Source organism: Bdellovibrionales bacterium (genome assembly GCA_018266295.1).
Lineage (GTDB): Bacteria > Bdellovibrionota > Bdellovibrionia > Bdellovibrionales > Bdellovibrionaceae > JACMRP01.
The window spans coordinates 228,835-286,505 of record JAFEAQ010000006.1 but is presented as its reverse complement, the minus strand read 5'-3'; the positions used below and the strand labels follow the sequence as shown (position 1 = coordinate 286,505).

55 protein-coding genes (2 of these 55 only partly in view) are annotated in these 57,671 nt (G+C 48.8%); 24 read left to right on the top strand and 31 right to left on the bottom strand.

Annotated elements, in window-relative coordinates; all coding sequences use genetic code 11:
* Positions 1-173 carry the final stretch of a DNA starvation/stationary phase protection protein gene (locus JSU04_05530; GenBank protein MBS1969744.1) on the top strand. Its footprint begins 271 nt before the window's first position, so the window shows 173 of its 444 coding nt (coding positions 272-444); its start codon lies off the left edge, out of view; the stop codon is at positions 171-173.
* 76 nt (positions 174-249) lie between these two features.
* Complete coding sequence (locus tag JSU04_05525; protein ID MBS1969743.1) at positions 250-1,014, top strand: ZIP family metal transporter; 765 nt, start codon at positions 250-252, stop codon at positions 1,012-1,014.
* Between the two features lie 44 nt (positions 1,015-1,058).
* Here the strand turns inward: JSU04_05525 and JSU04_05520 are convergent, their stop codons facing one another.
* The gene (locus tag JSU04_05520; protein MBS1969742.1) at positions 1,059-1,748 is read right to left on the bottom strand and encodes a L,D-transpeptidase; all 690 of its coding nucleotides are present in this window, start codon (positions 1,746-1,748) and stop codon (positions 1,059-1,061) included.
* Between the two features lie 151 nt (positions 1,749-1,899).
* On the opposite strand from JSU04_05520, the gene JSU04_05515 reads away from it, so the two are divergent.
* On the top strand, positions 1,900-2,415 hold the full coding sequence (locus JSU04_05515) for a DUF1269 domain-containing protein (GenBank protein MBS1969741.1): 516 nt from the start codon (positions 1,900-1,902) through the stop codon (positions 2,413-2,415).
* Positions 2,416-2,457: 42 nt separating this feature from the next.
* The gene (locus tag JSU04_05510; GenBank protein ID MBS1969740.1) at positions 2,458-2,946 is read left to right on the top strand and encodes a hypothetical protein; all 489 of its coding nucleotides are present in this window, start codon (positions 2,458-2,460) and stop codon (positions 2,944-2,946) included.
* Here the strand turns inward: JSU04_05510 and JSU04_05505 are convergent.
* From JSU04_05505 to JSU04_05495, 3 genes are all read right to left on the bottom strand, one after another.
* A complete protein-coding gene (locus JSU04_05505) occupies positions 2,943-4,178 on the bottom strand; it encodes an MFS transporter (GenBank protein MBS1969739.1) in 1,236 nt (411 codons plus the stop codon). The two genes, JSU04_05510 and JSU04_05505, sit on opposite strands and share 4 nt — an antisense overlap.
* 84 nt (positions 4,179-4,262) lie before the next feature.
* Positions 4,263-4,724, bottom strand: coding sequence for an OsmC family protein (locus JSU04_05500; protein ID MBS1969738.1), 462 nt, complete (start codon positions 4,722-4,724; stop codon positions 4,263-4,265).
* 99 nt (positions 4,725-4,823) lie between these two features.
* Positions 4,824-5,342, bottom strand: a complete 519-nt coding sequence (locus JSU04_05495; GenBank protein MBS1969737.1) for a TetR/AcrR family transcriptional regulator — start codon at positions 5,340-5,342, stop codon at positions 4,824-4,826.
* A gap of 142 nt (positions 5,343-5,484) precedes the next feature.
* Here JSU04_05495 and JSU04_05490 point away from each other — a divergent pair, with 142 nt between their 5' ends.
* Entirely contained in the window at positions 5,485-6,342 is an 858-nt protein-coding gene (locus JSU04_05490) for a hypothetical protein (protein MBS1969736.1), read from the top strand.
* A gap of 55 nt (positions 6,343-6,397) precedes the next feature.
* Here JSU04_05490 and JSU04_05485 read toward each other — a convergent pair whose 3' ends face one another.
* The 7 genes from JSU04_05485 to JSU04_05455 form a co-directional block, all read right to left on the bottom strand.
* Positions 6,398-7,129, bottom strand: a complete 732-nt coding sequence (locus JSU04_05485) for a hypothetical protein (protein MBS1969735.1) — start codon at positions 7,127-7,129, stop codon at positions 6,398-6,400.
* A gap of 74 nt (positions 7,130-7,203) precedes the next feature.
* A complete protein-coding gene (locus tag JSU04_05480; protein ID MBS1969734.1) occupies positions 7,204-8,064 on the bottom strand; it encodes a ChaN family lipoprotein in 861 nt (286 codons plus the stop codon).
* A 115-nt stretch (positions 8,065-8,179) separates the two neighbouring features.
* Positions 8,180-10,240: a sodium-translocating pyrophosphatase gene (locus JSU04_05475; GenBank protein MBS1969733.1), complete on the bottom strand. Its 2,061-nt coding sequence runs from the start codon at positions 10,238-10,240 to the stop codon at positions 8,180-8,182.
* Positions 10,241-10,363: 123 nt separating this feature from the next.
* On the bottom strand, positions 10,364-11,068 hold the full coding sequence (locus JSU04_05470) for a transporter substrate-binding domain-containing protein (protein MBS1969732.1): 705 nt from the start codon (positions 11,066-11,068) through the stop codon (positions 10,364-10,366).
* Positions 11,068-13,881, bottom strand: a complete 2,814-nt coding sequence (locus JSU04_05465; protein MBS1969731.1) for a BamA/TamA family outer membrane protein — start codon at positions 13,879-13,881, stop codon at positions 11,068-11,070. The genes JSU04_05470 and JSU04_05465 overlap by 1 nt, the downstream gene beginning before the upstream one ends.
* Positions 13,881-17,852: a translocation/assembly module TamB domain-containing protein gene (locus JSU04_05460; GenBank protein MBS1969730.1), complete on the bottom strand. Its 3,972-nt coding sequence runs from the start codon at positions 17,850-17,852 to the stop codon at positions 13,881-13,883. The genes JSU04_05465 and JSU04_05460 overlap by 1 nt, the downstream gene beginning before the upstream one ends.
* A complete protein-coding gene (locus JSU04_05455; protein MBS1969729.1) occupies positions 17,849-18,895 on the bottom strand; it encodes a hypothetical protein in 1,047 nt (348 codons plus the stop codon). The genes JSU04_05460 and JSU04_05455 overlap by 4 nt, the downstream gene beginning before the upstream one ends.
* 315 nt (positions 18,896-19,210) lie before the next feature.
* Here JSU04_05455 and JSU04_05450 point away from each other — a divergent pair, with 315 nt between their 5' ends.
* On the top strand, positions 19,211-20,071 hold the full coding sequence (locus tag JSU04_05450) for a hypothetical protein (protein MBS1969728.1): 861 nt from the start codon (positions 19,211-19,213) through the stop codon (positions 20,069-20,071).
* Between the two features lie 45 nt (positions 20,072-20,116).
* Here the strand turns inward: JSU04_05450 and efp are convergent, their stop codons facing one another.
* A complete protein-coding gene (efp, locus tag JSU04_05445) occupies positions 20,117-20,683 on the bottom strand; it encodes an elongation factor P (GenBank protein ID MBS1969727.1) in 567 nt (188 codons plus the stop codon).
* 83 nt (positions 20,684-20,766) lie between these two features.
* Positions 20,767-21,630: a tetratricopeptide repeat protein gene (locus JSU04_05440; GenBank protein ID MBS1969726.1), complete on the bottom strand. Its 864-nt coding sequence runs from the start codon at positions 21,628-21,630 to the stop codon at positions 20,767-20,769.
* An 89-nt stretch (positions 21,631-21,719) separates the two neighbouring features.
* Here JSU04_05440 and ruvC point away from each other — a divergent pair, with 89 nt between their 5' ends.
* Genes ruvC through JSU04_05410 form a run of 6 tightly spaced genes read left to right on the top strand, consistent with a single transcriptional unit; the run spans position 21,720 to position 26,761 of the window.
* Positions 21,720-22,229 carry a crossover junction endodeoxyribonuclease RuvC gene (gene ruvC / locus JSU04_05435; protein ID MBS1969725.1) on the top strand — a complete coding sequence of 170 codons (510 nt, stop codon included), beginning with the start codon at positions 21,720-21,722 and terminating at the stop codon, positions 22,227-22,229.
* A gap of 20 nt (positions 22,230-22,249) precedes the next feature.
* Positions 22,250-22,840, top strand: a complete 591-nt coding sequence (ruvA, locus tag JSU04_05430; protein MBS1969724.1) for a Holliday junction branch migration protein RuvA — start codon at positions 22,250-22,252, stop codon at positions 22,838-22,840.
* A 39-nt stretch (positions 22,841-22,879) separates the two neighbouring features.
* The gene (gene ruvB / locus JSU04_05425; GenBank protein MBS1969723.1) at positions 22,880-23,893 is read left to right on the top strand and encodes a Holliday junction branch migration DNA helicase RuvB; all 1,014 of its coding nucleotides are present in this window, start codon (positions 22,880-22,882) and stop codon (positions 23,891-23,893) included.
* A 20-nt stretch (positions 23,894-23,913) separates the two neighbouring features.
* Positions 23,914-24,918 carry an asparaginase gene (locus JSU04_05420; protein MBS1969722.1) on the top strand — a complete coding sequence of 335 codons (1,005 nt, stop codon included), beginning with the start codon at positions 23,914-23,916 and terminating at the stop codon, positions 24,916-24,918.
* Positions 24,919-24,920: 2 nt separating this feature from the next.
* On the top strand, positions 24,921-25,967 hold the full coding sequence (locus JSU04_05415; protein ID MBS1969721.1) for a sugar ABC transporter substrate-binding protein: 1,047 nt from the start codon (positions 24,921-24,923) through the stop codon (positions 25,965-25,967).
* On the top strand, positions 25,964-26,761 hold the full coding sequence (locus tag JSU04_05410) for a transporter substrate-binding domain-containing protein (protein MBS1969720.1): 798 nt from the start codon (positions 25,964-25,966) through the stop codon (positions 26,759-26,761). The genes JSU04_05415 and JSU04_05410 overlap by 4 nt, the downstream gene beginning before the upstream one ends.
* On the opposite strand, the gene JSU04_05405 is transcribed toward JSU04_05410, so the two are convergent.
* Positions 26,758-28,077 carry a hypothetical protein gene (locus tag JSU04_05405; GenBank protein MBS1969719.1) on the bottom strand — a complete coding sequence of 440 codons (1,320 nt, stop codon included), beginning with the start codon at positions 28,075-28,077 and terminating at the stop codon, positions 26,758-26,760. The two genes, JSU04_05410 and JSU04_05405, sit on opposite strands and share 4 nt — an antisense overlap.
* Positions 28,078-28,226: 149 nt before the next feature.
* Positions 28,227-28,634, bottom strand: a complete 408-nt coding sequence (locus JSU04_05400; protein MBS1969718.1) for a hemerythrin family protein — start codon at positions 28,632-28,634, stop codon at positions 28,227-28,229.
* Positions 28,635-28,752: 118 nt separating this feature from the next.
* On the opposite strand from JSU04_05400, the gene JSU04_05395 reads away from it, so the two are divergent.
* A complete protein-coding gene (locus JSU04_05395) occupies positions 28,753-29,661 on the top strand; it encodes a UDP-3-O-acyl-N-acetylglucosamine deacetylase (protein ID MBS1969717.1) in 909 nt (302 codons plus the stop codon).
* 35 nt (positions 29,662-29,696) lie between these two features.
* Here JSU04_05395 and JSU04_05390 read toward each other — a convergent pair whose 3' ends face one another.
* Complete coding sequence (locus tag JSU04_05390; protein ID MBS1969716.1) at positions 29,697-30,623, bottom strand: c-type cytochrome; 927 nt, start codon at positions 30,621-30,623, stop codon at positions 29,697-29,699.
* A 251-nt stretch (positions 30,624-30,874) separates the two neighbouring features.
* On the opposite strand from JSU04_05390, the gene ald reads away from it, so the two are divergent.
* Together ald and JSU04_05380 are read left to right on the top strand one after the other, a co-directional pair.
* Positions 30,875-31,981 (top strand): alanine dehydrogenase, encoded by a 1,107-nt coding sequence (gene ald / locus JSU04_05385; protein MBS1969715.1) that lies wholly within the window; start codon positions 30,875-30,877, stop codon positions 31,979-31,981.
* A 92-nt stretch (positions 31,982-32,073) separates the two neighbouring features.
* Positions 32,074-33,123 (top strand): nitronate monooxygenase, encoded by a 1,050-nt coding sequence (locus tag JSU04_05380; protein ID MBS1969714.1) that lies wholly within the window; start codon positions 32,074-32,076, stop codon positions 33,121-33,123.
* A gap of 13 nt (positions 33,124-33,136) precedes the next feature.
* Here the strand turns inward: JSU04_05380 and JSU04_05375 are convergent, their stop codons facing one another.
* From JSU04_05375 to JSU04_05350, 6 genes are all read right to left on the bottom strand, one after another.
* Positions 33,137-33,454, bottom strand: a complete 318-nt coding sequence (locus JSU04_05375; GenBank protein ID MBS1969713.1) for a hypothetical protein — start codon at positions 33,452-33,454, stop codon at positions 33,137-33,139.
* A gap of 137 nt (positions 33,455-33,591) precedes the next feature.
* Positions 33,592-35,244 carry a sensor protein kdpD gene (locus tag JSU04_05370; protein MBS1969712.1) on the bottom strand — a complete coding sequence of 551 codons (1,653 nt, stop codon included), beginning with the start codon at positions 35,242-35,244 and terminating at the stop codon, positions 33,592-33,594.
* 96 nt (positions 35,245-35,340) lie between these two features.
* Positions 35,341-36,021 (bottom strand): response regulator transcription factor, encoded by a 681-nt coding sequence (locus JSU04_05365; GenBank protein MBS1969711.1) that lies wholly within the window; start codon positions 36,019-36,021, stop codon positions 35,341-35,343.
* A gap of 133 nt (positions 36,022-36,154) precedes the next feature.
* Positions 36,155-36,556 carry a hypothetical protein gene (locus JSU04_05360; protein MBS1969710.1) on the bottom strand — a complete coding sequence of 134 codons (402 nt, stop codon included), beginning with the start codon at positions 36,554-36,556 and terminating at the stop codon, positions 36,155-36,157.
* A gap of 28 nt (positions 36,557-36,584) precedes the next feature.
* The gene (locus tag JSU04_05355) at positions 36,585-37,637 is read right to left on the bottom strand and encodes a CapA family protein (protein MBS1969709.1); all 1,053 of its coding nucleotides are present in this window, start codon (positions 37,635-37,637) and stop codon (positions 36,585-36,587) included.
* Between the two features lie 480 nt (positions 37,638-38,117).
* The gene (locus tag JSU04_05350) at positions 38,118-38,936 is read right to left on the bottom strand and encodes a hypothetical protein (GenBank protein MBS1969708.1); all 819 of its coding nucleotides are present in this window, start codon (positions 38,934-38,936) and stop codon (positions 38,118-38,120) included.
* Positions 38,937-39,155: 219 nt separating this feature from the next.
* On the opposite strand from JSU04_05350, the gene JSU04_05345 reads away from it, so the two are divergent.
* Together JSU04_05345 and JSU04_05340 are read left to right on the top strand one after the other, a co-directional pair.
* Complete coding sequence (locus JSU04_05345; GenBank protein MBS1969707.1) at positions 39,156-40,460, top strand: hypothetical protein; 1,305 nt, start codon at positions 39,156-39,158, stop codon at positions 40,458-40,460.
* A 6-nt stretch (positions 40,461-40,466) separates the two neighbouring features.
* Positions 40,467-41,561, top strand: a complete 1,095-nt coding sequence (locus tag JSU04_05340) for a hypothetical protein (protein ID MBS1969706.1) — start codon at positions 40,467-40,469, stop codon at positions 41,559-41,561.
* 7 nt (positions 41,562-41,568) lie between these two features.
* Here JSU04_05340 and JSU04_05335 read toward each other — a convergent pair whose 3' ends face one another.
* Positions 41,569-42,246 carry a hydrolase gene (locus tag JSU04_05335; protein MBS1969705.1) on the bottom strand — a complete coding sequence of 226 codons (678 nt, stop codon included), beginning with the start codon at positions 42,244-42,246 and terminating at the stop codon, positions 41,569-41,571.
* Positions 42,247-42,310: 64 nt separating this feature from the next.
* Complete coding sequence (locus tag JSU04_05330; protein ID MBS1969704.1) at positions 42,311-43,225, bottom strand: ComEC/Rec2 family competence protein; 915 nt, start codon at positions 43,223-43,225, stop codon at positions 42,311-42,313.
* A gap of 314 nt (positions 43,226-43,539) precedes the next feature.
* Here JSU04_05330 and JSU04_05325 point away from each other — a divergent pair, with 314 nt between their 5' ends.
* The 3 genes from JSU04_05325 to JSU04_05315 all read left to right on the top strand — a co-directional run bounded on the left by JSU04_05325 (position 43,540) and on the right by JSU04_05315 (position 46,820).
* Positions 43,540-44,052: a tetratricopeptide repeat protein gene (locus JSU04_05325; GenBank protein ID MBS1969703.1), complete on the top strand. Its 513-nt coding sequence runs from the start codon at positions 43,540-43,542 to the stop codon at positions 44,050-44,052.
* Positions 44,053-44,086: 34 nt separating this feature from the next.
* Complete coding sequence (locus JSU04_05320) at positions 44,087-45,535, top strand: LysM peptidoglycan-binding domain-containing protein (GenBank protein MBS1969702.1); 1,449 nt, start codon at positions 44,087-44,089, stop codon at positions 45,533-45,535.
* Positions 45,536-45,701: 166 nt separating this feature from the next.
* Entirely contained in the window at positions 45,702-46,820 is a 1,119-nt protein-coding gene (locus tag JSU04_05315; GenBank protein MBS1969701.1) for an SDR family oxidoreductase, read from the top strand.
* 27 nt (positions 46,821-46,847) lie between these two features.
* On the opposite strand, the gene JSU04_05310 is transcribed toward JSU04_05315, so the two are convergent.
* Positions 46,848-47,468: a TetR/AcrR family transcriptional regulator gene (locus JSU04_05310; GenBank protein ID MBS1969700.1), complete on the bottom strand. Its 621-nt coding sequence runs from the start codon at positions 47,466-47,468 to the stop codon at positions 46,848-46,850.
* Positions 47,469-47,776: 308 nt separating this feature from the next.
* Here JSU04_05310 and JSU04_05305 point away from each other — a divergent pair, with 308 nt between their 5' ends.
* The gene (locus JSU04_05305; protein ID MBS1969699.1) at positions 47,777-48,694 is read left to right on the top strand and encodes a DNA-protecting protein DprA; all 918 of its coding nucleotides are present in this window, start codon (positions 47,777-47,779) and stop codon (positions 48,692-48,694) included.
* Between the two features lie 302 nt (positions 48,695-48,996).
* On the opposite strand, the gene lptF is transcribed toward JSU04_05305, so the two are convergent.
* Positions 48,997-50,103 carry an LPS export ABC transporter permease LptF gene (gene lptF / locus JSU04_05300; protein MBS1969698.1) on the bottom strand — a complete coding sequence of 369 codons (1,107 nt, stop codon included), beginning with the start codon at positions 50,101-50,103 and terminating at the stop codon, positions 48,997-48,999.
* Positions 50,104-50,220: 117 nt separating this feature from the next.
* Between lptF and JSU04_05295 the strand changes: the two genes are divergently transcribed.
* On the top strand, positions 50,221-51,225 hold the full coding sequence (locus tag JSU04_05295) for a hypothetical protein (protein ID MBS1969697.1): 1,005 nt from the start codon (positions 50,221-50,223) through the stop codon (positions 51,223-51,225).
* A 67-nt stretch (positions 51,226-51,292) separates the two neighbouring features.
* Complete coding sequence (trxA, locus tag JSU04_05290; protein MBS1969696.1) at positions 51,293-51,619, top strand: thioredoxin; 327 nt, start codon at positions 51,293-51,295, stop codon at positions 51,617-51,619.
* Positions 51,620-52,019: 400 nt separating this feature from the next.
* Here the strand turns inward: trxA and JSU04_05285 are convergent, their stop codons facing one another.
* Positions 52,020-52,733, bottom strand: a complete 714-nt coding sequence (locus JSU04_05285) for a lytic transglycosylase domain-containing protein (protein MBS1969695.1) — start codon at positions 52,731-52,733, stop codon at positions 52,020-52,022.
* A gap of 274 nt (positions 52,734-53,007) precedes the next feature.
* Between JSU04_05285 and JSU04_05280 the strand changes: the two genes are divergently transcribed.
* A complete protein-coding gene (locus JSU04_05280) occupies positions 53,008-53,526 on the top strand; it encodes a hypothetical protein (GenBank protein MBS1969694.1) in 519 nt (172 codons plus the stop codon).
* Positions 53,527-53,588: 62 nt separating this feature from the next.
* Here the strand turns inward: JSU04_05280 and JSU04_05275 are convergent, their stop codons facing one another.
* From JSU04_05275 to rodA, 4 genes are all read right to left on the bottom strand, one after another.
* The gene (locus JSU04_05275; protein ID MBS1969693.1) at positions 53,589-54,479 is read right to left on the bottom strand and encodes an alpha/beta hydrolase; all 891 of its coding nucleotides are present in this window, start codon (positions 54,477-54,479) and stop codon (positions 53,589-53,591) included.
* A gap of 183 nt (positions 54,480-54,662) precedes the next feature.
* Positions 54,663-55,658, bottom strand: coding sequence for a M4 family metallopeptidase (locus tag JSU04_05270; protein MBS1969692.1), 996 nt, complete (start codon positions 55,656-55,658; stop codon positions 54,663-54,665).
* Between the two features lie 134 nt (positions 55,659-55,792).
* The gene (mdtD, locus tag JSU04_05265; GenBank protein MBS1969691.1) at positions 55,793-57,229 is read right to left on the bottom strand and encodes a multidrug transporter subunit MdtD; all 1,437 of its coding nucleotides are present in this window, start codon (positions 57,227-57,229) and stop codon (positions 55,793-55,795) included.
* A 57-nt stretch (positions 57,230-57,286) separates the two neighbouring features.
* Positions 57,287-57,671: the end of a rod shape-determining protein RodA gene (gene rodA, locus JSU04_05260; GenBank protein ID MBS1969690.1), read on the bottom strand. The gene runs 740 nt beyond the window's last position; 385 of the gene's 1,125 nt are visible here — the last part of the coding sequence; its start codon lies off the right edge, out of view; the stop codon is at positions 57,287-57,289.

Here is a 57,671-nt window from a genome sequence, read left to right as displayed (position 1 = left end):
CGAGCCGCATGATTGATATGCTGACGGCCGATCATGAAAACATAGTGAAAAGACTCACTCAATTCCGTGCGCAAGCAGAGGAAGTGGACGATAATACAACTGTGGCTATTTACGACGGCCTGATCAACTTCCACCAAAAAGCAGCGTGGATGATCAGCTCTCATCGCGGTTAAACAGAGAATGGACAATAGATAATAGATTTCCCCATTGTCCATTACCATTATCAATTTTCCAAGCTGGGGGGCTCAAATGAACTCATTATTGTTAGGTACTCTCGGTGGTTTGATCTCCTGTTTATCCACTTGTACCGGAGCCCTTCCCAGCTTATTTCAAAAACAGGGGACTAAAAATCCGTGGAAGTTCGTGAGCCTCGATTTCACTCTCGGAATGATGCTTTCGGCTTCTGCGTTCTCTTTGATCCTTCCTGCCTATACGAGTGTGTCGTGGGCGACTCTAAGTAATGTGATTGGAGTTTCGCTGGCCCTTGTCGGCGGGGTGGTCTTTATTCAACAACTGGGAGGCCGGATTGCTCGCATGCAAATGAGCCCCGAGGCCTCAGATTCTCAAGTCGTTGTCAGATCCTGGTTGTTTGTCACTGCGATGATGATTCACAACTTTCCTGAAGGTCTCGCATCTGGTGCGAGCCTCAATGTCGAAAACATTTCGGCAGGGATGACGATCCTCGGAGCGATCTCGCTGCAAAATATTCCTGAAGGCTTGATGACAGCGCTGGCGTTTCAAAGCTTGGGCATGAGTTCACGTAAAGCCTTCCTTGGTGCGGTCTTGACGGGCATGATGGAGTTCTTCGGTGGCTTTGTCGGCGGGCTTGTGACTTCGTTTACGATGCAGGCACTGCCTTACATGCTGGCCTTTGCCGGTGGCGCGATGCTATATGTTTCAGCGAAAGAGCTTTGGGCGCAAACGGAGGGACATCCTGAACGTGTGCTTATGAAAAAAACTTTCGCTCTCGGATTCTTGCTGATGGCTTCAATGAGCCTTGTCAGCTTCAGATAAAAAGAGAAGTTCATTTCTGAACTTCTCTTTTGAGTCGCTTAAAATTAGTACGAAGTCACAATGACCAGTGTGCCTGAAGCGTTATGTCGCTTGATACTGCCATCACTGTTTCTGAGGATCTGACCACCGCGTGTGAAGTAAGGGACGTTCGCGGTTTTCTCGCTGAGCGAAAGATCCCAGAACCAGATGGCGTTCGTTTTTGTCATTCGCACGCAACCGCCGGAGGCTCTATGCCCTAAGTCCTTGTAGTGATCCGGAGTTGTTGCATGGAGTGCGACACCACCGTTAAAGAAGATCGCGTACTCCATGAGCGCATCCCAAGTTCCGGACCAGTGTCTTCGAACATAGCTTTGTGGCGCGAACCAACCGGTCGGAGTGGTTGTTGTATACCATCGGCCGGATTTGGCACGTTCATACTTCTCACGTCCTGTTGAAACCAGGAAACTATTCACCTGGCTCCCGTTATGGTAAACCGTTGCTGTTTGTGAGCCTTTGCTCACCACGATCACGACTGGAAACTCTGAGTAGACATCGACACCATAAGTGTCAAGAATCTGCGCGGGACTAAAAGGCTCCACTTGGGGGCTCAGGTCTGTAGGCTCAGTAATACCGATCTCAGCGGCTAACTCATCAGGTGTCATCAAGTCGTCAAGCTCTGGGTTACTGGCGAAGGAGTTTGTGCCCACCAACAATAAAACAGACAGAAACGCAGATGATAAGAGACGTGCCATCATAAAAACCTCCTGTGCTTGTGTGTTGAACTGCACCTCATTCAGGCTATGCTCCGGAAATCGCAGATGTGCGTTTTGTGTTTCCTTTAAAGAGGAAAATATTCAAGGCTCGGTAAAGGTGGTTTGTCATTATTAGTCTGAAAGGTGGTGTGAGATGTCCACGATCATCGCTATTGTCTATCCGAACAAAGAAATCGCCGATGAAGTCTATAAGACGGTCAATCGCTTGCAGGCCATGGGATTGATGGATCTCTTAGATGCCTGTGTGGCGGTGAAAAAAGAGAATGGCAAAGTCAAACTTGAACAGGCGTTCAACCTTCCGCTCATCGGGGCAGCGAATGGAATTTTTCTTGGCGCTTTGGTAGGACTCTTCTTTATGGTTCCAGGAATTGGCGCGGTCGCCGGGGTCATCGCCGGCTCCATTGGCGGAATTTTGACGGATATCGGGCTCAACGATCATTTCATGAAGGATCTTTCGTCAGAAGTTCAGGCGGGGAATTCGGTTTTGTTTTTATATGTTCGGGATGCCACTGTGGATCGAGTGGTCCCAGAAGTTGCTCAGCATGGTGGTCGGATTTTGTACACGTCTTTGTCGCTCGAACAAGAGAAACAATTGACCGAGTACTTTAATAATGAAGAATCACGGCAGCATCCAGAGATGAATCTCTAGAATAGGCTTGCCTCATGACAACGAATCGGCCAAGAATGGGGCATGCAAAGATCAACACAAGCACCGCCGCCACAAAATCCTCTTTTAGTTCAATGGATCATATGGGGAGCTCTGCTCGCGACGTATGGAATTTATGGATACATTTGCTTTCTGCAATCCCAAGGCGAGCCGATCGAGCCATGGAATCAGCTTTTTCTGCTGAAGCCACTTCTTTTTATGTCGGCGATCATGCTGTTCCTGTCGCATCTTTTGCCAAAGAGAGTTTTCATGGGAAGCCTCCGTATTCTGCCGCCGGAGATGATCACCGAGAAAGTGATCAGTATGCGGATGGTTGTGCCGAATGTGATTTCATGGGCTCTTACAGAGAGTGTAGCCATCTATGGGTTAATTCTGGTGTTTAGAACAAAAGACATCACGCCGTTTTATATTTTTGGCGGCATTGGTGTGTTGAATATGTTGATCTTAAGACCCAACCCGGAAAAGTGGTTGAACCTCGCCAAAGAGTTCACTCGACAGCAGCACCGCTCTTAGTGTTCCAGCACGGGCGTGCTGGCGACGGGGGCCGGGGCGCCTTCGACGGTTTTGATGTGACGAGACAGATAGATCGCAATAAAGGTTGTTACGACCGCAATATATCCCACCACTTCGAAATGATCTAAGTGACCGGTGGCTTCGTTTTTTGTCACGATGATGCCGGCGATGTAGCTTGCCACTGCGGATGAAAGCTGTTGCACGCAACTGACAATGCTCATGAAGCTCCCGCGATTTTGTGGCAGCGTTGTGCCCGAGACCATCGCAGATGCCGGAATCATACGTCCCCCAGAGACAACAAATAACATCGTCGTTACCACGAGCACCCATGCAAATGGCGAGACTCCCATATGGGTGAGCAAGATATAGGGGACGAGCGTCGCTAAGGCTCCCCAGAAGAAGACGTTGTGTTTACCGAAGCGATCAGCCAGTTTGCCGATATAAGGCGAGGTGAAAATTGTAAATACACCGCCACACATATACACGAACGGCAACTGGGCTTCTGTGAATCCCGCATTGGCAACAAGAGATGGAGACATGAACGGGATAATGCAGAAGTGACCAAACATCACGGTGCCCATAAAAATAAGCGCGCGGATTTGATTGGTGTTGTAAAAGATACGCGTGACAGTTCTGTGCATGGGTTCTTTCACTTGATTCTTCAGATGAGCACGCATTTCTGGAACAGCTTTTAAGATCACTGTACATAATAGCAGTGAAAGACCGCCCAGCCCCAAGAATGGCGCATGCCAGCTCCAGAGGTTTGCAAAATAAAGACTTAAGGGAACACCGACCACCGAGGCCATCGAAAAGGCCGTCATGATCACACCCATGGCAGAGCCACGGCGCTCGTACGAAATCGCATCACTCACGATCGACATGACCAGTGAGCTCAGCACGCCGCCAAAGACCCCGGTCAAACCGCGCGCCAACAAAAGAGTTTCGTAATTGCGTGAAAGGCCGCAGGCGATCGTGCCAATCGAAAAACCGATAAAGAAAAACAACAAGCTCTTTTTGCGATCGAACTTATCCATGAAGAAGGCAGCGGCAAAACCGCTGATACCGGCGCAAAAAGTATAAGATGAAACCAGCAACCCAAACTGATGAGGAGTGACATTAAACAGGCGCATCAGCTGCGGGCCGAGCGGCATCATAATCATGAAGTCCACGATGGAGCTGAATTGGATGGAAGCAAGAATAGCGAGAAGGAACTTTTCCTGGCGATTGAACATAAGCTAAGTCCTTGTTGAAAACTCCAGAACTTAGCTTATTTGAGATTTGATTTTTAATCTAGGACACTCTTGGCAACATGGCCTTTAGTGAGCTGGTGGCGGAGCCCAAGGACGCTCATCACGCTCATCGAGGCGCGCGTCTAAACTAATTTCTGCATTAAGCAGCTTAGAAATCGGGCAATTCCTTTTTGCATCTTCAGCGATCTCTAAAAACTGGCCCTGAGTCACGTCATTGACTTGCCCGCGGAGTTCGAGATGCGATGACGTCACGGTCCAAGAGGCACCGTCTTTTTGAATCGTCACAGTTGCCTTAACATCTAAATTAAGTGGTTCAAGGCCTTTTGCCGTCAGGGCCGCTGAAGTTGCCATGGCAAAACAGCTGGCGTGAGCCGCGGCAATCAGCTCTTCCGGATTTGTACCCGGAGTGTCGCCAAAACGAGTTGTGAAGGAATAGGGAATTTGCTTAAGCGCACCACTTGTGGTGGAGATCGCGCCTTGACCTTGTTGAACCGAGCCTTTCCAAATGACGTTTGCAGATCTTTGCATAGTAAATCTCCTTTTGCTTGATACTGTCCTGCGGTTCGCGAAGGAGTGAAGACTTTTGCGAAGAGCTTGTGATTTTACATAGGAAAAATCGACTGAAAATTATTTTTTTACCGGTCCCAAGTGAAGTTCGAAGAGGTCCTTGGTTTTTGTCGGTGGCAGGTGATAGAGCATGGCTCCTAGTTCCATCAGATAGACTTCGAGAATCTGCGTTTCTGAGAGATGTGGAAATTCTTTTTGCAGCCCTTTGAGGAACTCTGTTTCTTTCTTGCGAATGATGCGTCCAAATTCCGAGTCTTCACCTTTGGCTGAGTAGAAGAGCAGAATCAGGTAAGGCATTTCTTTAAGATCTTTGAGGATATTTGAAAGCCGTTGTCTGAGAGGCAATGGATTGGGTTTGTCCAGGCTGTAAAAGCGCTCAACCAGGTACTGATAGGCAGTTGCGAGAACGGCTTTCTTTTCTTTACCGAAATAATAGTAAATCAACGAGCGAGTGACTTTCGATTCGCGGGAAATATCCGACAGAGTCCACTTCAAATGGCCCTTTGCGATCTCCATTTTAAGAATGGCATTGAGGACCATGAAATAGATTTCTTCTTTGGAGCGTGTCGACTTAGGCATGAATCTATTTTGACAAAAATCGCGAAAATCTGTCAATAAAAGCACCTGTTTTAGACAAAAACCCTGTATTTGTGTCTGAACTTTTTCTCCAAAACAGCAAAGTCTTTGCTAAGTTGTCGCCACTTTAGCAAGGAGATTCACAGTGAAAAACACATTCTTAAAAATTTCTGTAGCCATGATTGCGGCTCTTTTTTCTCAAATGGCTGTTGCCGGGGACGTCCTTGTCCAGCCGGCAACAATTCAGATCCGTTCTTTGAGCTCAAACATTCAACTTGAAAACCTTGAGGCAACATACAGTGCGCTTTGCCAGTACCGCAGTGGTATCATCTTTCCTGAATCCAAATACTGTGGCTCTGTGAACCTGACTGTTCCTGTATCAGCGGATGGCACGATCCGTTTGCCGGCGCTTGAGAAAGTGTCGGGTCTTCACGGCCGTAAAACTGGCAACTACCGTGTGAGCGTGTCAGTTCACCCGAAAAATCAAACTCCACAGGATCAAGAGTACTTCTTTACATTATCTGCCTACAATGAAGAGGCCTTCCGTGCTTTGGAAAACTTCCGCGACGTGATTTACATCGGCCGTCTTGAGGGAGCGGCATTGAATATCACGGCGGATCGTAAAACAGTTTTGGGTGGCGAGTTGTCTCGTTTACCGAATGCGGACCTGGTTATCACTGTGAATGTAAAATCTGAAAATAGAGGTTTGCAAAACCCACTTCTTTCAAATCAATTCGGCAACAACATCATGAGCATCTACAATCGTCAAAATGGCAACGGCACTGTGGACCAAAACTTGTTAAATGCTCGTTCGGTTGAAATCAAAGGCGGCAACTTTGCTTTCATCGGCAACCCTGCTGATGCGACAATCAGCTTGAATGTGACCCTCTATTCAACAGAGAAATACGACCGCAAACCTTTGTACGAAAAAACGATTGTGGGCAAAATCGATTCAAGCTTTTTGAAAGACAATCGCAACATCGAATTGGAAAAAGTAAAATAGTTGCATAACGAAATGGATTTCAATGCAGGCGCTGGTTCAAACCCAGCGCTTTTTTTTATGGGTTTGTGCAAGCGCAGACTCGCTGCACGCCTGCGACCGCCCCAGAACAATCTGCGACACCCGAACCACGATAGCGATATCCGGTGGGTTGAAAACCGCAACCCGCCGTCGAGGTCCCTGAAGAAGTTCCCGTTGTTGAAACACCTAAGGCAGTCAACATTTGTGTACATTTGGAAGCGCTGGTATTTGCATTCGTGACTCCGGCGGCAACACAGCCGCCATAGGAAGCACACGTGGTGTCGCAACTGGCTCCTGAAGTCCCCAATCGGTAGTTATAGCCATCAACCGTATTCGCACCTGCTTGGGTGAGACCGCCACTGCCGCAGGCACAAACGCGCTGTTGGCTTGCGCTACTGGCATCACAGGTCACTGTGATGTATTCATAGGTGTAGGTTGTGCCGTTGATAGAACAGGCATAGAAGTAATTGCTAAATCCGCTGACGGAACTCCCGGGACTCTTTCCAAGGCTGGTCAAAAGTGATGAGCATTTTACCGGATCGAGTCCAACTATTTTTGTCGGGTCTAAGAGACATCCACCAAGGCCGGCACAAGTTGTGATGCAAGAATCACCCGCGGCTCCTAGGTAATAGCAAGAGCCACTATAGAGAAATCCTCCTCCGGGGCAGCTGCCATTCGGAGTGGCTTTCCAAAACGCAAAGGGTATCGTTGCAGAGAAAGCTTGCATGCAAAACAACAAGCAGGTCAGCAGGCACATTCTATTAATCATGGCTTAGTTTAGCGCCGTGCTGATTCTGCTAAAAGAACTTCGAGTCTAACTTCAGTCTTTCTGTCTTCGTTCCCTTATGGGAACGGGAGTGAGGCTGAGATTGTGCGGATAAACACGGTGTGAGCATAGCCATCGTTCAGGTCGTGCTCTTTGAGGTAGTATCGATCCCACTTCGTGGCGCGCGCATAAGGCCCAAAGCTTGGGCCGAGATTTCTTTTATCGCAGGTAAATCCCAAGTTTGAATTTGAATCGCGCATGCAGTTCCAGATGTCGCCTTGGCTTGCAACGAAATTGAGATTCGCCGTATTTGTCAGTGTCAATTTCCCCGCAGCTAAGCGCAAAATCTCTGCGCCCATATTGATGTTGTTAGGTGCGCCCGGAAAGCCGTTCACGAGGCGGGCGTGCACATTGCCTGAGTATGTGACCACTAATGTGCCGGGGTGAGCGTTCATGTATTCCAGAACATTGGCTGCCATATCAGTATCGCGAGTGGCATAAGGCGAGCCTTCAGGAATGTCGAAGCAGAAGACGGAGAGGTGGAGGCTGCGCATTTTTTTGAGTAACTCCACCATCGCAATACTGCCACGGCCTGAGTGAAAGTTGGCGTCTTGAAAGAAGCGAGTGGCGCGAAGTAAATTTTCATCGCCCGTGGCGAGGAACTGATCGATCACCGGCTGAAGATCTTTTGGGAACTCGACACCGAGAGCGACCGGTTGGGTTTTTGACAGGGCCTCGACGATGGAACCCGCGTATGCAGGAAATTCGTTCGTGCCGTGTTGTTCACCAAGAAGAAGCAACTCTTTGCCTTCGAGATTTTTAAGGAGCTGTTTGGGAATTTCGAGATTTGCGAACTTCACCGCGTTTTGCTGGATGTAAGCGTCCGTCGGTTCCGCGTGACCGTTCATTAAAAATGCGATGAGGAAAGCTAAAATCATGGGGACCTTATAACAAAAAACCCCGCATTTCTGCAGGGTTTTTGTTTGTTACATAGTTTTGGTGCTGCTTCAGCTACGCCCCTCCAGGGCTCCGCGCTGCCGGCCGCAGGGCCGACTACCCGCCGATAGTAGCAACCAAACCAGCGATCAAGAGAGAAACGACGCTCATCACCTTGATGAGGATCGCTACGCCCGGACCAGAAGTATCTTTGAACGGGTCACCAACAGTGTCACCAACTACGGCCGACTTGTGGGCATCAGAACCTTTTTTGTGACCAGCCAATTTGCCTTTTTCGATGTATTTCTTAGCGTTATCCCAAGCGCCTCCAGCGTTGGCCATGAAGAGGGAGCTTGTCGCACCCACTGCCAAAGCACCTGCGAGCATACCCGCCAAAGCCGTAGGGCCAAGCAAGAAGCCAACAACTACTGGAGCCAAAACCGCGATCATGCCCGGAACGATCATCTCAAACAATGCCGCTTTCGTAGCGATATCTACGATAGCTGCAGGTTGAGGATCTGCTTTACCTTGAAGAAGGCCCGGAATTTCTTTGAACTGACGACCGATTTCAACAACGATCTTCTGAGCAGCTTTACCTACTGCAGTCATTGTTGTCGCGCCCACCAACCAAGGAAGGATGGAGCCGATCAAGATACCGATCAAAACGCCAGAAGAAGTCAAATCGAGGTTAATCTTACCCAAATTTGCCAAGCTACGTGCGTGATTTACTTCCATATTGAAAGCAGAGAAAAGAGCTACAACCGTCAAGATTGCAGAACCGATCGCGAAACCCTTACCGATAGCTGCTGTTGTGTTACCTACAGCATCCAATTCGTCAGTGATGTCACGAACGTCTTTACCCAAGCCAGACATTTCAGAGATACCGCCAGCGTTGTCAGCGATAGGGCCGTAAGCATCCACAGTCATTACAACTGCAGTACCTGCGAGCATACCCACTGCCGCCAAAGCAATACCGTAAAGACCCAAAGCGTGGTCCGCGATGAACGCCGCGATCACAACGATGATCATAGGAATAGCAACAGACTCCATACCCACAGCCAAACCGCGGATAACGTTTGTACCAGCACCTGTCAAAGATGCTTCAGCGACAAGTCTGATAGGACGAGCTGCCGTGTAGTACTCAGTGATCAAACCGATCAAACCACCACCGATCGCACCCGCTGCCAACGCCACTGTCACGCCTTGGTTCAAGTCAAACATCGGCATCAAGATGTAAGATGCGATTGTGAGCAAGATAGGTGGGATGATCAAAGCGTTACGCAAAACAGCCGCTGGAGAAGCGTTGCTGAACAAGCGAGTCGCGAAGATAACGATGATAGAGATGATCATACCAAGAGCCGAAAGACCCAATGGCAAGAAGATCGCAGAAGATTTTACCACTTCGGCGTTTGAAGAAAGAGCAGACAAAACCTCAGCAGGAGCTGTCAAAGCAATCGCCATCGCGGCAACAATCGCAGCAACCATTGATTCGTAAATATCCGCACCCATACCGGCAACGTCACCGACGTTGTCACCAACGTTATCAGCAACAACGCCTGGGTTGCGAGGGTCATCTTCAGGAATGTTTTCGATCACTTTACCAGCGATGTCGGCACCAACGTCAGCAGCTTTAGTATAGATACCGCCACCGATACGTGCGAACAATGCGATCGAAGAAGCGCCCACTGCGAATGAGTGGAGAACTGTGCCAACTTCAGGAGTGCCTTTGTAGATTTGGTACAAAACGCCCAAGCCCAAAAGGCCAAGACCTGCAACAGAAAGACCCATCACCGCGCCACCATCAAGAGCCACAAGCAATGCTTTTGCTTTTGAACCCGTTGAAGCCGCTTGAGTTGTGCGAACGTTTGCATAAGTTGCTGCTTTCATACCGAAGAAGCCAGCAAGCAAGCTCAAGAATGCGCCGAGGATGAAACTCACAGCAGAGATAGGGCCCAAAGCCACACCCAAAGCCGCAGCAACAACTACTGCATACACAGCAAGAACCTTGTATTCGCGAACCAAGAACGCCATCGCGCCTTCACGAATATATTGAGCGATACGGTTCATTGTTTCGTTGCCAGTTGGTTGAGACTTCACGCGGAAGTACAGCACCAGAGCAACAACAAGACCTACAGCCCCAGCGATCGCCGGAACTAACAGCAAAGAATCACTTGTCATTTTAAAAAACTCCGTCGTTGAACGTTTTAGATTTTCGGAACGACTAGAGGTACGAAAACTGACGGGTTTAGTCAAGAAGTCACAGAAACCGAAAGGGGCCTCTCGGTCCGGCAACTTGTTGCGTTATTTTTTGAGCACGATTTTGTCGAGGGTGCCGGCTTTTTTCATCAGGCGGATGGTTTCGTTGAACTTTTGGAACCAGCGCTCGCCTTCAGGAGACTTTTGGAATGCATAAAAAATAGGCTCTTTTGTTAGGAACTTTTCCTTTTTATAGCCAATCTCTTTAAAACCGAGGCTCTCGATCCCATCGTTAACACTGACTTCTTCGCCCAAAAAGGCGTCGATGCGTCCGGCATGGAGTTTACGGAGGTTGCCTTCGTCGTTGGCGGCTTCTTGGATTTCAACACCTGTGACTTTAGCCAGGTCAGGTGGGTAGGTATAACCCATGGTCACGCCGATACGCTTGTGGGCTAAATCCTTCAGGCTGGAAAAACTTTCAGGCGACTTACTGTAGATGAAGATCTTCTTATAAAAAATCGGCTCGGTTTCAAAGTAGTCATGCTTGTCGAGCTTAGGGTGGCTGCCGGGCAGGAAGGCGAGGCTCCGCCCTTTGCGGAAAATATCGATGGCTCGCACGTTAGGGTAAACTTCGACAGAGACTTTCACGCCAAGCTTTGTGGCGATCTCTTTGGTGAGGTCGATAAACGTGCCGCGTTCTTCGGATTCGATAAAAAAAGGAATGGGTTGAGCGGTGAGTTTTAGAATCTCCTCTGCTTTTGCAACTCCCGTTGTTAGCGTTAGTAGCAGCAGAAGACGGAGGGTTCTCATTAGAAGCTTCCGATCGACATGTGGAATGCCCAAGGGTCTTCTCCCGGTTTGGCGTCGAGCTTCCAGGCGATTTCGAGGTTCACGGGTCCCACCGGTGTATTGTAGTGGAAGCCAAAGCCCGCGGAGTCGCGGTACTCATCGCCTAAATCCTGATTTTGAATATGAACCGCACCACCATCGTAGAAAATCGCGCCGCCCAAGTTGCCGGCGATCGGGAAGCGAAGTTCAGATTTGATGAGATACATCGTCGCAATACCTTTGAGGTAGTACGTGTCTGTGTCTTTAGCGAGACCCAATTGCGTGTAAGTCGGGAAGTACTGGCTTGTTCCGTTGAAACCGCGGATCGTCGTGCTACCGCCCAAGTAGAACCCTTTTTTATCGTAAGGAACACCGTCAGCAGCGCCCGTGCCTTTACTGAGGTTTTCGAGATAACCGCCGCGCATGGAGTTCGCCCAGACCATAAAGTTATCTTTAAAATAAGGAACACGCAGATACTGAGTAAACGCGCCTGTCGCACGTTGGAATTTGATTTCGCCGGGCTCTCGAGAGCTACCAATCTCTGGCGAAGAGTATTCGTAAGCAAGGGTTGTGAAGTTGCCGCGAGTCGGGTTGAACGGATTGTCGCGGTAATCGATATCAATGCGCGGGCCGGTCGTTGCGATATCCTGAATGATCGGCTGAGCATTGTTATCTAAGAAGTGATCTTGTAAGTGAGCGCCATTCCATACTTCGTAGATCGCAGTGATGTGCGAAGTAATGTCGCGCTCAATCGACCATGTGGTCTGATTGACGTCAGAGATTTTCTTGGCATTGTAATCCGTCAACTGGCTTGAACGTGTGAGGTTCACGCGACCACGGAACTTCGTATCGAGCAAATAAGGCTCAAGATATCCCAGCGTGATCTTGGATTCGAGGTATTTGATCTCATTGACGTTGTAGTTACCTTCCACGCGGAGGGAAACCCCGCGCCCAGTTCCGCCGATATTGTTGTAAGCAATCCCTGTATAACCACGAAGTGTCAGGCCCAAGTCACTCGTTGCACCCGCACCCAGAGTAAACACCCCTGGATCGCGTTCTGTGACTTTAATCACCAGCGTACGGTTGGCGACGCTGGTTTTTTCCTCGAGAGTTTTTACTTCGACGGTGTTGAAGTGACCGGTGCGCTGGAGTTTCGCGATGGCTTCATCCAGTTTTGACGGAGTCACTGTATCGCCCGGTTGCAGGTCGATTTCTTTCAAGAGGACGTAGTCTTTCGTGAACGAGTTGCCATCCAGAACAATCGTGGCCACACGCACCTGAGGGCCCTCATAGATTTTGAAAGTCAGTTTGGCCTGGGTGTTGTTGTCGTTATAGGTCACAAGGTCTTCTTTTTCATTCAGAAGAACCATGTCGATATAACCTTTTTCCTGATAGTATGTCTTGATGTTCTGAATCGCTCTTTCAAGCTCTGTCAGATGGAGCGGCTGATGGTCTTCGAGGTCGACCGCTTTGAGTAAAGCCGCTGCCGGCACGGTGTCGTTACCGATAAACTGAATGCCTTCGATCTGCGTGAGCGGGCCCTCGTCCAAATTCACATAGACAGAGACCTGATTCTTTTCCTTGTTGTACTGCGTGCGAGTCGAGTTGATTTTCGCAAGCAGGTAACCCTGGTTCTGCAACTCAACACGGAGGGCTTCAAAACCCTGATCGAGCTCCACTTTGTTGTAGTAATCTTTTTGGATCAAATCGGAAGAAAGCTTTTTTAGCAGGCGGGCATAGTATTCTGGCGAGCGCGAAATACTGCCAGAGAAATCAAACTTACTGATTTTAACTTTCGGGCCTTCTTCGATATTAAACGTGATCTTACGAGTGAAAGGCCGGCGGCCTTCGATGTCCTCGCTCTGGACTTCGATACGGGCAAAGCCGCGGGACAAGTACAAGTTCTTGATCTTAGCGGTCAGCTCAGAACCGATATTCGGGTTCGCAGAGTAGAAATTGCCGAGATCCAGTGAGTTATTGAGCGTCGACGAAGAAATTTCGCGATTTCCGAGGTATTCGATCTGATAAGCATCGACTTTTTCCAAGCGGAAAGTCAGCTGCGCACGGGATTCATCGGCATTGAACGAAATTTCAGGGCCTTTGATCTCTGTCCGCACATAGTATTTGCTATTGAGGTACTCGCGCGTTTTCGTCAGAACTTCAGCGATCTGCGAATCGGTGAGGGCATAGCCCTTTTCGCGCGACAATTTGCCTTCAAGCGCTTTATTGAGTTCGGTATTGGCTGAGTTGAATGTAAAGCCACCGATCAGCGTTTGAACGCCCTCTTTGATTTTCACTACGAGCTGAACATCGCCTTTGCCGTCTGGCGGGATTTCCACGTCGATCGAGGCATTGCGATAGCCATTTTGATTGTACTGCTGAACGAGCTTGCGACCACCGGCTTCGAGCTGGTCCTGGTTCAGAACGTCATTCGGGCTAATGCCGAAAATCTGCTTCGCTTCGGATTCGCCAATCGCACGAAGGCCTTCAAATTTTATCGCTCTGACACGGGTTGAGCGCTGGGTATTTACTTTAAACTGGCCGCCACCGGTGTCTTCGACCTGAACAAGGTCAAACTCCGGGCGCTGTTGCAAATAGCGGATGATATCATCGACGTTTTCAAGCGTGACTTGCTTCGTTCCAATCTGCGGGAAGAGGCGCAGAAGTTCCTTTTGAACCTCCGGCGGCAGAGTTGAAATATTCAGGCTGTGCTTTGTAATCTCAGCCGCAAAGGCGGCACTTGCACTGATTTGAGCTGCAAGGAAGAGCTTTAACAAAAGGGAATTCAATTTCACTATTTGAACTCCCTTCTGAACTCGAGATCCAAGCCGAAGAAGTTTTTCTCACGCGTGGAGTTTGTCACCCCTTGACCGCCTTGAGTCGTCTGGCTGGATTCGTAGCTGCCGATCGCAGAAATGTTGTTATTGATAAAATATCTCAGTTTTACTTCCACATCATTTGTATCGGAGCCCAAGCTACGGCTGGCCGATGCACTCACCCTGTTAGATACCTTACGACTAAATGTCACTTTTGGTACACTGATATTTCGAGTGGAGTCGAAAGAGGAGCTCAGCTGCACGTTCACGCCCAGACGATTCTGAAGTTCTTTATTGATTGGCTGAGACATGATCGCAAAGCCCAGCTCGTAACCGGCTTGGACTTGCTGCTCTCGTCCCTGCGAACCCGTGTAATCCGTGCGCGAAGAAGTCACACCGAGAGCCAAGAGCGAGATAATATCTTGCTCTGGCAGTGGGGGAACGCTCGTCAGGCGGATGGATTTCAGATTTTTTGCAGGGCCTTGGGCCAAGATCATGATGTCGTAGTCGTTCACGCGGGACTGAGCGGAAACATACAAATCCGGGTTGATCTCATCCGGGTTATTGAAAACCACGTTCGCCGTTTGCACGTCGAAGACTTTGTCTTTGAAAATCAATTTAGTGTTTTTGTCGGCTTGCAAGCGGCCCAAAAGAATCGGATTTGAAATCGAGCCTTTGACTTGCAAATTTCCTTGAACAGATCCATCCACAAGCGAGTTCTTCACCAGGAAGCTTTTTTCAAACAAGATCTGCACGTCCAAAATCAAACTTTCAAAGCTCGATTGGCGAAGGATCTTCGGCAGATAGATGGATTGACGGGTGTTGCCAGCCGCAGTGTCACCACCCTCGGTGAATTCACGCTCGAAGATCCCGCTGCTGACTCTGTAGGTCCCTGAAAGCAAGAATGGGAACCACTTCCCAGAGATCAATAAATCGGCCGAGCCTGAGGTACGGACTTTATCCGGGATATTAAGATTCACACCATCTAAAGTCAGACGGATCGAGGTCGGCATATTACGGTATTCGTTGATGGTGATATTACCATCAGCAGAAACCAAGCCGCCAGCCATTTGTGCCTTGATCGAGTTAATAAGCACTTTGGTTTGCGAGAAGTTCACTTCAGCCTGAATTCGCTCAATCGGGTGCGGCAGGCCTTTGATTTTTACAAAGCTGTTATTGGTCGTAAGACTTCCCAGGATCTGCGGCTTCATCAGTGAGCCTGAGAGCGTCGCCGAAGCTTGGATGGAGCCCCCGAGGTCATCCAAGAATGGGAAGAACATATGGAACAAGCGAAGCTCCGTATTCGCAACGAGGTTCACGTTCATATTGTCGAGAGTGAAATCCTGGCCGCGGACTTGGATGCTATTTTGTGGTCCTTCGAGGTTAAAGTTCTGAATGCGCATCTTGCCGTTATCAACGCGAACAAAGATCGGATCAGGGTTGCGGAAGCTCAAGTTACCGCGCTTCAAGAAAAGATTTTTAACTTGAACGCTGCCACTCGCTTTACGCCATTGGCCAGTTTCAGATTGCAAGTCGACGTCAGCAGTTAAGCTTGAGTCGTATTCGTTCTGATAAGTGTTCCCGCTCAAAATCGATAAAAGCGAAGCGTAGTTCCAGTCGACGGTTTTTAAACGCAGGCGCATCGGCGTATTTGCAAATGGCAGTAACCAGTCGGCTTGGATTCTGTGGCCGAAGAGGTTGGCGTTTCCTTCCATCGCCGCCTTTTTGATTTTCAAATCAAAGAACGAAGATGGCACTTCCTGCTCATCGAGAACGGTTTCGGTAATACTGCCGCGAAGAGCGATATCCGGTTCAGTGACTTTACCGTGCAACTGACTTGAGAAGTTGAGAATACCGAAGATGTTCGTGCTGATTTTAGAAATAAAGTCCGATTCATCGAGGCGGAAGTTCTTGCCTTCCACTTTCAGGTTCAATTCCTGCTGAGGGCTAATCCCGCCATTGGCGGTGATGGTGGCCGCATTCTTTCTCAGGAAGGCCTTTTGGATTTGCATATTGCCTTGGGTAGACTGTGCATTCAGGATCAGTTCATCAAAAGATTCTCCGGCGAACTGGCCGCCGCGGAATTTTGAATCGAGCTGGTAAGAAAGCTTCCAGAAATCCAGGGGACCGTTGAATGAAATGTCAGCAGAACCCGGCGCTTTGATGGCTAACGGGAAGAGGTAGCGGCCTTCAAACACTTTTACCAGGTCGGCGAGCTCCAGCGTCGGAGATTTGATGCGACCAACGATGTGTGAGTTGTGCAGATCCACGTCCAAAGAACCCTGATAACTTGATTTCGGCAAGAAGCCTGAAAGATCGTTCAACAGCAAGTGGCTCTTCACGTAAGAAAGTGTGCCGTTCAACTGACCGAGGTAGTAGTCCTCGAAGGTGAAATCCTGCAGCTTCATTTTCATATCAAAAACCGCTGAGTAAGAGTCGCCCTTTGTGTTTCCTTCGAGCGAGCCATAGCCCTTAAATTTTAGATTTGCGAGATTGCGAATGCTTGTAAAATCCAAGCGGGGAGAGCTGTAAGAAATATTAAAGCCCTTGGCAAAGTCAATCGTGCCGGAGCTTTCGCCGGTGTTTGCGCCCAAAGTGATATGTGCTTTATAGGTAATGGCTTTTTCAGTGATCTCAGTCTGGCCCTTTGCCGACATCTTGGCGATGTCAGCGATAACGGCTTTTTTGTTCTTGAAGTCAGAAGTCACCAGCAAGTCTTCGCCCGAGATCGAGCCGTCGCAAAGCACTTTGAACGGGGCTTTGATTTGACCGCTGCACGGCATATCGGCCTGAAGGTTCAGCCACACAGGAATTTCGTGAAGGTTTAAAGCGACAAAGAGTTTCTGCAAATCGATTTTTGCAACCTTGATCGTCGTCTTGAAATTTAAATTTTCTTTCAGCTCAATTTCGCTGCCGACCAGGCGGGCATTACCGGCCGGGTGATTGATCTGCACATCCGGGAAGATCAGGCTATTGCCTTTAAACACGCCCTGAAGAGCGGCATTTCCCAGGGTGAAGTGATCGACGGAAACATCTTTGGTTTTTAAATCCATCTTTCCCGTGATCTGATCTTTGCCGTTGATTTTTACATCCACACGGGTCGTTGCTTCGCCCATAACCGCAGGAAGCTTATAATCTGGAAACATCGGACGGAGCTGCTGCATGATTTCTTGGAACTTGATATTGCCGTTCGCCTCCAGAGTCGCGCGCGGGACCAGGGCCACTTGAGAAAACTTATCGAACTCGCCCTTTACGATCAGCTCGGACTCTCCATAGCGGGCGCCCGCATGGGTGATGCGCAAGTTGTCGCGGCCAAGCACAGCTGCAATATCAAAACGCGTTTCGATCGGGCCTTGATTGAATACAACTAGATTCAGGCGCGGCACATCCAAGCGAGCCGTGAGGGAGTTACCATGATTGCCGACGAGGAGATCGGCGCCGTTTAAGTGCGCCGAAGATTTGTGTTTTTGTGATTGCAAGTCTAAGTTCAAGTTGTGAATAAATACACGCTCGATCGGAATTTTTTCTAAGATCTCAAAGAGCTGATTCAGTGGAAGTGCTTCCGGCTTTGATGGCTGATCCAAGATCGGATCGAGCTGTACGCGGGCTTCCGGAGAATCTACTAAAACCGCCGACACCAACACACGGCCCGTGAAGAGTTGAAACAGGTCCAAGTTCACTTTGACGCTTTCGATGTTCGCACGGTCTGTGTATTTTTTGAGGTCGCCCTTTGTAGTGATCGTGATCTTTTCCATCGCCGCGGCATTTTTCAAAATATTGAATTTGATGGATTCAGCCTCAATAACCACCGGCAGGTGTTGCTCTGAATAGGATTTCAGCTTTGTCAGCGCCCAGGCTTCACCGGCGGGGATCGCCCAATACTTCAACCCGGCGGCCAGGACCGCGAGCACGATCAGTGGTGGTAACAAGATCAGGAGAACCCGTTTCATTGAGATCTCCACAGATCCAGCAGCACCGAGCCGGAGCGGTAGTTCGGACGAGATACAAGAAGGCTTTCAAGAATTTCGATCGCGGTGTGTTTTTGTTCAAGGCCCCAATAGGCCTGGGCCCGCAGGTAAGCGGTTGCAAAGAACGTTTCCGGCTCATGCGCTAACCGCAGTTCCAGCGGGCTCAGCTCGGCCAACACTTCGAGGAAGTGACGGCATTTTAGTTTTACTTCAAGATAAAACCAGCGCTGCTCCGTCGTGAGCTCCATACGCTCAAGAATTGCCAGGCTCGTCGCGTATTCATCGAGCATGAATGCGGCAACAGCAAAATCAAAAGCGATTTCAGGATAAGTCGTGGCTAATGTTAAAAGCGAGTTCTTAACGGCGTCGGCAACGGCCTGCATTTCAGGGGACATCGGCGGCTCGACAACTTCACGCGCGCGCCCGACAGGCGATCGGCGTGAAAGAATATCCAAAGCGTAGCGCTCTTTGTGCTGACGGATTTCTTCAAGAATATCCTGATCGCCCGGGAACATGCGTTGCATTTTACCGAGCATGATCTTTTCTTGCTCGTAGAGCTGCTGAGTCCGCAAGGTGAGGAGCTCATCCAGCATTTGCTGCTTCAGTTCGCTGGCGCGCTTGCGGCGTTTGCGCTTGAGTTCATTCTTCCACTGAGTGGATTTTTTGAGGAAGCGCTCGGCCCCTTCGGCAAGACAGACTTGCTCAGCCGCATTTTCTTCCTCGATACCCATGACGAGGAACTTCACCACGTCTTCTTCAAGATCGGGAAGACCCTTTGTGAGGGACTCGATGAAGTACGACCAGGGCATCACAAATTTTCTGTGATTGATATTACGAAGACAAAAGCCCACGAGTTGTTGATAGAGACCGCAACTGAGCAAGAAACGCGAAAGATCACGCAGGCTTTCCGTAGACCAATCCTCTGGATTGTCTTCGAAAAGTTTGATCAACTTTTCCGCGACGACTTCTGGATCACGAAATTCTTCCAGAAGAGTTTTAATTTCCAACTCAAGCGAGAGTGTCAAAACAGCCTCCAAAATCCGTTTTGGCCGAACCCTCTCATTTTCGGTCATTTTCGAGTAAATCTGCAGCCTTAACGCTATGCAAAAATCGGGAAAAAGAGGCGGCAAAAATAGCCTATGAATTGGTCCGGAAAACGCTTGAGAATCGGGCGAAAAATCTCGGCATTTCAAGGTGAAAGGCTAGGCGGATTTACCTGTCACAAGTCCAAAGGTCGGCCCTCGGGGCGAGGAGACCGTCTTCCATAATTGTTTCATTGCAGATGGCTGGGGTTCTCCTAGACTAGAAGACAAAGTAAAGAAAAGCTGCAGGACCCTTCGATGAAGAAAATGATTTTGTTTTTAGGGCTTTTAGGTGCGTGTGCTTCTCAACCGAAAGTTGAAAAGCCGGTGTGGCTCACTCAACCGACGCGCATTGTGGATAATGGTTACATCGTCTATGTAGGCTCAGCCGAAGATGGCAATGCAGAGCGTGCGCAGTTCAAAGCCGAGGGACTTGCGCTGGAAGATCTGGCCAACGAGTGCTCTTTCATTCCGAAGGGTGCAAGGATTGAGGATCGTTACAGCGAGAAGGACAAGTATTTTACGAAGGCCTACGTGAAGATCGGTCTTGAGTTCGCTGAGTGCGAAAAAGCAAAACACGCGAATGATCCTGCAACCATTCGCGAGATCGCCAACACGTCATTTACGGAGCAAATTCGTCGCTATCAAGATTTGTCGGAAACGGGTGATATGCCGGATCCAGCTCAGTACGCGGCTCTCGAGGTTCCGCCCAACGTGGAACCCATGCCATCGAGTGCGGGTATGAGCGAAAGCACGCACTTCTATGTAGTGCGCCAGTACGTCGCTTATCAGAAAGAAACTGTGATTTTATCTCCGCCGACAATGTATGCGGCAAACTCACCCGAGGCGCAGCATTGGTCTGCGGCCATACAGCCAGCAGTCACGCAAGTGCAGACGTATCAGAGCAAAAATCCTGTGCTTGAAACCAAGCCCGAAGCTTGGTCGCACTTGGCAGATCATCCGAAACTCCCGCGTCCCGAGACGCTGATGGCAAGCAGGCCTGCTCCGCGTGCGGTCTATAAACCCGTAAAAACTCCGAAAGGGGCTCATGTCACGAGCGGCGTTCATCATGACAGCGGTGGCGGCAAAAAGAAGAAGCGCAAGAAGCACTCTTCATAGAAATTCTCAAAAAAAAAGCCCGCTTTTTCAAGCGGGCTTTAGAGTTTACTTCATATTGACGCGTTCTACGTAATCACCAGTTGAAGTGTCGATGCGAAGAACATCGCCTTCATTGATGTGCAACGGAACTTGAACCACAAGGCCCGTTTCCATTGTTGCAGGCTTCGTCGCGCCAGAGACGCGGTCGCCTTTGATGCCTGGATCAGATTTAGTGACTTTCAAGTTCACAGCTTTTGGAACGTCCGCAGCGACGGCTTTTTCGTTGTAGAACAAGATCACAACTTTCAAGTTTTCAGTCAGGTAGTATTTTGAATCGCCGAGGTCGTCATCAGACATAGAGATTTGCTCGTAAGACTCTTGGTCCATGAACGCATAACCGGAGTCGTCTTTGTACAAGAACGTCATCTCTTTGTTTTCTACGTTTGGTACTTCGAATTTTTCACCAGATTTGAAAGTGACTTCGAGATTTTGACCAGTCAAAAGATTGCGCAATTTTGTGCGGCTGAACTGGTTCCCTTTACCAGGCTTTACGTGTTGGAAATCAACGATCACGTAAGGTTTGCCTTCAACCATGATCTTAAGACCTTTTTTAAAATCTGCCGTTTCGTACATAGCATCCCCATTTGTAATTAAGAGGAGCCAATATAATCTAAGGAGGCGGGGGCCGGTCAATGAAAAGAGGCGAAGACGGGTTATTAAACCTGTCTATATTCGCCAATATTGCGGAGCATCATCTCGAGAACTTCGAGTTTTTTCTGGCTGATGGCCTTCTCGCGAGAGACCAAAGGCTTCAAAGGAGTCGCATGATCTTCATCTGTGGAAGCCGCCATCATCGAGCCGCTACGGCTATGGAGGAGCTTCATCCGCTGCAAAATCTCGGGGTGATCGCCGAACTCGGTCTGTGTATCACTCAAAAGCATTTTGGCTTTATTCAGATCATTGCGAACGATAAAGGCATCAATCAGCGACAACATTCTTTCAAGGCCACGCGGAGTTTGCGGGCCTTTTTTTGCAACCACGGACTCGGTTGGAATTTCCGAAGCCGTGTGAATGCCGGCCTCTTCGATTTCTTCGTCTTCGATCCAGAATTGCTCTTTGAGAGAGCCAATTTTGCTCATCTCAAAAACATCGTCATCGTACTCGTCCGCCGTCAGGCTTTCAAGTTTGGTCACGGCTTTGCGGGCACGCTCACTCTGAGGATTTAAAAACAAAACCATCTTGAAAGCTTTCAAAGCTTCTTTTGGTTGCTTGTTTTGTAAATAAATTTCGGCTTGTAGATGATGCGCCAAAATATTTTCCGGTGATAGCTGAATGGCTTTTTGCACCAACTTTAAGCTATCTTCCGGGCGGTTCATGTCTTTCATGATGCGGGCGTAAACCACAAGCCCAGAGGCAAAAGTAGGGTGACGCTTCACTCCATTTTGCGCGACCGTCGCTGCTTCTTTGAGCATTCCCATTTCGCGGTAAGCTTCAGCAAGCGGGGCGAAGACCTGAGAGTTCGGATCTTTTTGTAGAATGACTTGGTATTTCTCTATGGCGCTTGCTTCGATTTTGGGCATCTCGGATATTGTTGCATCCCTGTTTAAGAAATTCAATAGAGCTTTTTATTGTTATTGACCGAGCCTCAGAGACGAATTCAAATACCCTGATGAGTTCACTGATTTTGGGAGTCGATCCCGGTTCGCGCATTACTGGTTTTGGTTTGATCCGCGTTTCGCGTGGCGGTCAGCTGGAACATGTCAGTCACGGCGTGATCGTGATGGACACCGATGCGGGCTTTCCAACGCGCATGATGCAGCTCGGGACCGCGTTTCAGGAAATCATGCAGAAGTATCAACCGGATCAAGTTGCCATCGAAAAAATCTTCCTCGGTAAAAATGCCGACAGTGCCTTCAAACTGGGGCATGCCCGCGGTGTGGTGATGTATGAAGCGGTCCGCGGCGGCGCGGAAGTTTTCGAGTACGCCACGCGCCTTGTGAAAAAAGGCGTGACAGGGGATGGGGGAGCCAGCAAAGAACAGGTGCAAGCCGTGCTGAAAGCTCTGTTGCGTTTGCCAAAAATCGAACGCCTGGATGCTTCGGACGCCTTGGCGATGGCCTGCCATCATGCTTACGAAATTCAAAAGCAGCAGCTGGTTCGTCGCGCGGTTGAATTGTAATTTTATTCTAAGAGGTCTTTATGATCGGTTATCTTAAAGGAAAAGTGGTTGAAGTAGCGCCGGATGCGGCCTTGATCGATGTCAACGGTGTTGGCTATGAGATCCTTGCTTCAGTAAACACGCTGATGGATTTGCAAGCGCTTCTGCACAAAGAAGTGATCGTGTGGATTCACACTCATGTTCGCGAAGATGCCTTTCAACTTTTTGGCTTTCACTCAAAAGAAGAAAAGAATTTGTTCTTGTCGCTGTTAAAAGTAAATGGTGTCGGTCCCAAGATGGCGTTAAGCATTCTTTCCGGCGGCCGCGTGCCGCAGATTCACGAGATGATCGAAAGCGGGAATGCCAAAGCGCTTTCAAGCCTGCCGAAGGTGGGTAAGAAAACCGCCGAGCAAATTATTCTCACTCTGAAAGGCAAGCTTGTTCTGATTGAAAAAGACGAGCCGGCGAGCAAGAAAAAAGCTCCGAACCCGCATCCTGAGATTTCTTCGGCACTGTTGAACTTGGGCTTTAAGCCTCTTGCAGTAGAGCAGTACGTATCGACACTGCCGAAAGATGCGGACTTGGAAGACAGCATCCGTAAAGGCTTAGCGGCCCTTTCAGGACCGCTCTAGCTTAGAAAATAGAAAATAGGTTGAGATATGGAAATTAAGATGGAAGAAAACCGCACGGGTCGAATTTTGGAAGGCACTCTCGCTGAAGGCGAAAAGTCTTGGGAGAATATTCTTCGTCCTCAAACATTCGAAGACTTCCCTGGTCAGCAAGAAGTGAAAGAAAAGCTAAAGATCTTCGTGGGTGCCGCCAAAGGCCGTGCCGAAGCTTTGGACCACACACTTTTGAGCGGTCCTCCGGGACTTGGTAAAACCACTCTTGCGAAAATCATCGCGAACGCGATGGAAGTGGACTTCAAAGCCACTTCAGCTCCTGCGATCGATAAAAAGGGCGACCTTGCGGCGATTTTGACGAGCCTCAAGCCCCACTCTGTTTTGTTCATTGATGAAATTCACCGTCTCAGCCGCCATGTGGAAGAATATCTCTATACGGCGATGGAAGATTACTACATCGATATCGTGACCGGCGAAGGTCTCGGCGCGCGCTCGATGAAGTTCCAATTAGCACCCTTCACATTGATCGGTGCAACCACGCGCGCTGGTTTATTGAATTCTCCGTTCCGGGATCGTTTCGGGATTGTTGAAAGAATGAATTTCTACGATCGCGAGTCGTTACAGCAAATCGTTGAACGTGATGCGAAGATTTTGAATCTGACGATTCAAAAGGGTGGGGCAGAAGAAATCGCTCGCCGTTCCCGCGGAACTCCGCGTGTGGCGATTCGTTTGCTCAAGCGCGTGCGTGACTTCGCGCAAGTGCAGTCCAATGGTGTGATCACGCAAGATCTTGCAAATTCAGCGTTGAATTTGCTCGGCGTGGATCGCCACGGCTTGGATCCGATGGATCGCCGTATTTTACAGCTTATACATGAAAAATATGCCGGCGGTCCTGTCGGCGTTGAAACGATCGCGGCGGCTCTGAGTGAAGAGCGCGACACCATCGAAGAAGTTTACGAGCCGTTCTTGCTGCAAGAAGGCTTCATCCAGAAGACTCAGCGCGGTCGTGTGATCACAGAGTTTGCTAAAAACCAAGTATTTGAAACTACGGGGTCCAATTAGCCTCGTACGAGGATGAAAAAATGAAAGCAAGAATTCCTCTTTCCGTGGAAGTGTTGCGTGGTTCGGTGGTGGAAAGTCAGCACCAAGTCATGGCCGTTGTTGTGGATGAAAGAGCAGTGCCTGCACTTTATTTCGGGAATGTCGACTACCTGACGTTTCCGCGTTCAGCGATTAAGATGCTTCAAGCACTGCCGTTTGTAGAGTCCGGCGCCTATGAGGCTTTTGGTTTTGAACCGAAGCACTTAGCTCTTGTGTGTTCTTCGCACCGGGGTGAGAAAAATCATATTCTGGCTGTGACTGAAATCATGAAAAAAGCGGGTATTCGCGAAGAGCAGTTTGTTTGTGGTGGTCATTTGCCAGCGAACGAAGCCACTGCGCACGAGATGATCCGCCGGAATATTACACCCACTCCAATTGTGAATAATTGCTCTGGTAAGCACAGTGGAATCATCGCGACGTGTTTGCATCTCAAAGAAAATCCGGAAGGCTACGAAAAGTATTCGCATCCGGCGCAAGTGCGTATGCGCAAAGTTCTTTCTGAGGTGATGCGCTTTGATCACGAAAAGGCCCATTATGGAATCGATGGGTGCGGTATATTGACATACGCTGTTCCACTTCAGAACCTGGCAATCGGCATGCAAGCTCTGATCAATCCACGAGAATCCGATAAAAGACGTGCGGCCGCACAAACAATCTTGGATGCTGTTCGAGCTGAGCCTTTTTATGTTTCTGGGACAGATGATTTTACCACAGATTTTATTCAGGTGACGAAAGGCCGTTGCATCATTAAAAATGGCGCAGAGGGTGTTTTTTGTGGTGTGATTCCTGAAAAGGGCTGGGCTTTTGCCATTAAAGCAGAAGACGGAGCTTCTCGAGCATCGCAAGCGGCGACGGCTTTTTTACTCGACAAAATGGGTGTGTTGAAAGAGGACGAAAAGCAATCACTGAAAAAGTATCTGGAACCAAAGGTGAAAAACTGGAAAGGTGTGGAGGTCGGCAGTATTCGTGTCAAAATGCCGACATAACTATGGTGGCAAGGATTTGGCTTGGAGTACTTATCGGACTTTTTAGTCTGACCGCCTTCGCGGAATCTCGCAAAGTGGCGGCTCTGTATTGGAGCAGCAACATCGAAGGCCAGGTCGCCATGAGAAAAGGCCTCGAATCCGAGGCCGCTCGCTATAATAAAAAATCTAAACCCGAAGATAAAATTGAAATCATTCCCTTTGTTGCCGGTGACGGTAAAGCCGGAATTAAAAATCAAATTGAGCAATTCGCTAAAGCCATTTCTTTAAAACCGGCAGTCATTATCATTCAGCCAACGGACAACGCGGCTTTGTCGTATAAACTGCAAGAAGCCAATAGGCTTAAAATCCCCGTGGTTGCTTTTGACCAGTATATTGTCGGCGGAGATCTCGAAGCCTTCGTTACGAGCGACAACTATCAGGCGGGCCGCTTGAATGCTGAGTATATTTCTTCTTTCTATCCTAAAGAAACACAAATTCGGATCGTGGTTTTTGCCTATCCTAAAGTTTCATCGACGACGGATCGCCTGGACGGATTTTTCGATACCCTTCGTCACCTGGATCAAGATTTTCAAGTGCTAAAAACATATGAAGCGGTAGAACCTATCGGTGGAAAAAAAGCCGCACAGGATTTTTTAAAAGACTTCCCGCAAAAAGGTTCTGTGGATGTGATCGTGTCTGTAAATGACGGCGGCGGCATTGCGATCGTCAAAGAACTACAAGCCGCAGGCCGCACTGAAATCAAGCACGCAACAGTCGATGGTGATCCTGAGTCCATCAAGAACATCGTTAAAAATAACATCACGGTGATCGATTCCGCTCAGTTCTGTGGTGAAATAGGGCGGCAAAGCTTTGTCGCAGCAGCGGATCTCTTAAACGGCCGTGTTCCTGCCAAGAAAATTCTCGTGCCGACTTTTCCGGTGACGGCGAAGACGGCTTCGATGTATTCCGGGTGGATGAGTGATATCCCCGCGACCTTCCGCAAAGAGTGGACAAAAGACCGTGCTCTCTGGGAAAGTTCGATCAAACGCATTCAGGGGAGGAGGCAGTGAATAAGTGGATGTTCCTGGCGCTCTCGTTTTTTTCGGTTTTCGCTTTTGCTGCTCCTGAGAAAATTCGGATCGGAACGGAGTGGATTTTGCCTTATACCGGGATGGCTGAGATGGGCCGTCCCACGGGATATATTTACGATATCCTTGAGGAGATCGCTAAAAAGTATCACTACAAGTTTGAATATGTTGAAATCCCAGCCATGCGCCAAGCGTCTTCGGTGCAAAAGAATGAAATCGATTATGCTATTTTGCCAGGGTATGTGATTCGCTATCTTCCCAATGTGGATATTGTTGAAACTCCCTTTGGCGTGAGCTATGCCGGTGCCCTCACTATGGGGAAAACGCGTTTAGAAAGTCTGTATGATCTTTCTGATCTTGCCGGGAAAACGATTATTTTTTCGTATATGGGGCCTGAGACCGATGACTTCCGCGAAAGTGTGCAGGATGAAACTCAGAGCGGAAAGAAAACCGAGCTGGTTGAAATCAGCGGCGCAGATATCTCACAGCGAATGATCCTGATGATGAAAACCAAGCGGGCAGATGTAGCTCTCGGTGATTTCAATGTGCTTCGTTATAGTGCCGCACAGACCAAAGGCACTCTGGTGCATGTCATTCCGGCGTCTTTTGCCGGCTTTGGCTCGGTGGTGATGTTTTCAAAGAAAAATAAAGCAGGTTTTCGCAAACTCGATAAAGAAGTCGCCGAGTGGTTTGAAAACGCCCGCAAGAGCGGGCGTCTGAAGCAGATTCTTAAAAAGTACAATCTGATGGATTGGGAAAATCTTCTGCCGTACTAGTCGACTACATCAAGATAGATTTTCTTGCTCAAGCGTGGGAAGAGCGGCTCGTGCAAGAAGACCGGGTCAAATTTGAATTTAAAGTCACCCAAGGCCATAACTGCAAATTCAGCGATGATGGTGCCTGAGACGTTGCCTTGATAGCGGCTGTGAACCACGGGCGCGTTCAACACGATTCTTTCGAAAGAAACGTTACGGCCTTCACCGCGGCAAGCAGCATCGTACAGAGTTCCGACGGCCGCTTCGATGATGGCAGCTTCAGCAAGAACGGAGTTGCCGAAAGCTTTCGGATCGCCGCTTTGACGAAGCATGAAACTTGGATCTGTCCAGATATCAGTAAAGCGGCTGATCATAGAAGATGCTTTCGCCCAGCTTGGATCTGTTGGATAGACAGCCCAGTTGCTGTTTGGTTCACAGAATGTGGCGCCCGGTTTTACGTTACCAAGACCCATTGCGATCGCTTTGGTTGAAGTGATCTGAATGTTGCGGTTGGCGTTCGCGTTCGTGAATGAAATCGGACCGTAGATGAAGACAGAACCGATCACGTGAATACGGCAACCTGTGCTGGTATTCAGTTGCAAGTTTTGCAAGAGCAAAGGACCGCGCAACAGAAGGTCTCCGTCGCAAGTCACAACGCTGTTGTTTTGGAAGAAGTTGCCGCGATCCTGCAAGCCAGCGAGGGGTGAGCCCACAGGATCGCGGAAGTATTTTTGTCTTTCATTGGCAGCGAAACCACCAAAAGCATTTGCGAGGTCTGTTTCAGTCGGTGCACCAATATAGATGCTGGATTTTTCATAGACGTTGGCGGCCTTTGTGCCTGCATCTGTTGATTTAGCGAATTGACCACGAATATATTCAGCCAAAGTTTTTGCCGCAGTTGCTGTTGTCACAGCCGCAGGCGCAACGGCCTTAGGAACAAACACAGATTTGTCGGCAGGAATCGTCATGGTGTTGAAGTTATTGCCGTGGTCTCCGTAGATACCACCGCTATTCCATGTTGTTGTGACCGAGCCGACAGTTTGAGCCGGCAAGCTAAAGAAGTAGTCACGGCCTTTGCCATCACCTTTATAACCGAAGTCGGTCACGATGCTAGAGTCGACATTGGCGTGACATTGAACGCAGCCCATACCGCGAATGGCGAGTGCCGGTTCGAGACGGAGAACAACGTCATTGCCTAAGGCGTTGTCGGTAGATGCAGCCGAAGCGGACATTCCGCCGGTGCCAGTGACGTCATCAATTGAGAAGCCTGTTTTGGAACAGTTCTGGAACAATAAAACCAACATCCCAGTGAGTGCTACCAGTGTTAACTTCCCCATTCATTCCCCCTGTTGTCAGGTAATGCAAGCAGGGGGCCACCACGGGAAGGCCCACGATGTCTAAAACTCCTTAGAGTTTCAACAATGTCAGGATTCAAGACAGTCTTTCTCAAAGTGAGAACGGTGTTCCCACTGAAATAATAGAGAAATTAAGCTGCCTTCTTGTTGGCAATGTCACCATATTTCATATCAATGCCGGCGATGTGTGCGGTCAACCACACTTTGAGGAATCGGAAGAACTCATCTGTCAAAGTTTTAGACTTCTCAAAGTTCTTAACGTGGTCGTCTAATTTTGCGAGCAGGTCTTTGTGGATCTTTTTGTGAACGTTCGCATGGGAGTAGGGAAGAGTGTCGAAAAACTTCTCCTCATGATCGAAGTGTGTGATCGTCCAACTTTGCAGTTCTTTGGCGATACTCACGAGCTCAGTAAAAGGAGCCTTTTCTTCGTAGCGGGTCGCAAGCTTATTCATCAGGTTGATGAGTTTGATATGCTCTTGGTCCATCTTGTCGACGTGAATGCTAAGTTTGCTTGGATCCCACTGGAAAATATGTGCCACGACGGCCTCCTTCAATTTGAGTGTATTTCTTATCGGCTGCTGCGTTCGAAAATGGAGCTTAAAAGCCACAAATCAGGATTTTTTGACAGGGAGCCAGCCTTTGGGGTAGATTCAGCCCATGTTCTTACAAAAGACGATTCGCAAAAAAACTCTCGTTCATGGCATTGGTATTCACTCGGGCGATCCCTGCACACTGACATTCCGCCCGGCGCCACCAGACACAGGCGTTTATTTCGTAAGAACGGACCTGCCGGGTTCTCCGTCTTTAAAGGTCTCTGCTAAAAACGTTCAAGCAACTTCCCATGCAACCACCATCGGTGGCCCGGCCTTCAGTGTGGCTACGATTGAACATTGTTTATCAGCACTTTCGGCTTTACGTATCGACAACCTTTTTGTTGAGCTCGATGGCCCTGAAATCCCGATCGGGGATGGCAGTGCCAGGGACTTCTTAAAAGCGCTTCTTGAAGTCGGTATGGTGGAGCAAGATCAGCCCCGCAAGTATTGCTATATCACTGAGCCGATTTATTTCTCTGAGGGCGAAAAACACGCCTACGTGGTTCCTTACCATGGCCTGCGTTTGACAGTGACCATCGACTTCCCTCATCCGGCGATTGGTCTGCAAAAGATGGACATCGATGTGAACGAACAGAGTTTCGGCCGCGATGTTGCTAACGCTCGTACCTTTGGTTTCTTAAAAGACGTCGAGGCGCTCAAAGCCCGCGGTCTTGCAAAAGGCGGCAGCTTGGAGAATGCGATTGTTTTGGATCATGAAACAGTGATCAACCCCGAGGGCCTTCGTTTTGCTGACGAGTTTGTTCGTCATAAAACTCTCGATGCTTTGGGGGATCTTGTGACTCTGGAAATGCCGCTCATGGGCCACGTCGTTCTCTACAAGGCCGGCCATGATATTATGAATAAATTGGTTCGTAAGATTATGGATTCCCCGCAGAGCTTCCGTCATGTGGAGCTAGGGGCGGATATCACTGAGGAAGTCCAGCGCTTCTCAGGCTGGGTTGTTCCTCAGTAGTCGTACTCGACCGTCTATTTTCCATTATCTATTTTCTACTTGCCGCCGAGTGCGAATGAAATCGCTTCGATCTGTCTCTGAGTCAAATTCATCAAATTGGCATTTGTATTCATTTGCGGAACAGCCGACAGCGCATTCTTGATCTGAGAAACGCGCGCACCTTTTTTCGCAGAACTGGCAAGGGCCCCGTGGCAGCTTGCACAGTTTGTCGTGTAGAGAGCCGAACCATCGTAAGCAATCATATAGAATGGCGACTTCGTGCCGAGGTTGTGATCATACAGATTGCCATCTGTTTTATAGTTGTAGGCCTTTGAGATTACACAATTCGTAGAAGCTCCTGGATTCATGGCAGAGCCGTGCGGGCACGGTTTGCCACCGGTATGCATTTGGTGAACGACGCTGTCGTTATTCGTGAACTTCAAAGTTTGACCGATGAAAGTTTCAACCACGGTGGCTGTTGTATTCCAAGGAGTCGCGCCTGTACTGGCCGGGATCGAGAAATTCACCTGCAAGTTGATCTCGTTGGTAGAGGGCGTGCCCGTCGTTGGCGTGGTTGTCAGAGTGAGCGTGTAAGGCGCGATCGTCACTGGAGTATTGCCCTCAAGCGCATTGACCTTCACCACGAGGCTACCGGCCTGGGCGCAGTTAATAATGTAGGTGGTCGCTTTATTGCCGTTTTTCAGGGCACAAGCCGACGGGGTGCCATTCAAAGTGTGTGACCACTCATAGCTGGTCGATGGCAAAAGGGAGTCGGCAAAGACTGAGAACTCCATGTCGGTATTGGGCTCCATCTTGGTTGAGACAGAGGTAATGTGTGGGGTGTCGTGGTTGGCTGAGGACCCGAGGTCCGCGGCTCCGTTGCTGTCTTCGGCTTTAAAGCTCTGTGAGCAGTTCTGGAATAAAATAGCTGTCATAGCAATAGATGCGATCACAAGGATCGTGCGAACCATAAGACTCTTCATGAGTACATTCCCCCAAAGTAGACTGACTTTAGGATACAAGCGTCATGGAGAATTTCCACACATTCAGCGAACTCTCGACTTTTGGTCTTATAATGAGACATTCCCTGTTCCGTGGATATCGAAACAACTTACAGAGCTTAATGCAAAGAGTTATGGGAGCGTGCTTCGGAGGGTGAACACACGCCTTGCAATCCCAAGGCGATGTGGCATATTTCGATGTCGTTACCAAGCGTAGAAAAACAGGAGATATTATGCTTATTGGGGTTCCTAAGGAAATCAAGATTTCTGAAAACCGTGTGGGTATGACTGAAGCCGGCGTTCGCCAGCTCGTTAAAGAAGGTCATTCAATCATCGTTGAAAAAGATGCGGGTGTTGGTAGCGGTATTACCAACGAACAATACGAAAAAGCTGGCGCGAAAATCATCGATACTAAAAAAGAAGTATACGCTAAAGCTGACATGATCATGAAAGTGAAAGAGCCACTCCCAGATGAGTATGAGCTCATGAGAGAAAATCAAATCATCTACACATACTTGCACTTGGCGGCTGAGCCAAAATTGACAAAAGTATTGTGCGAGAGAAAAGTAAAAGCCATCGCTTACGAAACAATTCAGTTGGACAATGGTGCTTTGCCACTTTTGACTCCGATGTCTGAAGTTGCCGGTCGTATGGCGACTCAAATCGGCGCTTACTACCTTCAGAAGGACCACGGCGGTAAAGGCATCCTTATGGGTGGCGTTACTGGCGTGAAACCAGGCAAAGTCACAATCATCGGTGGTGGTGTTGTTGGTACGAACGCAGCGAAAATGGCTGTGGGCTTGGGCGCTTCTGTGACAATCCTTGATGTGAACACAGCTCGCTTGGAATATCTTGATGATATTTTCCAAGGTCGTTGCATGACTTTGTTCTCAAATGCAAAAAACATCGAAGATTCAGTCAAAGAATCTGACTTGGTTATCGGTGGTGTTCTCATTACCGGCCACAAAGCTCCAACTTTGGTTTCTAAAGACATGATTTCTTCTATGTCTAAAGGTTCTGTGGTTGTTGACGTTGCGGTGGACCAAGGTGGTTGCATCGAGACTTGCCGTCCGACGTCTCACCAAAACCCAACTTACGAAGTTGATGGCGTCATCCATTACTGCGTACCTAACATGCCAGGCGTTGTACCACGCACTTCAACTTACGCTTTGACGAACGTCACTTTGAAATACGCTTCTATGCTTGCTGCTATGGGCGTTGAAGATGCTGTTGCTAAAGACAAAAACCTTTTGAAAGGTTTGAATGTTTACGGCGGCCACGTTGTATACGAACCAGTTGCTCGTGACTTGGGCATGGAATACAAGCCTTACAAAATGTAATTTAAAAGCTTCGGCTGATTAAATTTGTGAACCCACATCGAGAGATGTGGGTTTTTTTTGTCTTTCGCGCGAATCGGAGTATCATTTTACTCATGAACGACTTGATGAAGCGCTTTGAGATGAAACTTCCATTGATTCTCGCACCTATGGGAGGCGGTCCTAGTACACCGGCTCTCGCGGCGGCTGTCTGTAATGCCGGGGGGCTTGGTTCTCTCGGTTGTGCTTATCTTTCTCCGGAATTGATGACTCAGGAAATTCAAAAGACCCGTGAGCTCACCAAGCGACCGTTTGTAGTAAATCTTTTTGTGCCGGCTGAAGAGCCTGTGCTGGACGAGATGTCTTTGCACCGAGCCCTCAAGGCGACCAAGATCTATCGTGATGAGCTCGAACTAGAAAAGCCGGACTTCAAACCGCCGTATGCGGAAAATTTCGATGCGCAATTTGAAGCTATGCTGCGTGAAAAGCCCGCGGCTTTCAGCTTTGTGTTTGGTTCACTCGATAGAAAATACCTCGAGGCTTGCCAGCGCGAAGGTATTTACACGATGGGGACGGCAACGACTTTAGATGAGGCTCTCCTCTTGCAAGAGGCTGGGGTTGAGGCCGTGATTGCTCAAGGGGTTGAGGCCGGAGGACATCGTGCGATCTTTGACGCCAAAAAAGAGGACCCACAGATTGGTGTCTTGCCGCTGGTGTCTTTATTGAAAGATCATATTCGTGTCCCTATCATCGCAGCCGGTGCCATCATGAATGGCAAGGGGATTAAGGCCGCCGTGGATCTCGGCGCGCAGGCAGCACAGCTCGGAACGGCCTTTCTTCTCTGTGAAGAAGCGGGAACGAATAAGGCTTATCGTTTGTTCTTGCTCGATACCCAACAGCGCACGACTCATTTAACCCGGGCTTTCTCGGGGCGTATCGCTCGGGGGATTGAAAACCGTTTCATGATGGAAATGAAAGACAAAGAATCGGCAATTTTGCCGTTTCCAGCGCAGAACGCCTTTACGCGGGACATTCGTGGGAAGGCCGCACAAATGCGTCGCCCAGAGTTTTTATCAATGTGGGCGGGCGAAGGTGTCGCACAGATTCGGACAATGAAGGCTGCGGAGCTCGTTCAGATGCTCGCAGCCGAGTATGCCGAAGCTTGAGTAATAGGTATTTTTATTCGCAAACCAATTGGCGACCGTTCAGGGTCAGGGCGAAGTAGTACGACTTCATTTCTAACTTACCAACTAAGATATCTTTTCCATTCTGAACCATCATATCGGCGTTGTATAAGTTTCCATTATTTGCAACCAACAACTCCCATCCTTCGGTCGTTGTTCTGTTAGACATGTAAGTGATTTTTTGGCTTCCATCGGTGGTCGGAATCTCTTCAAATTTACCAGCTTCTGCTCCGGTCACTTTGTCTGAACAGTTGTAAGCATGTGCTTGAAATGCTGATGCCAAAACCAGTGCCATCAATAAAGACTTTTTCATAAAATACTCCATGTTTATTAAAATTATAAACCAGGCAGATTCAAAGCAAACTGCATTCCATTCTCAGAACTCAAGTATAGCCTTTGATGGGAAAAGCGTGTTCATAGTTTAGACATGGGAGGAGTTTTGGGCACTGATCACTCGGATGAGAGCGTTTTAGGCAGACAGATCTTTAATGAAGCACCCGTTTGGCCATCCGTGCCTGCGCAATTGCTGATTTCGACCGAGCCTCCGTGGAGTTCAGCGACGGCTTTCATAATCACCGAGCCAAGGCCGATGGAGTACTGAAGGCCACTCATGCCACTGACGGAGCGGGCGCTATAGTCGCGACGCTTACCGAAGTTCTCAATACCTTGAGCAGTGATGCCAGGGCCATCATCTTTGATATAGATCTCAAAGCCGTCTTTCGTCCCAATCAGCGACACAGCAACGTTGGTTCGCGCGAACTTCGCGGCGTTGTCCAAACCATTGCGGAGTAAGCGCATAATCAAGTGTGGGTCACCAAGCAAAGTGTCCGGATTGTCCTGGGAGATCTTGGATATAAATTGCCACTGAATCGGGCTCGAAGACTTTGCGCCACTTTGACGAGATTGGATTTCTTGCGCGATAAGGTCCTCTAGATCAATCGTCTCCGTTGAAGTCTTATAGTGAGGCTCATCCAGAGTCGCAATCGTTAAAAGCTTCTCAAGTAAGTCACGGAGGTAGGTGATTTCACCGCCCATAATCGTAAAAAGCTCTTCGCGATCGGTATCAGTAATTTTTGTGTAGTGATACTTCAGTGTTTCAAATGCCGTCGTCAGTCCCGTCAATGGAGTGCGCAGATCGTGACCGAGCTCCTGCAAGAGGTTCTTACGCGATTTCTCGGTTTCATGAATGCGATGAACAAGGCGCTCGATTTCATTGGCCATACGGTTAAAGTCGAGCATTAGATTCCCGAACTCATCCATGCGCTTGATTTCAAAACGGGCTTTTAAATCACCACGCTCAAGGCGCAACAAGACAGACTTAGCATCATAGGATTTACGGCGCAGATACAAGAACGTGAAAAAGAGCGAGAAGAAAATCGCCAAACACACGGTGACGAAGGTCAATCCCGCCTGCGAGAAGAAGAGGGGACCAGACAGATAGCTTTCTTCATCTTGAATCGCAACGAGGTAAGCCGGTGGTTTTGAATCGAGCTTCACGATAATGGAAGTCGACGTCAGGCGGAAAATACCTTCATTGGTCGTCAGTTCGTGTGGCTCTTTTGGTAAACCCACGCGGCGCCATTTTTCTGGCAATGGTTTATCGTTGTTAGTGCTGATGACGTTGCCGTCTTCGCCGACAAGCCACAAATTCAAGCGCGGCGGAAACGGGCCACCACGAGGTTGCTGAGGAGGCGGGGGCATCGCTTTGCCAGTGTCCGGTGGTGGGGGCATGAATGGAGGGAAATCTCCGGGGCCTCCTGGAGGCGGTGGCCCACCGGGACCACCCTCCATCATCATTCCTGGAGGTGGGGGAGGAAAGTCTCCAGGCCCACCTGGAGGGGGAAAGTCGGAACTTCCTTTTTTGCAGCAGTGAGGTCCGCCGGGACCATCAAACGGGGGACGTTTAGGGTTAAAAAATTTCAGAGAGTTTTCATTCAGAGGGCGTTCTTCAACACGATTGGCGATCGACATCACAAAGAAGCGGCGATGTTCTGCGGAGCTTAGCTCGATGATTTTTTTTAATGAAATCAACGAAACAATACTCAGCAGGAACGCTGCTACTAAACCGATCACAAAAAGGCGTACGAAAGCCATGCTTTTCATAAAGCTAAACACCTTGATTCAAAAAAAATGAACACAAGTTCAACGGAACTAATTCGCTTGTTTGTCGAACTGCTAGTTCGCCTGTTTGTCGAACTTTTAGTTCGCTTGTTTCCAGAGAAGGCGGTATCCAACTCCGTACACCGGAAGAATTTGGATTTCCTCTTTCCCTGCATCTCGCATTTTACGACGCAAGTGACTCATATGTGAATCAATAGTTCGGTCGTAGAGCTCAGAATTCGGTTCGAGCAGGCCTAAGATCTGTTCGCGAGACACCACTTCGCCGGCTTTTTTCGCCAGGATTGTGAGAATGTCGAACTCTCTCTTGCCTAAAGAGATCGGGTTGTCGAAAAGAGTGACTGTGCGTTTTTCAAGACTGAGTTTCAGAGGGCCATACGCCACAAGATTTTTTTCAGGATCTGTGCGCTTCATCGCTTTGTTCATGCGCACCTTGAGTTCTTCAGTACCGAAAGGTTTGCGGATGTAATCTTCAGCACCGATGTTCATGCCTTCAACAACCACAGCTTCATCAGTGCGCGCACTCAAAAACAAAATCGGAACGTTTTGTCCCATCGCACGGATTTTTCTGCAAAGGTCAAGACCGCTGCCGTCTGGAAGATTCACGTCGAGAAGAAGAATATCAAAGATGTGCTTAGAAACATTGTCCCAGCCATCAGCGATGTTTTCTGCAACACTCACATCGTAGCCGCTGAAAGAAAGACTCATTTTAAGACTTTTAGAGATTTGCGGATCATCTTCAACCAAGAGTACTTTAGGCATCTTCGCGTCCTTTCGCTTCCGAAACTGTGGAAGGTCAACTGATAGGTCCAGTCTCCCACAGGAGCGAATAAAACGCGAATCCATAGTTATTCCATAGTTTTGCGAGACACTATGGAAGATCCGAAAAGATGAGCTAAGTGGTCTTAAACACTTTTCCTTCTCGGAAATACCAAACACCCGCTTGTTTGCGAAACTTGCTGACTTCGTGGTGAACCAATTCGGCGTCATTCTCACGATAATAGGCTTTGAACTCAATTGTGGCCTTGTTTCCATTTTCTTCGGCGCGCAGAATTTCGAGCTTGTACAGGTTCATGCGGTCAGCCCACTCGCGATTGCCTTCATGGTCGAAGTCGAAAGACGTTTGCGGATCGAGGGTTTCCTCAAGGTAGTCGTATTCCTTTTTTACGAACGCGCAATAACGCGAACGCATCAGCTTCTCAGCCGTCGGAGCATCCGCTTCGCCGGAGTGGTAAAGGCCGCAGCAAGCGTCATAGGTGTTTTCGAGACCACAAGGGCAATGTTGTTGAGCTGTCATGAAATCTGTCCTTTTGCCGACGGGGTGTTTACTTTGCTGGAGAAATGCGGCCCGTCTTCTCATCAAACTGCGGCATAGTTTGGGGAAAATCAAGCTCCGAGAGCTTGCTCACGAAATTGAAAGCGTAGCCTGTTTTATCATAGACAGCGCCATTGTCGCGAGCTTGGCGGAAAGAGGCCAAATGGCCTTGCGTGAAGTTGCCGTTGCGGTCCATCTGCACACGCAGGAGGGGGGCGACGCCGGCATAGCCTTCGATGTTGATTCCGCGGCCGGTAACGAAGTTTCCGAGGCTGTAGGCGATGAGTTTGTTCTTATAGACTTCCATGCCGCGGGGGACGTGGGGGCCTGACATCAGAATGAGGCTGGCGCCGTTGTCGATAGCCGTGCGGGCGAAGGCGACGGAGTTCCCGCGATTTTCGCCGAGGAAAATTTCAGGCGCGTTTTTTACGCGTTCAGCGCCGCGGCCTTCGCCTCCGGCGTGAGCAGTGACAATCACGATGTCGAAATTTTTCTTCAGCTCGCGGATCTCAGCGTAAGTGGCGTCGGGAGTGCTGATGCTGCGAGGGCCCGAGTAGAAGTCACAAGAAATCAGAGCGACTTTGATGCCGCGAATGTTGAACTGTGCGACCTCTTTGCCCATTTTGCTGGAGTATTGGATGCCGTTGGCTTGAAGGGTTTTCTTTGTGGACTCGATGCCGGCTTTACCGAAGTCCATGGCGTGATTGTTTGCGAGACTCATGACGTTGAAGCCCGCATCGACGAGGAGGGGGGCATAGGTGGTCGGTGTGCGAAAGAGATAGCGGTTCGGGCCCGTGGCTTTACCGTCGAGGGCGACGGCGCCGTCGTACAACGTCCCTTCGAGGTTGCCGACGCGGATGTCGGCGGCTTTGAGATACTCTTTGCTGTACTTAAATAATTTTTTGCCACCGTCTGACGGGAGGGTGTCGGTGGGATAGGTGGTGCCCATCATAACGTCGCCGACGGCGGACACGGTGATGGCGTCGACAACTCCGGCGGGTGCTGCAAACACTTGTGGAGAAAGCACGAGGGCGGCTAAGAGGATAAAAATATGTCTAACCATAAAGCGCACCAGTCACGTCCAGCGTGTAGAAAAATTAAACAACACCGCCAATTGGCGTTCCCGACGGAGCCCAAATCGAGCTCCGTCGGGAATAAATCAGCTCTTTACGGAGCCGCTGATCTGTATGGCAATTCCGAGGCCAGAGGTGGTGAGAGTGCTTCCATCCATGAGACCCGCCCAAGTGGGGCCGGCCTTCCGGCGAAAACCCACCTGTGCGAGCGGTAAGTCTTAGCGTGAGATAGAGGCCCCCTCTGAATAAGGTCAACCTATAAGTTGACCCTATTCAGAGGGAGGTACTAAGAACATATGAACTTACTTATTCCGTCACTTCCGCAGGGGCTTTGGTTTATAATTCGTATGTTTTGATTTCTTCTGAGAGCTTTTAGCTTTTTTCTTAGGTCTTTTAAATCCACGCGCTTGCAGAAATAAAAAAAGCCGGTTGAACCCACCGGCTTTTTGGAGTTTCAGATTTCGCTTCTTTTATTCTGTGAAGTTTTTGTTGCTTGGGCAGATTTGGGCCTTCAGTGCAGGGTCGATTTTCATGCTCGAGTCTGGCGTGAAGGCGCGGATTTTTGCGCGGATGCGGTCGTAGCTTGAGCCCTGGTTTACGCCGTCTGTGTTGCGATTCCAGTACGATACCGCCTGCTCGCCGGTAAAGTCACAGAACTGGCGCAACGTGTATGCCGAAATCAAACCTGATGCATGCCAGCCGTTCCAGCAGTGCATGTAAATCGGCGAGTGATCTGTGTCCGTGGTTAATTTCTTGTAAATGATATTCAAGATTTTGCGCGCTTCTGTGTCGCTTGATAGTGGGCTGATCTGTGCGTAGCTTAGCTTTTGAGCCGAACCATCCACCACAGACTTACAGTTCGTGGTCTTTGCCGCCGTACTGTAATTCGTCGGGTAAAGGTAAATCGCCGTGCCGAAGCCCTCTTGACACAGATTCGTCAAGCCCATCGCCGGCAGTGGATTCTGGTTCGCACGCTTACCGTACTTATTGTAAGCATTATTCGCGCCGCCACGGTACACAACACCATTTAGAACCGCACGGAAGTTGCGCACACCGTACAGTTTCTCGTAACCATTCCCCTGATTATCAACCAGCTTGTCGTAAGCATTTTTCAAAACATAACGGTTTTGATAGTAGATCACACTTTCGGTTTGGTTGAATTTTTCTGCTTCAGGAGCACTCGCAAACGGAGCTTGTTCCTGCTCGAAATCCTGAGATTTTGCTTGAAGAGATCCAGCGCAGCCACACAAAAGAACACACACGATTACTGATTTTGTTAATGTCGTCATTGCTTAATTGTGTCGCATGTTCCGCCAAACAGAGAGCGTCCGGCCCTGAATCTGGACCATCGTCTGTCACACTTTTTGACAGCAGGTGGCCCTTTAGCGTCCCTTTAACTGAATCCTGACGAAGTCCTGACCCAGCCTGAATTTAAACGTTTTTAGGGAGCATCCCATGGCCTTCCATTTGAAGAGTTGAATGTCATTCATGTTATGAAGGAGACCCTTATGCTTTCGAATTTAATGGCCCTTTTGGTGCCGATCACCATGGCTGGGATGACCACGACTTACAATCGTGGGACACAAATTGTTCAAATCCCAACAAGCGGGGCCACTGAAGTCTGTGTGATTCCAAAGAAGTTTCCAGAAGCTAAGTACTCCAAACGAGATATCGAAAAAGAACAGGAGCTTTGCTCTTTTGGCGGAACTGAGCCGGTGGCGTTTTGCCCAAAGACCGCAAGCACAAATCCCGGCGTACAATTTCATATGGTTCCCGAAGGCATGACGGCAGCTCAGGTTGAAGCAAAAACTTGTCAGCTCGACGGCGCGAAAATGCTCGCAAAATACAAAGGCAGCACCAGCTGCAGTTACACTCCGTCGCTTGTTGGTTACTACCATGTTTCAAGAATCCTCGGCGATATCTTGCAAGTACCACCGGCGGTTTTAAGAACCATGGACTTGAAAAAACATCAGCAGCTTGCGGCAAAAGGAATGAGCATCACTAAAAGCGGCAGCTTGATTTGGCAGACATGGGACAGCTACGCGAAGAAACTTGCAGCGGGTTCCGCGGGTAAATATAAAGACGAGGTTTTAACGTCGGACTTCAAACAGTCTTATGCAGCTCTGCAAGAAAATCCGCGCAATGAAGAGAGATACACTGAAATGTTCAACGGCGGTGCCGACACACAAGAGCGTGCGATTCGCTTCGGGGCTCGCAATCCAATTTATGCTTTATTGAAAGATGGCCGAAGCGTGAATCAATTAGTGGGTAACAGCTTCACTGTTGCGAACGCACAAAAGCTTCAGCAAATGAAAGATGTGAGTGAACTGATCGTGATGGACACCATCATGAATCAACATGACCGCTTCGGTAATGTGCATTTTACGATGAAGTACTTCTATAAAGATCCAAACGATGCGCAAAACATCAAGAGCACTTCGAAGATGAAGCCCGAAGAAGTTCGCCAAACAGGGGCGATCGCTTTGAAAGCGATGATGTTGAAAGATAACGATTGCGGCGTTTCTAAAGGCAATGTTGTGAAGGGTGCGAAGCTGGCTGAGGGCCTTCGTCACATGAATCAAGGCACTTACACCCGCTTAATGAAGTTCAACGCAGCGATGGAGAATGAAGAAACACGCAAGTTCTTTAAAGATGAAACTTTGATGACAGACGCCGATTTGAAATCCATTAAAGGAAACTTGAATCAACTGGCTGCGATGTTGAAGAAGTTCTGTCAAGCTGGCACTTTGAAGCTTGATTTGGATATGGATGTGCAATTTGCCGGCAAACCACTTTCTCAGAATTGCGAGTAATTAGCCATGAGCACAGTTTTAGCATGCGCACTCGTTTTTAATTTAAGCGTTCCGCTCGTTCCCCAAGGGAGCATCCCGGATGCCTTTGGCTTTAAGCAAGTTGAACTTTCTAAGAATGTGTCCCAGCTCCTTCGCAGTAATGCGGACCATATCTGGTCTTACAATCGTGATCCGCGTGTTCTTGGCGATCTAGTGAACTACACTGACCCTTATGGCACGATCAGCGGGGATCCACATCTCGGTAATATGTCGGTCATTCCCGTGCAAACCAAGAATGGTCAAAACGTCATGAGATTTTTGAATGTCGACTTTGATGACGGTGGTAAAGGGCCATTTGCTTTGGAATATGCACGCTTTGTTCTAGTGGCAAAAGCATCTTCCAAAGATATTCGTGCAAAAGATCTTTTTAATGCTTATTTCCAAGGTCTTCAGGGTAAAGAGGTGGCCATGCCAAAGAGCATCGCTAAAGCGATGTCCATGGACATGCAAACTTACGAAGCCCAGCGGGCCGCGTACGTCGCAAAGAAAATGGTCGACGGACATTTTAAATACAAAGCCGGTGAAATTGAAAAGTGGGACGGTTATCCTGGTCTCAATGAAGTGAAATCTCTTTTTCCGGGCGTGAGGGTGATTGAAGTTGCAAAGCGCCCGCTTGAGCGTGGTGGCAGCTTAGATGCAGGGGAGCGCTTGTGGGTTCTGACTCAGAGTAAAGACGGCTCTTACCACATTACGGAATTAAAACCCTACGTAGACACAGCCCTGCACGAATATTCGCGTCAGGCAGATGCTTACGAACGGGTTGAGGATTTACATGAGATTTATTGGCCCGGTATTAATCCAAGTGCCTACGATCTTGTTGAAGCAGGTGGCAACAAGTACTGGATCCGCGAGAAGAAAGTCGAAGTTCTCAGTTATAAAAATCGCGCTGAAGAAGATGAGGCGCGCATTTATATCGCAAATATTATCGGTTTGACTCAAGCTCATCAGCCCGAAGGGCCGAAGCTCTTAAAGATGATCGGAAAAGATCCCGAACGCTTCAAAGACGCTATTAAAAAATACGTGAAAGACTACTTGGGCCTTGCAAACGCAAGCATGGATTAGACAGGGCTTAAGGGTTTTCAAACCACAGGTTTCCCCAGTCTTCTGTTTTCAAAAGTGGAACATGATATTTCTGCAGTCGCCGCACCACCTCTTGGTGCGGATGACCGTATTTGGCAAATCGCGCCGAAGCCACGGCGGTTTTGAGAGTCCTTAAATGACTGAGTAATTCTTCCGAGGTGCTGGTGCGGCTGCCGTGATGGCCGAGCAGTAAAAACTTCGTCCGCCCCAGCTCCGCATTCTCACTCCAGATTTTTTCCTGTTTTGCCGTCGAATCGCCCGGAATTAGAAACGTTTGAGCCACCAAAAAAACATGACTGAGCTCATTGGTTTTCTGACGGAGATCCGCCGAAGAAAAATGTGTCAGTTCTTTGGCGGGACTCGTATAATTGTCAGAGCACTTTGCAAACGCACTGAGAATCTTCATCTTGTATGGCGAAGATTTCCCCAGAGGGGGAGTTTCCAGACACGCTTTCGGTAAAAACTTTCTCGCCCGCAGCGCAAAGCCGACGTGATCAAGATCCCAGTGGCTTAGAGAGATGAAGTTTTCTTTCCCCCCACAGAGGCGGTGGAGGCGGGGAAGGGGATTTTTCTCTCCTCCCATATCGAAGTGTCGGCAGGATTTTTCATCAACGAGCGTGGCCCATTGCCCTTGGCCGACATTCCAGACAATCCAATAGTGTTTCATCCGACCTTCATCTTTCAGAAAAGCCGGTGAAAACAAAATCAAAAACACAACGGCAAGCCACACTTTAGGCACGACGAACCTTCCGGCGCTTTTGTTGAATGAGGTAAGAATAAGACGCCGCGGTCAGCACTAGAAACAAAGTCCATTGCCAAACAACAGGAACGAGTTCTCCAGCACCGTTTTCACCGAGGACTTCCGAGGTGTTCCGTAAAATCCAAATCAATGCATTCATAGCAGCATCAAAAACAAAACCGAGTGGCGGCAAAACAATGACAAGAAGGGCCAGTGGGAAAATGACTGCTCCAATCAACGGAGCAAAGATCATGTTCATCAAGATGCTGAGCGGATGCAGATTGGAAAACCCCCATAGACAAAACGCCATCACCACGTAAATGGTGGATTGAGTTGCGAACATTTCCGGAATGCTCCCGCGATTCTTTCCCCAAAATTCTGACATCACCGCGATGGTCAGTGCCGCGAGCAAGCTCATCAAAAGGGAACGGGACGTGATCCACTGTGGGAAAATACACACACTGAAAGCGCAACTGATGAAAACCAAAATCACCGGCGACGGAAACCTTTTTTGCTGTTTTGTGAAACTAACAAGTGACAGAAACAGAAGTGAACGAAGTGCCGGCGGCTGACAAAGAGTTGCCAAGCAATACACCGACAACACTAACAGTGGACAAAAACGCACAATCGGAACTCGTGCTAACAATTTATGCAAGAAAAGGAAGTGAGAGCCTGAGACAATGAAGACATGGATGAGTGAAGATTGCACAAGAAGCTGCTGCAACTCGAGCTCTTGCATATTTTTTCCGCATACCAAAGCTTCTAAACTGCCGTGGTTTTCCACCCTCGTTGGAAGCATTTGTAAACAGAAATGATGAATCATCAGCGAGTGCTCTGATAATTTTGCAGGCAAATCAAAGAAACTACTCATGCTGTAAACTGCGGCAAGCAGGACGATTAAAATCATAGTTTCAATGACTTAACAAAAATTGAGCCAGACTCTCGATCTAAAATAATCTGAAATTAGAACGCGAAGCGGCCAAAAATCGGAATTTAAGATCTGAAATTCGGAGTTCCATTTTTCGTCAATATTTCGTCACAACTCTAGTAAATTCAATAACTTAATTGCTGATCAAATTTTCAGCAAAACGCTCAAAGCCTTATCTGGCTTACAGTCCAAGGTCTAGGTTCCGGGTAACTCAACAAAAGATGTGGAAAACTCTTTATTGTCGTGGATTCTCTTGCCGTGTCATACTTGGTTTTAGACCGAGGTGATGAGAGATGAAGCAGTATTTTATTTTGACAGTAACTTTTGTTTTAAGTCTTTCTGCAGTTGAAACTTTCGCAGCTAAGAAAGTGAAAGACCCGACAAGTAAAGACGCGCTCATGATTGAGCTTACAGGTAAAGATCCGTCGAAAGTGGATGAGACGACTCTCTATGCTGAGATTTTCAACGCTTATCGCTCCAACGATGAGATTGGTTTTAAAAGTCGCATGCAGACATTCATGACTCGTTTTCCGGGGAGCTCGTACGCTGACAATGTACTCTATTTAGCGGGCCGCATGGCGTTTAGCAGCAAGAACTACGCTGAAGCCATCAAGTACTATCAAAAAGTCATTACTCAATATCCTCGCAGTAATAAAGTAGTTGCTGCGAAATACGCCAAGGCGATTGCATACAAGCAAATGAACTTGGCACCGCAAGCAAAGAGCGTTCTTTCTGATTTGCGTAAGAGATACCCAGGCAGCCCTGAAGCCTTCCGCGCTGAAAATGATCTTAAGTTAATGCGATAGTTTTCGACACTGCTTTCCAAGGATGGAGTGAGTTGTGCCCCAAAAAACAGTCTTTCTGAAAACCATTACGGTCGCCGTCATTGCAACGGCGGTGTTGGCGCATGCGCAAGACGACGCTGATATCAGACGCGAAGAGCGTTTCCACCGTATCTATAAGAAATACAACGAACAACCCACCTCGGAAGAAGCTTGGGAAAAAGTTCTGTCGGGCCGTAAAGCCAATAGCTACGCCGTTCAGAACAAAGACACTTTGTGGGATATCAGTCATACTCTTTTTGGTGATTCATACTATTGGCCGAAGGTGTGGTCTTATAACACCGACGATATTCAAAATCCGCACGAGATCAATCCGAGTCAGCAGATCAAGTTTTACCCGGGAACTTTGGCCGAAGCGCCGACCGTGGGCTTAGCCGAAAAGACAGCGGCGCCTGAGGAAATGCCAACGCATGTTCTTGAGAAAAATGAAGCCGGTGAACTTGAAAGTATCAAGATCCCGCCACCTAAAAAGAAAAGCCGTCCGGTGGTAAAAAAACTTCCGAATAGCTTGCCGCTTTATCGTTTGGGAGCTGTGAATAAGCCACCAGTCGATTTCGAAGTCAGCGGGGCCCGCGTGAAATATCCGCCGGCACCCAAGTATCTTTCTTTCTACGTTTCAGACAACCCGGTGGAAAGTATCGGCGAAATCGTTGAGATGGAGCAGCCGGATGAAAGAACATCCAATGAACACGAGCTTGTGATCGTGCGCGTGTCGAACGCGGCGAATAAGCACTTTGTTGTCGTTAAGGATGATGTGAAGATTTCTGACCCCAGTGAGCTTCTCGGTAACAAAGGTTACGTTGTTGAAGTGCAGGGCGAGATTGAACTCCGTGAGCGTGTGAATGAAGGCGACAATCTCTTCCGTGCGATTGTGAAAAAAGCGATTCAGCCATTGGATGTCGGCGCGAAGCTCATTCCTGGAACGGTCAAGACTTTCGACTCGGGCGCAACGCCGGTTTCAACCTCTGTGCAGGCAAAAATCATCGGTGGTGAGTTTGAGCGCCACGAACAGAGAATGTTCGGAACGGACAATATCATCTTTTTGAATGCGGGCGCGAAAGAAGGTTTGCAAGAGGGTTCTACTTTGAACATCTTCTTAAACGAGCGCCTTCGTAAAGGCAGCACGAAAGCTGTGACGAATGACCGTGTGATCGGCCAGGTGAAGATTATTAAATTGGCCGATCACTTCGCAACAGGTTACGTGGTTGATTCGACCAATGAGATTTACACCGGCGATTACGCAGGCGGCAGTGTGAAACCCGCACCTTCACAAAGCAATGCCGGCGGTAGCAGCGGCCTTTCTTCGGATGATGCCGCAGCCTTTGATTCGGCACCTCCTGCGAGCAGTGACACGGGCTCTGGCGGCGATCCTGATTTCGATCTGGATGCGCCAAGTAACAATGGTGGCGGTCAAGCGCCTGCCGGTGGTGACGACTTCCAGCTCTAGAAGAGCACAGCAAGATTTTATGAAGGCCCACATCCGAAAAGATGTGGGTTTTTTATTTTGTGCATATTCACAATATCTGTGCACTTTGGAGAGAATCTTCAACTAAATAGCCAATTCATTGTATCCCATTCTGCGAAATTTAAACTTTCAGAGGAAGGGAGCCCCTATGAATAAAGCGTTACGAAATGAGTTGCTGACAATCTGCGGACTAGGCGCTTTGGGCGCATTCATTCTCAATAGACCACGGGCAATGGTGGGGTTTGGCCTCGCGGCTGCAACGAGCGTTCTGGTGACCGATCCTCCATTTAGTTTTCGCGGCGCGAGTGTGGTTATCACCGGTGGCTCGCGCGGTTTAGGACTGGCGCTGGCAAAAGAGCTCGTGCGTGAAGGGGCGCTGGTGACTTTACTGGCTCGCGATGCAAAAGAACTCGATCGGGCGCGCGCCTTGCTGGTGGCGGAGTATAACTTGGCTCGCGTGCACACGGTTGTTTGTGATGTCACAGAGACCGAGCAGGTCGCAAAAGCCCTTGAAGAGGCCATGCGGATCTTTGGTGATATCGATGTTCTGATTAATAACGCCGGTGCCATTGTCGTAGCACCTTACGAAACTCTGACGAGAGAAGACTTCGAAGCTCAGATGGATTTGCATTTGTATTCGGCGATGACGACAACAGAGTGGATCTTGCCGCATTTCCTCCGCAATAAACGCGGAAGAATTATTAATATCTGCTCGATGGGCGGGAAGGTGGCTGTGCCACATATGCTGCCGTACGATACTTCAAAATTCGCCCTGGCGGGTTTTTCGCAAGGCCTTAGTGCGGAGTTAGAGCGTCACAATATTTGTGTGACGACGGTGTATCCAACACTCATGCACACGGGTTCACCGATTCAAGCGGTGTTTAAAGGGGATTACGAAAAAGAGTACGAGTGGTTTGCGGCAGGGGATAACTTCCCGGGCCTTTCGCAGCCAGCAACAACAGCGGCAAGAAAAATCTTGCGTGCGTGCCGAGATGGTCAGCGCGAGTTGATTCCGACGGTTTTAGGTAAAGCTCGTTTGGGGCTCGGAGTGATTTTTCCGGAAGTCTCAATAGCCTTGATGGCGGTCATGAATCGCTTGATGCCGCGGGGGTTGTCGCCGGCCTATCATACGGGAGCTGAAAGTCGTGGCCGATTAGATAGCAGTATTTTGGGGCGTCTACTGAAACGCCGGACTGCGCGCGCAGAAAAAGATTTGAATCAGCAGCCAAAAGAAAGTGCCAAAGAGAACATGGGACTTCTGCATTAAAGAGTCGGGGCCGAAAGGCCCCAATGATTAGTTCAACTCGAGATATTTTCTAAACATCAAAATCAGCTCATCGATGAGGCTCTGGTCCTTCACGAGCTCCGGAGAGTCGTGCATCGTGCTGTTCATAATGCTTAAGAAAGCCGTCACAGCGATGTAAGAAACTTTTTCTTTATCGCGCGGTGGCTGAATGTGGCAGAGGTGAGTGCGAACAAACTCAGTAAAGATACGGCGAGATTGAGTCAGGTAATCCTGCTCTGTCAGATACAGGCGCACCGCTTGAAGAGCTGCACGCAATTCTGGCTGCTGACGATAGATCTCAAAGCCGATCTCGATCATTTTTGGAATTTTCTCACTCGGTGGCAAGCTGTCGTAAGGTTGCATGTGAGTGAAGAAATACTGACGGTCATCGTCAATAAGTTGTTTAATCAGAGCGGAAACAACCGATTCTTTGTTGCCGAAGAATTGATACAGTGAACCGATGCTCACTCCAGCTTCGACTGCAATCTTGTCAGTCGTCACCGCGAAGTATCCTTCCCGTGCAATAATACGAGCACAAGCTTCGAGAATGGCGGAAACAGTTTGTTTAGACCGTTCCTGAGTCGGTGATTTTACTTGGATTTTAGTTTTTTTCTTACGGCCTTGATTCATAGTTTAAACACGAATTTAAAAAAGGTTGTTTTACTTCTATCCTGAATTCAGAAACATCGGTTTGTCCGCAAAACAAATTGTTTCTTGGGGGCTCCACAAAAAGAAAAGACTTCCCTTGCGCCTTTTTGTGGGGCTCGCACTTTTCCAAACCTAGACTTGATTGTCGCAGAAATTCCGAAAATTGTTCATATAAATTTCATGAAAGTTTCGACACAGCCGGAAATCCGTTCGAAATCTGGACGTGTTCCAAGCTTCTGAAGAATCCATTGGGGGCTCGGGATGCTCCGTTCTTTGCAACATGCCAGGGGATGGACAAACTTATACATCTGAGCCTTATTCAAAAAAACATTCGTTGCCTGCAAGCCTTTCGCCGTTTGCGGGAATATTTATCATCTCAAGTTGTTGAAACCTCAGACCTCAGAAATTACTTGAAGAACGAAGAGCCCTTTTTCTTTAAGGAATTTTGCGAGCGAAGCGAAGTTCTCAAGCGCGAATCTGAGGAGATTGCGCGACTGAAAAACTTCGGCGTGAATTTCACTTACATGGGAGAGCCGATGTATCCCTTGAGTTTTTCGGGAATGCCCGGTGCACCGGTTTTTCTGAGCTTTCTCGGTCATGCTTCTTGGTTGTGGGGCGGGGCGATCGCCGTGGTTGGCAGCCGTGACACCACTCAAGCCTCGCATCTGTGGATGGAGGAAAGCTTTGCCGAGTTCCTTCGCCACGAAAAACCGGTGGTCGTCAGCGGCGGGGCGCGGGGAATTGATCAGATGGCGCATCGCCTGGCAATCCGTAACAACTGCTCGACGGTGGCGGTGCTGCCTTCGGGCTTGGGGCGGATTTATCCCCAGATGTTTGAATCCTGGCAAAAGGCGATCATCGATGGTGGCGGCTGCTTGCTCAGTGAATACGCCTATGATGAGAAAATGCAGAAACACTTCTTTCATGATCGCAACCGGCTGATTGCGGGGCTTGGAGCCGTCACTTTGCTGGTTGAAGCCAAACGCCGCAGCGGGAGTTTGCTGACAGCCCACAAAACGCTGCAACTCGGAAAGAGTGTTCTCGTCGTTCCGGGCCATCCTTGCGAGAATTCCCACTTAGGAAATCTTGATTTATTGAGTGAAGGGGCGACTCCGATCCGCGATGCCGAGGATTTGCGCATGTATTATCGAAGTGAGCTCAACATGTCGCCGAGGGTTGGTCCTATGGCTAGTGAGTATGAACTGTAGTCCAATCTATATATAGGGGGCGCGATCTTTGTGCCGAAATTGTCGAAAAAAAATGAAAAAAAATGAAAAAAGCCTTTGAAAAAGTCTCACCTTTACTCTTAACATTAGATTCAAGGGAGGGGCGATGTGGTCAAGGATGACCGTGGTGGTAAGGACGCTACTGCATCGCTCATTTTTTTAGGGCCCTGAATCAAAGGCACTGCGCACTAAGCAAGTCTGCCAACCAAATCAAAAAATCTAGAATAAGTTTAGAAAAACCAGATAAAGAAATTCTGGGACAGAAAAACGCGCCTGAAGCGCGTTTAATTCCAATTTCGGCGGAGAGTTTCAAAGCCGATGCCGGTAAACAGCACTATCGGCGTCCAGACGGCGAGGGCCGGTGGCAATTGACCGTTGCGAGCCATGCCCTCGAGAGTCACGTAGAGCACCCAATAACCGATAATAACGCCAATACACAAAATCATACCGCTGGTCTTCGCCGCACGCTTGTTGGTGGTTGTGCCAAGGCCCACGCCAATCAAGGCAAACACAACGCAGAGGATAGAAATCGCCCAGCGCTTGTGAAATTCCGTTCGGAACGTGCGCTCGTCTTCGGGCTTAAGCTCTTTATTGTTCAAGATTTCGCGCAACTCATTCAAAGTCAGCGACTGAGCTGATTTCTCGCGGATATTCTCCTGAATCGGGTCGACGAGGCGGATATCGTAGGTGTCGAATTTGATTTTAGTATGCGTCGTCGTTTTACGGTGAATATCGCCGTCGTCTAAGCGTAGCAACACGTTGTGCCCCGGTGATTTTGGGTCCGGAATAATGGCGCCGTGCTTGGCGATAATCGTCAGTGGCGCCGTTGGATCGCGCTCATCGTAAATGAAAACATTCTCCAGCAGGCCCTTGTCGGAATCGACTTTGTTGGCGTACACGACCATATCGAAGAAGCCTTCAGAGAAAGTTCCTTCTTTGATCGCAACCGCCGCCTTACTGCTGCCCAGGCGGGAGTAGAGAATCTCGAACTGACGGTTTCCCCAAGGCGCAATCTCAAACGAAGTTTGGGCCGAGAGAACTCCGACCAAAAGGCCGAGGATCACGGCGGGACTCAAAATCATTCCCATGTGGAGACCCGAAGCTTTCATCGCCACGACTTCCGAGTCACTGCTCAGGCGTCCATAGGTGAGGATGATGGCAAAAAGAAGGCTCATCGGCAGCAGGGCCGGGAGCATCGAGATGCAGACGTAGCCTACAATTTCAGCAATTGTTTTCATGTCCACGCCATGGATCAGGGCAAATTCAGTCAGGCGCAGGACTTGGAACATCAAGATAATGGAAACGAAAACGACCAGGCCCAGAATAAAACTAGGTAACATCTCGAAGAAAATGTACTGAGCTGCTTTTTTACCACGAAAGATACTGAACATAGAGCTCCTAGTTTAATCCAAGGACTGTGCCAAGGCTTTATTTACTTGCAGGAATCGCGGCCATTGTCCAGAGGAACCAATCTTGACCCGGCGACTGACATCCCCGACAATAATGATGTGAACAGTAAAATCCTGCTGGTATACGAAGAATATTCCGAAATGATGACGACTCAAGCCATATTGCAGAAAGTTGGCTTTGATGTACTCGGCATTTCCACTGAGTACACACTCAGCGAGAATGTTTTATCGTTCAACCCTGATGTGGTTGTGGCCTTTGGCCGTGCCGGGAAAGTCACTACGATTGGTGCTGGCCGCCGCTTGCGCGAGATGACTCGATGGCAGGGGAAGGTCGTTCTGATCCTTCCGGCCGGTTACAAACCAAACCCTCAAGACTTTGCAAAAATCCGTGCGGACATGTTGTTGGAAGCTCCCGTGCCGTCGCTGCGTTTGATGCAGATCCTTGGAAAAATGCTGGGCTATGATGAGGCGCTTTTGCAAGAGCGCTTGGCGAAGCACGGGACTGATTTGAATCATCCGGAAGAGGGTGTGGGCGTTGCCAACACTTCGGATGAAAAAGACGAGTTGTTGTTGGTTACCGGTCACGGTGAAGAAGAAACCGACAGTGAAATGATCTCTGAGAAGACAATGTCGTTCTCGCCAGAACCAGAGCCTGCGCAGAAGCCGAGTTTTGGTTTTGATATTGCGCCTGAAAACGAACCGAAGAAGCCTGCAAAAAAATCTGAACAGGATTTGGAAGCTCTGTGGAATGAGCTCACAGATAGCAGCGAACTCGGCATCACTCCGGAAGAGGATGCGGCGGCGAAAAAGAAAGTCGTCGGCAAAGTCAGTTTTGACCTTGAACGCAGTGAAGAGTTCACCGAGCAAGAGCTTGAAGCGGTCGCCAAAGGCCTGCAAAGCGCCCGCAATGGCGAGGCGGAGCGGGTCTCAAAATATGCCAAATTTACTGCCAAAATTAACGATTTTGACCCCCGTCAGAGCCTCAGTAAAATCGCTAGCAGGAAGGTTCAAAAAGAGATCGCAAAGAGCTGGAATCACTCGGAAATCGAGAGCCAGGATAAGCTACGCCAGGATTTCACCAAGGCGTTATTTAGAAAAAAGTAATTGATCGACCTTGCGTTTTCAACAATGATGCCCAATCTTTATATTGGACGACCAAGAGGAGACTAACATGGGTACTTTTACAAAACCTGTTACAGACGGATCTTTCGAAAGTGACGTACTAAATTCTAACACACCTGTATTGGTGGATTTCTGGGCTGAATGGTGTGGCCCTTGTCGCGCATTGGGACCAAAGCTTGAAGAAGTAGCGCAAGAGTTCGGCGCGAAAGTAAAAGTTGTAAAATTGAACGTTGATGAAAACCCAGGCACGCCTGGCAAATACGGCATCCGCGGTATTCCAGCGATGTTGCTTTTCAAAGACGGCAAAGAGGTCGGTCAGTTGGTAGGGAACCACCCGAAAGACGCGATCGTGGATTTCTTGTCGAAGAATTCGTAGTTCTGAATTAGTACATACTACTGAAATGCATTGTGAAGAGAGGGCGAAAGCTCTCTCTTTTTTTTTGTGCTTGGTGGGGTGGTGGTTGGCTTGTTGGGCTTGTGCTGGCTCCGCACCTCTTCCTGCATCCTGCAATCGGGGCTCGCGCCCCGAACCCCCGAAAGCTCGGCCATCGTGGCCGACCTTCCAGCGTCACTGGGGAAAATTCTGCGGCATCAGTACTTGTCTTCACCGTACGTTGGGCAGACGGCCACGATGGCCGGCTGTAGCGGGAGCTCGAGGCAGGGGCCTCGATTCTCACGGACGGACACACTCCCGGCGGAGCCACCCCGAAGAATCAAAATAAAAAAGGGAGCTTTTCAGCTCCCTTTTTTATTTTGGTCGGCCCTCGTTATCGCACCTAGAGTTTCGCGACAGCGTCCACTTTCACGAGCATGCCATAGATCTGGTTATAATTCGTCATCACGCGGCTTGAATATTCCTTCGGTTGGATCGACTGCGATGCGAGCTTGCGCACATTCGCCGGGCCCATGTTGTAAGCCGCCACGTAGTGGCGAGCCGCGCCTGAGAAGTTCTTTCTCAAGAAAGACATGTAGGCAATGCCGATGCGCACATTCATTACTGGGTTTTTTAGAGTGCTTTTGCCCTTCCAAGCGATGCCTTGCTTTTGCGCGATCCACTTAGCAGTGTCAGGTTTAATCTGCATGAGGCCGATTTCGCCGAAGCTGCCAATAATTGTTGGATCGAATTGGCTCTCTGTTTGGATCACGGCCATGACAAAGATGGGGTCGATGCCGAATCTTTCGCTTTCAGAGATGATCGTTGCGCTCAAGTTTGCAGCGTACTTCTTCCATTTGCCGTCGAGCTTTTCTTGGAAAGTCGTATAGACGAAGTTCGTGACTGAAGGCATAGAAGCGCTCTTTTCGGCGAGGCTGCCTTCATAGGAAGAACCCAAGAGTTCACGGGCGTGCACGAGTCTGCTGACAGTAGCGCTTGAAATTTCGCCTTGACCAGCATGGTCGTCGTAAGCGGCGAAAAGATTCTCAACATAGAAAGACAACGTGAACGCTGAGATGATGACAAAACTCCATTTTGTAAATTGCTTTGTTTTCATCTGAGACCTCCGGTTACTTACAGTTACTGCTGACTTAGTACTTCAAGCGGCGTGCCGTGCATGTAACTAACGGGAATGACAGAGTTATCAGTTCAGGACATCCTAAGGACAATTTAAAGCGGAGCTTATACCGGTGCTGTCTAACAAAACTTGGTCATGTGGATTGCTTAGTAGATAGTCATTTCGATGCACTTTCTCAGGCTGATATGTCTCATTATTTGATTGGCCTTTAGAGCGAAATCCGCTAGTTATTAGCTTTTATAGGAGCAATAAAATGGAAACAATTCCCTTTCAAACCATCCAAAATTCAATCGATAACATCTGCAATATGACAACTGAAGAGGAATTGGATGCCGTTTCCCAGGCTCTTTTTGATGCGCAACCAGCTCTAGGTGGTTTCTTCGTGGAGTTCATCGAAGATATGAGTGAACCAGCAAAAGATTTAGGCTTCATGATGGCATTGATTCTTTGGAAAAGCTTCGAAGAGAAGTATTCCGATATGCGCGCGATGACTGAAGACGAAGTGGTTCAGAAATTCGAAGAGCAAGAAGCAGATCTCGAAAAGTTGCTTCACCTGAACGACGACATGCTTGAAGAGATTCAAAAATCTGAAATGCTTTCTGGTCAGCCAGAGATCTTGAACTACGTGACTCAAGAGCTTTTTGCGGCTGAAGAAGACGAACCAGAATTGGAAGAGGATGAAGAGTTGCACCTTTTCATGGTCTTGCGCTTTTTCTCTAACTGCTTGAACGAAGTAGCCAAAGAAGTCGGCAACGCCGTCGTTAAGCACTAACCAAGCGACCTCAATTGGAATTTAAGAAGACCCACATCTTAACCGGATGTGGGTCTTGTTTTTTAGTGACGTTGCGAAGGACGTGTTTCTTCAGGACGCCGCTGCTGGCTTTTGCCTGCAGTCACGCGAGAAGGTTCGCCGATAAATTCGAAGACGTCCGCATTGAATTTGTCAGGCAGGGTCTGCGCCAGACCATGAGGGGCTCCTGGATAGACCTTTAATTGGGCTCCGGGAATGATTTTCGATGACATCATCGCCGAAGCTCCGATGGGTACGATCTGATCATCATCGCCGTGGATGATTAAAGTAGGAACATCGATTTTCTTTAAATCTTCATTGAAGTCAGATTCTGAGAATTCTTTAATGCAATCATATTCGGCTTTGATGGAGCCCATCATACTCTGCAACCAAAAAGATTCTTTTAAACCTTCATTCATTTTTGCACCTTGACGGTTGAAGCCGTAAAAATTCTGGGTGAGATCTAAAAAGAATTGCGAGCGGTTGTCCGCTGTCAGTTTTCGGAGATCATCGAAGGCCTCTATTGGCAAACCGCCTGGGTTTTTATCTGTTTTTAGCATCAATGGAGGGATGGCGCCGACCAAAACAAGTTTTGCAACTCGATCCGTGCCATGACGGCCGATGTAGCGCGTGACTTCGCCGCCCCCTGTGGAATGCCCGACAAGAATGATATCCTGCAAGTCCAGCTCTTCGATAAGCTCCGCCAAGTCGTCGGCAAACTGATCCATGGTATTGTCATTCCAAGTTTGCGAGCTTCGCCCGTGGCCGCGACGGTCATGCGCAATCACACGAAAACCTTTTTCGAGGAAAAAAAGCATTTGATTGTCCCAGGCATCTGCTGTCAGGGGCCAACCATGAGAAAATACCATGGGCTGTCCGTGACCCCAGTCCTTGTAAAACATTTTAACGTCGTTCTTGGTTGTGAATGAACTCATCGCCGTGATCCTCCCTTTACAGTTGAAGTTTGGATACGAAATTAGCACTGAGTTGCGTAGCCTCTTATGAAAATGAGTCGATCATGTGGAGAATCACTGAGTTGTCAGATAACGCTGGATGAGCAAAATAAAAAGGCCCGCATCCATTAAGATGCAGGCCTTTTAAGTTCGGTCTATGAAATATTACAGACCAACTGCTTTGAATGAAGCATCAAAAGCAGCACAGTCAGAAGTGCTCAATTGACGACCACATTCGCTCATCGTCTCACTTGCGTAAGTAGAGAACTGAGCATTCTTAGGAAGTCTCTCAGTCATCACTTTATAGATAACATGAGCCACTTTATCCCAGCCCAATTTCTGAACTGCCAAAGAGATCGCGCGGTTTGGAATACCGTTTAGCAAGTGAACGCCGCACTTATCGTTGTCAGCAGTTGGTTTACAGTTAGGACCCAAAGCTGAAGGGATGTCCTTCATTGCCGTTGGTTGTGGTGGAACGCTCAATTGAGGGTTCAACATGTCACGAAGACCTTTTGGCGTGAAACCATATTTCGCAGCAATTTTTTGTTTCAAATCGTCGCCAAGAACTGTTTCACCGATCAAGAAGTCGTTAGCACCGTTCCCAGTTTTGACTTGGATGTATTGACCGAAAACGTCTGCAACGTGCTCGTTCAAAGCACCAGACTGGCCGTTCGCATCGAGCTTCGAAGTCGTCTCGATAACTGCATGCGTGTATTCGTGAGCAATCACATCTACGGCGCCTGTGAAGTTATTCAAAGTCCCGGCTTCACCAGTCCCGAAAAGGAATCTCTTACCGCTTGTGTCCCAAGCAGCATTTTGGTCAAGACCAAGAACGCGCAAAAGGCTGACAGGACCACGGCCGACTTTAACAACCGCTGTGATGCTTGCCCCTTTTCCATCGTAAGAGTTACGGCCGAATTCTTGATTATAGAAATCGCGAACCAATGTGATGTTTTTGTTCGCAAGCTTCGCATCGTCACTGACGAAAACGCGCTTTAAAAGCGAACCGGCTTTTTGGCCGTTCACCAGTACTAAGTTACCGTTGTTAGTCACCCCAGAGAGTGGATTGAAGCTACCAGCTTCATAAATAATGATATCGCCTGCATTTGCAGACAAAGCGGCAAAAGTCATCCCCACCGCAAGTAAATGCGAAAATTTCATGTTACACCTCGTGGGGAGGATCTTTACCACAAGGCTTTCAAAACCTGTTATAGAGGGAAATTCGCATTGGCATGTTTTCCCGGTTGGCCAAACCATTGCCAGGCAATTCTTTCAACCGGGACGGTGGGGGACAATTAAACCACTTCTAGGCTGCGGGGTTCTTTCGGTGTGGCATTGAGGTCCGGAGCCAATTGCCAGAAAATCCATGCTGAACTGCAGGTGAAAAGCCCCATACACACGAAAGTGGCGTGGAAGGCCTTCAGAGAGGCCCCCTCGGCTTGAGCGCCGCCATAGTATTGCAGGAAGGAATTCAACAATAAGCCGGCAAAGGCGACGGCAAAGCTCATCGCCAGCATCTGCACCATAGAAAACAGACTATTACCGCTGGCAGTACGGCCTTTTTCAATGTCTTTCAGAGTCACCGTATTCATCGCTGTGAATTGCAGTGAGTTGACAAAGCCAAAGACTGAAAGCTGAATCAAACGTCCCCAGAAGTTCTGATCATCGCGGATCCAGAAGAAGCTTGCGATCATAATACCGACAGCAATCGTATTGCCGATCAGGAAGCGGCGGTAACCCCAAAGGGTGATCCAATAGGTCGCAAAACGTTTGGCAAAAATCCCCGAAGCGGCAATCGGAATCATCATTAGACCCGCCTGAAATGGCGAGTATTCTAGGTTGATCTGTAAAAGCAGTGGAATCAAAAACGGCATCCCGCTCGAGCCTAAGCGTGCAAAGAAATTCCCGGCAAGGCCGATGCTATAGGTTCGCACGTTAAAGAGTTCCAGCGAGAAAATCGCATCTTTATTGCGATAGGCGTGAAAGACATAAGAGATCAAACTTGCAAGGCCAAAGACAATTAGCACCAGGATCGTGCCGTTGGCAAAGTGAAGCTCGGTGGAGCCGTCAAGCGCCAGGGAAATCGCCACCATGAAAAAGGACAGGCGTAAGAATCCCGCAAAATCGAATTTCTCTTTCGGATGCTCCGCCGGAAATCCGCGCATCACATAATGAGTGGCGATCAGGCCAACGATGCCAATCGGAATATTGATCAGAAAAATCCAGTGCCATGAAGCAACCTCAACGAGCCAGCCTCCTAGAGTCGGGCCGATCAGTGGCCCGACGAGCCCTGGGATCGTGACAAAACTAATGGCCGGTAAAAATCCCGCGCCCGGGAATGCACGCAAAACGGCGAGCCGGCCAATCGGCATCAGCATACAACCGCCGACACCTTGAAGAATCCGCGACGCCACGATCTGCGACAGTGTTTGAGATAGCGCGCAAAGGACCGAGCCCGTACTGAAAATTAAAATCGCGGCAAAAAATGCTTTCCTAATACCGAAGCGATCGGCGACCCAGCCTGAAGCCGGAATCAGCACCGCCAAAGTCAGTGAGTAAGCAATGATCACCGAGTGCATCGACAGAGGGCTTTCGCCTAAGCTTTTGGCCATCGAGGGGAGTGCTGTATTGACGATCGTTGAATCCAGGGTCTCCATAAAGAAGCCGACAGCAACGAGCCACAAAAGGGAACTGGAAGAGACAGAAGTTTTTTTCGAAGAAGAGGTCGCCATAGAAACTCCAGTGTATTTCGAAAATAAAAAAAGCCGCGTTGTCCGCGGCTTTAGTTTTTAAAACAGATATCTTCTGTAGGCCACACTCGAGATTAATCCCAAGCCAGCCATGGTGGTGAGCATGCTCGAACCACCATATGAAAGCAGCGGTAACGGAACCCCTACGATCGGCAAGAGTCCTATCACCATACCAATATTCACGAACATATGCCAGAAGACGTAACAAAGAACGCCAACTGACAACAGCGCTCCGAATTTATCCCGGGCATTCATGGCGATCCGCAAGCCGAGGATAAATAACATACAGAAAAGACCCATGGTCATCATGCTGCCGACAAAACCATGCTCTTCACTCAATACGGAATAAATAAAGTCGGTGTGACGTTCCGGCAAGAACTCGAGCTGCGACTGAGTTCCTTTACGGAAGCCTTTACCCAAGAAA

Coding starts and splice junctions, on each gene's coding strand:
- JSU04_05350 (MBS1969708.1), bottom strand. CDS start 38,936: ATGACGACATTAACAAAATCAGTAATCGTGTGTGTTCTTTTGTGTGGC.
- JSU04_05380 (MBS1969714.1), top strand. CDS start 32,074: ATGAACGACTTGATGAAGCGCTTTGAGATGAAACTTCCATTGATTCTC.
- ald (MBS1969715.1), top strand. CDS start 30,875: ATGCTTATTGGGGTTCCTAAGGAAATCAAGATTTCTGAAAACCGTGTG.
- JSU04_05335 (MBS1969705.1), bottom strand. CDS start 42,246: ATGAAACACTATTGGATTGTCTGGAATGTCGGCCAAGGGCAATGGGCC.
- JSU04_05270 (MBS1969692.1), bottom strand. CDS start 55,658: ATGAAATTTTCGCATTTACTTGCGGTGGGGATGACTTTTGCCGCTTTG.
- JSU04_05390 (MBS1969716.1), bottom strand. CDS start 30,623: ATGAAGAGTCTTATGGTTCGCACGATCCTTGTGATCGCATCTATTGCT.
- JSU04_05275 (MBS1969693.1), bottom strand. CDS start 54,479: ATGAGTTCATTCACAACCAAGAACGACGTTAAAATGTTTTACAAGGAC.
- JSU04_05285 (MBS1969695.1), bottom strand. CDS start 52,733: ATGAAAACAAAGCAATTTACAAAATGGAGTTTTGTCATCATCTCAGCG.
- JSU04_05470 (MBS1969732.1), bottom strand. CDS start 11,068: ATGAGAACCCTCCGTCTTCTGCTGCTACTAACGCTAACAACGGGAGTT.
- JSU04_05315 (MBS1969701.1), top strand. CDS start 45,702: ATGAATAAAGCGTTACGAAATGAGTTGCTGACAATCTGCGGACTAGGC.
- JSU04_05450 (MBS1969728.1), top strand. CDS start 19,211: ATGAAGAAAATGATTTTGTTTTTAGGGCTTTTAGGTGCGTGTGCTTCT.
- lptF (MBS1969698.1), bottom strand. CDS start 50,103: ATGTTCAGTATCTTTCGTGGTAAAAAAGCAGCTCAGTACATTTTCTTC.
- JSU04_05460 (MBS1969730.1), bottom strand. CDS start 17,852: ATGAAACGGGTTCTCCTGATCTTGTTACCACCACTGATCGTGCTCGCG.
- JSU04_05370 (MBS1969712.1), bottom strand. CDS start 35,244: ATGAAAAGCATGGCTTTCGTACGCCTTTTTGTGATCGGTTTAGTAGCA.
- JSU04_05420 (MBS1969722.1), top strand. CDS start 23,914: ATGAAAGCAAGAATTCCTCTTTCCGTGGAAGTGTTGCGTGGTTCGGTG.
- JSU04_05515 (MBS1969741.1), top strand. CDS start 1,900: ATGTCCACGATCATCGCTATTGTCTATCCGAACAAAGAAATCGCCGAT.
- ruvA (MBS1969724.1), top strand. CDS start 22,250: ATGATCGGTTATCTTAAAGGAAAAGTGGTTGAAGTAGCGCCGGATGCG.
- mdtD (MBS1969691.1), bottom strand. CDS start 57,229: ATGGCGACCTCTTCTTCGAAAAAAACTTCTGTCTCTTCCAGTTCCCTT.
- JSU04_05345 (MBS1969707.1), top strand. CDS start 39,156: ATGCTTTCGAATTTAATGGCCCTTTTGGTGCCGATCACCATGGCTGGG.
- JSU04_05415 (MBS1969721.1), top strand. CDS start 24,921: ATGGTGGCAAGGATTTGGCTTGGAGTACTTATCGGACTTTTTAGTCTG.
- JSU04_05305 (MBS1969699.1), top strand. CDS start 47,777: ATGGACAAACTTATACATCTGAGCCTTATTCAAAAAAACATTCGTTGC.
- JSU04_05405 (MBS1969719.1), bottom strand. CDS start 28,077: ATGGGGAAGTTAACACTGGTAGCACTCACTGGGATGTTGGTTTTATTG.
- JSU04_05330 (MBS1969704.1), bottom strand. CDS start 43,225: ATGATTTTAATCGTCCTGCTTGCCGCAGTTTACAGCATGAGTAGTTTC.
- JSU04_05480 (MBS1969734.1), bottom strand. CDS start 8,064: ATGATTTTAGCTTTCCTCATCGCATTTTTAATGAACGGTCACGCGGAA.
- efp (MBS1969727.1), bottom strand. CDS start 20,683: ATGTACGAAACGGCAGATTTTAAAAAAGGTCTTAAGATCATGGTTGAA.
- JSU04_05525 (MBS1969743.1), top strand. CDS start 250: ATGAACTCATTATTGTTAGGTACTCTCGGTGGTTTGATCTCCTGTTTA.
- JSU04_05500 (MBS1969738.1), bottom strand. CDS start 4,724: ATGCAAAGATCTGCAAACGTCATTTGGAAAGGCTCGGTTCAACAAGGT.
- JSU04_05365 (MBS1969711.1), bottom strand. CDS start 36,021: ATGCCTAAAGTACTCTTGGTTGAAGATGATCCGCAAATCTCTAAAAGT.
- JSU04_05325 (MBS1969703.1), top strand. CDS start 43,540: ATGAAGCAGTATTTTATTTTGACAGTAACTTTTGTTTTAAGTCTTTCT.
- JSU04_05475 (MBS1969733.1), bottom strand. CDS start 10,240: ATGACAAGTGATTCTTTGCTGTTAGTTCCGGCGATCGCTGGGGCTGTA.
- JSU04_05495 (MBS1969737.1), bottom strand. CDS start 5,342: ATGCCTAAGTCGACACGCTCCAAAGAAGAAATCTATTTCATGGTCCTC.
- JSU04_05505 (MBS1969739.1), bottom strand. CDS start 4,178: ATGTTCAATCGCCAGGAAAAGTTCCTTCTCGCTATTCTTGCTTCCATC.
- JSU04_05340 (MBS1969706.1), top strand. CDS start 40,467: ATGAGCACAGTTTTAGCATGCGCACTCGTTTTTAATTTAAGCGTTCCG.
- JSU04_05310 (MBS1969700.1), bottom strand. CDS start 47,468: ATGAATCAAGGCCGTAAGAAAAAAACTAAAATCCAAGTAAAATCACCG.
- ruvC (MBS1969725.1), top strand. CDS start 21,720: ATGAGTTCACTGATTTTGGGAGTCGATCCCGGTTCGCGCATTACTGGT.
- JSU04_05375 (MBS1969713.1), bottom strand. CDS start 33,454: ATGAAAAAGTCTTTATTGATGGCACTGGTTTTGGCATCAGCATTTCAA.
- JSU04_05355 (MBS1969709.1), bottom strand. CDS start 37,637: ATGGTTAGACATATTTTTATCCTCTTAGCCGCCCTCGTGCTTTCTCCA.
- JSU04_05440 (MBS1969726.1), bottom strand. CDS start 21,630: ATGCCCAAAATCGAAGCAAGCGCCATAGAGAAATACCAAGTCATTCTA.
- ruvB (MBS1969723.1), top strand. CDS start 22,880: ATGGAAGAAAACCGCACGGGTCGAATTTTGGAAGGCACTCTCGCTGAA.
- JSU04_05510 (MBS1969740.1), top strand. CDS start 2,458: ATGCAAAGATCAACACAAGCACCGCCGCCACAAAATCCTCTTTTAGTT.
- JSU04_05360 (MBS1969710.1), bottom strand. CDS start 36,556: ATGACAGCTCAACAACATTGCCCTTGTGGTCTCGAAAACACCTATGAC.
- JSU04_05280 (MBS1969694.1), top strand. CDS start 53,008: ATGGAAACAATTCCCTTTCAAACCATCCAAAATTCAATCGATAACATC.
- JSU04_05485 (MBS1969735.1), bottom strand. CDS start 7,129: ATGATTAATAGAATGTGCCTGCTGACCTGCTTGTTGTTTTGCATGCAA.
- trxA (MBS1969696.1), top strand. CDS start 51,293: ATGGGTACTTTTACAAAACCTGTTACAGACGGATCTTTCGAAAGTGAC.
- JSU04_05395 (MBS1969717.1), top strand. CDS start 28,753: ATGTTCTTACAAAAGACGATTCGCAAAAAAACTCTCGTTCATGGCATT.
- JSU04_05520 (MBS1969742.1), bottom strand. CDS start 1,748: ATGATGGCACGTCTCTTATCATCTGCGTTTCTGTCTGTTTTATTGTTG.